Origin of the sequence: uncultured Pontibacter sp., from assembly GCF_947495565.1 — a bacterium.
Lineage (GTDB): Bacteria > Bacteroidota > Bacteroidia > Cytophagales > Hymenobacteraceae > Pontibacter.
This window is the reverse complement of record NZ_CANLZM010000015.1, coordinates 1-57,671: the sequence shown is the minus strand read 5'-3', so window position 1 is coordinate 57,671 and position 57,671 is coordinate 1. Positions and strand designations below refer to the sequence as shown.

The window sequence follows — 57,671 nt, the reverse complement described above, 5'->3', positions numbered from 1 at the left end:
CAGGGCAGCGCGGCATACATGCCTTCTGGGAAACACGCCTGCCTGAACTCTTCTCTGACAACTATGACTTTTTTGTAGGCCAGGCCGTCTATATTGAGCAGCCGCAACTAAAAGCCTGGGATCTGGTTGCCTCCGCTCACACCGCTCTGGATTCGGTTTTATACTTTGAGCGGGAGCTTACGCAGGAGTTTGAGGAAGAAAAGAAGTATAGCTTTGAGCTGCGCAACAACTTAGCCACCCGCGTTTACTCCCGCGACTTCTCAGAGGCTTACAGCAGGCGCCTGAACGGGCAGGTGGAGCGGCAGATGCGCCTGGCCGTTCATACTATCGCCAGCTACTGGTACACTGCCTGGGTAGATGCAGGCCAGCCTGACCTTCGTAAACTTGCCAGCCTGTCGGCAAAAGAACTGCAGCAGCTCGAGATGGAGAAGAAAGACTACGAACAGGGCTCTCATGTTCCTCGTGAGGAAGGGGACAACTAACGCCAACATTGCAGCCTTTTTATCGCTGCTGCAGTCATCCGGATAAAGATGTATATTGCTACATCAAAAACCACCTATACTTTCATGATCAACCTGATTTCATACACAAAGCTACGCACAGCGCTACTCCTGCTGCTCGTATCGCTGCTGGTGCTGCCACAGGCATGGGCGCAGCAGAACTCAGCCGCCACCCTTCAGAAGCTGGATGCTTACTACCAGAAAGCCCTGAAAGATTGGGACGTACCGGGCATGGCCATCGCCATCGTAAAAAACGACTCTGTAATTTTTGCCAAAGGTTACGGGGTGCTTAACAATAAAACAGGTGGCCAGGTAGATGCTAACACAGTATTTGGCATTGCCTCTAACTCTAAAGCTTATACCGCAGCTGCACTAGCCACACTGGTAGACCAGGGGAAGCTAAAGTGGGATGACAAGGTGAAGAAGTATGTGCCTTACCTGCAGCTCTACGACCCTTTTGTAACTGAAAACCTGACGATAGAAGACCTGCTGAGCCACCGAGTGGGTTTTAAGACCTTCAGTGGCGATTTGCTTTGGTACAACACTACCTACAGCCGCCCCGAAATAATTGAGCGTATGCGTTACCTGGAGCCTGTTTATGGATTTCGGGATGGCTATGGCTACTCTAACTTGATGTTTATTACTGCCGGCGAGGTGATTGAGCAAGTAAGCGGCAAGTCTTGGGAGAATTATATTCAGGAAACTTTCTTTCAGCCGTTAGGCATGAGCCGTTCCTATACTTCTGTGAACGACCTAAAAAATGTGCAGAACGTTGCCTCGCCACACGGTTTTGACGCGAATAAGAAACCTTACGCCACCACCCTCACCGCCTGGGACAACTGGAACCCGGCTGCCGGTATTTTCACCAGCGTAAACCAGCAGGCCCAGTGGATGCGCCTGCAGCTGAACCGCGGCAAGTATAAAAACCAGCAGATCTTCAGCGAGGATGCCAGCCGCAACATGTGGGCTATGCACAACCCTCTCCCGGTATCAAAACAAGCCGAGGCGATAAATCCTTCTACCCATTTTGTTGGCACGGGCTTAGGCTGGTTCGTGAGCGATTATGAGGGCCGCAAACTGGTTTACCACGGCGGTGGCCACGAGGGCATGAACAGCCGCACAGTGCTGGTGCCGGAGGAGAACCTGGGGGTGGTGATACTGACAAACAGCATGAGCAGCATTATGTCGCCGCTCGCCAGCTATACTTTAGATCAGCTGTTGGAAGTGGAAAACGGCCGCGACTGGAGCCAGTTCTATCTTGATAACATGGCCAAAGCCAAACAAGCGGAGGCTGCAGCAGCTGCAAAGGCTCCTAAAGAGAAGAAGAAAAAGAGCAAGCCGACCCGCGACCTGAAAGACTATACCGGCACATACCACAGCCAAATGTACGGCAATGCAACTGTTACGCTAAAGGACGGGAAACTGCACCTGCAACTCGAGCCTGCCCCGGCGCTAAACGGCACCCTCGATTTCTGGCAGCATGATATCTTTAACCTTGACTGGAAAAACGATTTCGCTTTGCTGCACCCAACCAACGTGCGCTTCCTGGCAGGTGAGGACGGAGCAATAAGCCAAATGCGCCTCGACTCAGATAACCCGGATTTCCACTTTAGCGAGCTAGATTTCGAGAAGGTGAATTAACACAGTGGCTATACTCTAAAAGAAAAAGGCCGTACTTGCGTACGGCCTTTTTCTTTTAGAGGGGCGTTTTTTAGTAGCTTACCAACATGGCAACAGTGCCTGCAACTGCAAAATAAGCGGCAATAATTAGGTAAGCCAGAGACTCTTGGTTTTTGTAAGTGTTTTTCATGGCAATCAACGTAAAATTTTCACATATAAAGCTTATTTATAACTTTAACTTTATTGTTTATACGATTGATTATTCCAAATGTTAAACTTAAACATTTGATTTTCTTTGCATTGAATAAAAAAAGCAATGACCCAGCAGGACATTCTTAGCTGCTGAAGTTATAGCTAGTCTTCTTCAGTATTTTAGTTTGTTTGCAGCCGCAGCAGCACCTCCTGCCGGATTTTTTTCAGCAGCTTGAGCGGCAACGGGAGCTGGTTATACTTCCACTCAAAAAAAGGCGTAGGTTCTGAGCCAAAGCTCTGGTAAAACCCGGCTATATTTTGGATCATCGGGCTTTCAAAATCCAGCACTTGTTCTGTGTTGGCGTTTCTTCTGATGATGTCGTCGAGGATGAGTGTTCGCGCGTTAGTTTTTCTGCCACTAGCATCAGCCGCATTAAAAACATAGATAATGTAGCCGCCATAATGTAGAAAAAGGCCGCCCGCTGTTATGCTTCCATCTTTTGCTAAAGTATAAATTAGCTCAGTTTTCACCTTTTCCACACATGCTGTGTATAAGTCGCGCAGCATATCGTATGCCGCCGCATCTACCCCTCCGTATACTTTATGCGCTATGTTTTGCCGGAACAGGCGAATGAGCGGTTCTATATCGTTACTCTGAATAAGACGGAGATCTTCGCGGCGGGCCTTGTTCAGGTTATACTTTCGGTCGCGGGTGTAGCCTTTCCATAGTTGCTGGTAAGGCTTGTGCAGCGGCAGGTAATGTGTGTATAAAGTATAAAACTGCCTTTGCTGCGCCTCTTTGTTTATAATTGTTGTATTAGCTGTACAGAAACTATAACCGGAAGTATACTTGAAATTTTGATGCACAGTATCTAGTAATTCAGTTACCTGGGCCTGTGCTGGCTCCTGCCGTGCGTAAATACCTAGCTGCTGGCAAAACAGCGGCTGCTGCAGGTAGGCCACGCCATACTTCTGCCGCACTGCCAACGGCATTACGCAAGTATAAAATCCGCTTTCCTGCTCCACCACCGCCTGCCACCCCGGCGACACCACATCCAGGTACCACGACAACGCGTACACCTGCCGCTGTGCAGACGCGCTTACACAGGCATCCCAAGCGGCTTTATCAATGTCCTTATGCTGAAGTAGCTTCGCCACGCGTGCTTAGGTTATACTTCCTCGGCCACACCCGTTGCGAAAAAAGTGCGGTACACCTTCATCCGGATGTTGCGGATAACTTTCACATAAAACGGCAACGCGTTGTGGCGCAAGGCAAAGTATTTTACGCGGTGGGCCCCGAAACTGGCATAGAAATGCTCAATCTGCTCAATCATCGGGCTTTCAAAATCCAAAGTATACTCGGTGCCTGCATACTGCCGTATTATCTCGTCGAGCACCAGGGTACGCCCATTGGCTACGCGCCCCTCGCTGTCGGCGGAGTTAAAGGCATAGCTGATAACGTTGTTATACTTAAAGAACAGGCAACCCGCGTTTACCTCGCCGCCGGAGGTTGTGTAAATCAGCTGCGCCACGCCACGGTCTTTCATCACCTGAAACAAATCGCGCAGCATCTGGTACGTACTTTCGGCCACGCCGCCCACTACTTTGCGCTCAATATGGATTTTAAAATGCTGAATGAGCGGCTCAATGTCATCACTCTCGAACATGCTCAGATTAGCCCGCTTTGCCCGCTTCAGGTTCATCTTACGGTCGCGGGTGTAGGCCTTGTAAAGCTCCGGGTAAGGTTTATTAAGCTTTAAGTAGCGTGTATAGCGGCCCACCAGCTCATACTTGCTCTGCAGCTTTTCCAGCTGAGCTGTGTCGTTCATGTTGAAGCGGTAGTTGTGGACGAACTTATAGCGCTCTACAATCAGCTCCAGCATTTTAACTTGTATACTGCTGCTGCTTTGTGAGGTGGTAAAAACGCCTAACTGGTGCGTGTGGTATGGCTGGCTTAAGTATGGGAAGCCCATCTTAAGTATACCCGGCAAGGGCATAGCGGTGGTGTAACGCCCCTCCTGCTCCTCCACCAGCGCCTGCCAGTTTGGGGCCACCACATCCAGAAACCACGACAAGGCATACACCATATTATCGGCAGAGGCCGTAATGCAGGCATCCCACTTTGTCTTGTCTATCTGTTCGTGGCGGAGGTACCGAATCATACTTTTACAGGACTTGCAAGCTTAATTGCCGAAGGTTTTCCACAAACTTAATCATTTTTCACCTCATCCTTTGTTTAAGCTTTTGATAAAAGAGAAGAGGCTATACTTTAAAAAGTATAGCCTCTTTATGTAGTGCTGCAGGTAAATTTACACCACTATGTAGCTAATTACACCGGCGACGATAAAGTAGGTGAAAACTATCAAGTTTCCGAGTGAATCGTTGAGTACAGGCTTTTTCATGTTTCTAACGTGCTTTAAGGTTTAGTTTATTTATTGTGAGATGAAATAATTTAAATTATAAAATTAATATTAATAATGATATTAACTCAGAAGTATGATGCAAATAAATATTATTTTATTATTATAATCAAATAATAGCATAATGTTTTTATAAACTTTAACTAAACAAACAACGCTTCGACTTCAAATATTACAATATATTAATTATCAAGCACATGTAACACCAATCTTAGCAACTTATAAATACAATAAAAAATAATTATACTTATTTAAAATAATCTTTTTTAAACAACACAACAACAACCAGTTGCAACACCATAAAAAAAGCCCCGCTACTTTTAACGCAGCGGGGCTTTTGCTTTTATAATTGATTTAACGGCTACACCAGTTTCTTATAACGGATGCGCTTCGGCTCTATATCACCCATACGCTTCTTCTTGTTCTCTTCGTATTCAGTGTAGTTACCTTCAAACCAGTATACTTGTGACTCTCCTTCGAAGGCAAGGATGTGGGTACAGATACGATCCAGGAACCAACGGTCGTGTGAGATGATTACGGCGCAACCGGCAAAGTTCTCCAACGCATCTTCCAACGCACGGATTGCGTTCACGTCCAGATCGTTGGTCGGTTCGTCGAGCAGCAACAGGTTACCGCCTTCTTTCAAAGTCATGGCCAGGTGCACACGGTTGCGCTCACCACCCGACAGCTTCTCCACTTTCTTTTCCTGGTCGCCGCCTGAGAAGTTAAACTTGCTCACATAAGCCCTGGAAACCACTTGGCGCCCGGCCATTATCATGTGTTCCGTGCCTCCTGAGATCACCTCAAAAACTGATTTGTTAGGGTCTAACTGCGCATGCTCCTGGTCTACATAAGAGATTTGCACTGTTGAGCCTACGGTAAAGTCTCCGGCGTCTGGCTTCTCCTGGCCTGTAATCAGTTTGAAGAGTGTTGTTTTACCTGCGCCGTTCGGGCCGATGATTCCTACAATGCCACCTTGCGGCAGCGCGAAGTTCAGGTCTTCGAAAAGCAGCTTATCGCCGTAGGCTTTGCTTACATGGTTTACTTCTATTACCTGCGCACCCAAACGCGGCCCGTCAGGTATAAACAGCTCTAGTTTCTCTTCTTTCTTAGAAGCCTCCTCGCCAGCAAGTTTGTCGTACTGGCTGATACGCGCTTTGGATTTAGCGTGACGGGCTTTCGGAGCCATCTTTACCCACTCCAACTCACGCTGCAGCGTTTTCTGGCGCTTGCTCTCGGTTTTCTCCTCTGCCGCCAGTCTTGTAGATTTCTGCTCCAGCCAGCTGCTGTAGTTGCCTTTCCACGGAATACCCTCGCCACGATCCAATTCCAGAATCCAGCCAGCCACGTTGTCAAGGAAGTAACGGTCGTGGGTTACGGCGATTACAGTACCTTTATACTGCTGCAAGTGCTGCTCCAGCCAGTCCACCGACTCTGCATCGAGGTGGTTGGTAGGCTCGTCCAGTAGTAATACATCCGGCTCCTGTAGCAACAGGCGGCAAAGGGCCACGCGGCGTTTCTCACCACCCGACAGGTTACCGATAATGGCATCTTCCGGCGGTGTGCGCAGCGCATCCATGGCACGCTCCAGGCGGTTGTCCAGTTCCCAGGCATTCAGCTGGTCCAGGCGCTCCTGTACCTCGCCCTGACGCTCGATAAGCTTGTTCATCTCATCGTCAGTCATCTCCTCGGCAAACTTCATGTTGATTTCGTCGAACTCCTTCAGCAGGCCAACCACTTCGCTCACGCCCTCTTCCACCACTTCGCGCACGGTTTTGGTTGGGTCTAGCTGCGGCTCCTGCTCCAGGTAGCCCACGGTATAGCCCGGAGACCATACTACTTCACCCTGAAACTCCTTATCCACACCTGCTATAACCTTCAGCAAGCTGGATTTACCTGATCCGTTAAGACCTAAAACACCGATTTTGGCGCCGTAGAAAAAGGACAGGTAGATATTCTTAAGTACTTGTTTCTTTGGAGGGTAGATCTTGCTCACCCCGGCCATTGAAAAAATAATGGTTTCGTTGCTCATGCTTTATCTAATGGTTTTTGGCTTATGTACTTTTTAACGAAGCGACAGGCTTTTCCGTGCCGGCTGTATCTCTGAGGCGGTTATAATCTATCCGCCTGATTATTATTAACGTAAGGAAATACAAATATCGCAAAAATTCATGTCTTTGTACTTCACAAAAGTGCGCTGAAATCATTAAACTTGTAAAAACTGTATGGATAGGGTGTGCACTTACTGACTTTGCACCAGTCCGCTTTAAAACACCGGCTAGTTTATACTTGGCTGCTGCAAACGCTACAGGCGAGCCTGCGTATGCAAAGATTAGTTTACTCCTAAAGCCTTATCCAGTAATTACGTACGACGCATAACCCGATCCAGTAAAATGGAAAACAACAACCTATTGGAAGAAGCCAAGAAGTTTGGCTTTACCCAGGACCAGCAAGTATGGCTTAAGCCCTTTATGACCTACCCTGCCCGGCAGGTAGGCGAAGTGAAAGAGTCTGAGGACGACTCCCTTGTGTATTTTGCCAAGCGGTTCGAGATGTTCAGCGAAAAGGTTAACAACCTGCTGCAGCGCATCGAAACCTCCGATAATAAAGGCTCTTTCCTGATGAAAGTACTGCACATGAAGGAGCAGGTGGGCAGCTACGACGCCCTCGGCGACTTTGAGCAGATCTACCATACCCTGAGCAAGGCCGAGGAGGAGATAAACGAGACTATCCAGCAGAACCGCGAAAAAAACCTCAGCATCAAAATCAGCCTGATTAATGAGGCTGAGGCACACAGCGAAAGCATTGACTGGAAAGAAGCAACCGAGAAACTGAAAGACCTGCGTACGGCCTGGATTAAAACCGGCCCTGTAGAGAAAGAACTTACAGACGAGATAGAAGAGCGCTTCCGCAATGCCGTAGAGAATTTCTTTGAGCGTAAGAAGAACTTCTTTGAGGACAAGAAGCGCATGCAGAACCGCGCTTACGAACGGTACAGAGACCTGATTAACCAATCGTACCATCTGGCTAATTCTGATGAGTGGGAGGAGACAACCGCTAAGCTAAAGCAGCTGCAGAACGAATGGAAAGAAGTGGGCGGCAACCTGCCACGCAAAACCATGACCAACCTCTGGAACAACTTCCGGAAGGCGCATAACCACTTTTTTGAGCGCCTGAAACGCAAGATACAGCGGGAGAAGAACGCATCCAGAGAGCAGTTTTACGAGCAGAATTTTGAGCGCAAGCAGGAACTGGCCGTAGAGGCAGAGCAGCTGCTGCAGGACCTGAGCCTGAACGATGCCGTGAAGCGCGCCAAGGAGCTGCAGGCCGAGTGGAAGAAAGTAGGCCCGGTACGTCCGGAAGTATCAGATGCTATTTGGGAGCGCTTTATTAAAGCCTGCGACCGCGTGTTTGAAATGAGCAGCCTGGAGCACTACATCCGTAAGCGCCAGCAAGCCAGCAACGAGACTTTCTCAGAAACAGATGGTTTGCAGGCCCGCATCAACGCACTCCGTGACTTCATAAAATCGGACAAGGGCGAGCTGGAGTTACTGGAGACAAACCTCGACAAGCTGAACGACTCGCCGAGCAACGATGCGTTCCGCAACATGCTGAAAGGCAAGATTCGCAACTTTAACAGGAAGATCGGCACCAAAACAGCTTTAATCGAAATGTTCCAGAGCCAGTTAGGCGCTATTTCTCATTAAAAGCTGTTCATATTTGAGTTATAAGTATAACGCCTGCTGCCACCACAGCAGGCGTTATTTTTTTGCTTCCTTTGCTTTACATCCTGTGTTAAGGTGCAGCTTCAACAGCAAATAATTATTTTCTACATTTTGAACATTTGTGTTTTATTTGCGTTGTTTTGTTAAAAACAGACAAAAAAACAATATTTTTTTGGCGAAAATTTTTGTTCTTGTTTTTATTTATACTTTTGCGAACAATTTACACAAGCCAATAAGTTAAAGGAGGAAATACTATGTACTGGACACTTGAATTAGCATCATACCTGGAGGACGCACCCTGGCCAGCCACTAAAGATGAGCTGATTGACTTTTCTATCCGCTCTGGTGCCCCAATGGAGGTTGTAGAAAACCTGCAAGCCCTGGAGGACGACGGACAGCCTTACGAGAACATCGAAGAAATCTGGCCTGATTACCCGACCAAAGAAGATTTCATGTTTAACGAAGACGAGTACTAAGGCCAATTAGAGATTCCGAATTAAAAGTTAGAAATTGCCTTCTAAGGACAAGCATGTTCTAACTTTTAGATTTCTGATTTTTAATTGACATCGTCTTGATTGTTGAAGTAAAAAATCTGGTTGCGGGTTATGGCCAACGTGTGCTTATCCGCAACCTTTCTTTTTCTATACCCTCCCCTGCCTTTATTGCCATTATTGGGCACAACGGCGCTGGTAAAACTACGCTCTTCCGTGCTTTTCAGGGCAAGATAGACTACCAGGGGCAGCTGCTGGTGCAAAACCACGACCTGCGCCACCTCTCCAACCCGTCGGGCAAGGGCCTGCTGGCTTACCTCCCTCAAAAAAACGTCATCAGCTTCCCTATAAAGGTGCACGATCTGGTGGTAATGGGCTTGTTCCGGAAAAAGCGCTTCTTCGAGAACTATACTTCCGAGGATTATACTTTGGCAGCTCAGACACTAGAGCAGCTGCAACTCTCTCACCTCATCAACCATGATTTTACCACACTCTCCGGCGGAGAGCAGCAACTGGTGTGGCTGGCTCAGCTCATGCTGCAGGATGCAAGTATAAACCTCCTGGACGAGCCTACGCAACAGTTGGACGTGTATTATAAGAACCAGGTATTCGGGCTGCTGCAGAACTGGGTGAAGGAAAGCGGTAAAACCATACTTTGTATAACGCACGATCTGCAAAACCTCGCCCACATGCAAGGCTACCTGCTCAACCTATCCAAATCTTACCCTATACTTGAGCCCATCTCTCCAGATACGGTGCAGGAAAACCAGGTTTTTCTGGAGGCGGGGCGGCAGCCGGTGGTGTAGAAAGCTCAATGGTTCTAGTGAGTTTTTCTATTCTAGCACAAGGATCTGCTTGTATCATTAATTAGCTGCTGCTTGTTTAGTTTAAATTGAGCTTTTCTTACTAGCTACCGTTCATCCTCAGTATTACAGTCCTATTGTTTCATTTCTGACTTTAGCTCCCTCAAGGCGGGGGTAGGGGCCCTCTTTAAGGGAGGCCTCGTCTTCCCGCATCGCGCTGGGACCTTTTCCTGCCGGGGGTAGGGGCCCTCTTTTCGTGCCTCGGGCTGCCTCACTGCGTTAGTCACCGGAAAAACTCCATAGGCGCTCTTTGTCGAGGGCCCCTACCCCCACGGAAAGAATAGGAATTATTTCGATAGCCGCTGCTAATGAAACTTGATCCGAACTCCCTCCCCTGTTTTGGGTGTAGGGGCCCTCGAGAAAGGGGGAGGGCTGGGGCGGGGTAGAAATTCCCCGCCTTAGACAAGGAGGGGTTAGGGGTGGTTGGGTGATACAGTTAACGGAACTTGAACTTAGTCCCCTTTTGAAGGAGGCAGGGGGATGACAACCGTTACTAAGTAACCCCATTCAGAAAGGCTAAGGCTGGGCTCCAGCAAACGCCTCGGCAAGTATCAGGTCTTCGGGTGTGGTGATTTTGATATTGCGGTAGCTGCCTTCTACCAGTGTTATTCTCTCGCCTATACTTTCCACTACGGAGGCATCATCGGTGAATTGCTCCTGCTCCGGCTGCTCATAGGCTTTGCGAAGTATACTTGCTTGGAAAACCTGTGGCGTCTGCACCAGTTTATACTTTGTACGTGGCACGGCACAGCTTCCCTCCTCTGTCAGCTCACGGATGGAATCTTTAAGCGACACGGCCACCACGGCACAGCCATACTTTGCTGCAGCCTCAAATGAAGCCTTTATTGTTTCTACTTCTACAAAGGGGCGCACGCCGTCATGCACCGCCACCAAAGCCTCGCCATGTATGGCACCTAACCCGTTCTTTACAGAACCGAAACGTGTAGCACCGCCCGGTACTGTCATGTGGAAGGTTTTGAAATCATACTTTTTGCAGAGGCCGCGCCAGGTATTTAACTGCTCCTGGGGCAGCACCACAACCAGCCTAATTTGTGGATTATACATGTAGAACCGCTCTATGGTATGCATCAGGATCGGCTTGCCGGCCACTTCTATAAACTGCTTTGGCAGGTCGTGCTGCATACGGCTGCCGCTGCCGCCAGCCACTATAATTGCATATTCAGGAGTTTGTGCCATGGGGCAAAGTTAGAAAGTTTAGGAGTTGTGGCAATACAGCGTAGAGACGCAATATTTTGAAATGTATCAAGAAGCAAAAGCCCCGGCTTGTTGGGCCAGGGCTTTTATACTTCTAATTATACTTTATACTTACAGGATCAGCATTACGTCGCCGTAGCTGAAGAAGCGGTAATTTTCTTTAACGGCCTCTTCGTAAGCTTTCATCACTAAATCATACCCACCAAAAGCGGCAGCCATCATCAGCAGTGTGCTTTCCGGCATGTGGAAGTTGGTAAGCAGGCTATTTGCGATTTTAAAATCGTACGGAGGGAAGATGAAACGGTCTGTCCAGCCTTCATTAGCTTTCAAGCGGCTATTGGCCGATACCGATGACTCCAGGGCACGCATGGTGGTAGTACCAATGGCACACACGCGCTTCTTGCTGTCCAGTGCCTTGTTTACGCGCTCAGCGGTTTCGGCTGGCACCTTAAAGTTCTCAGAGTCCATTTTGTGCTTGGTCAGATCTTCCACATCCACCGGACGGAAAGTGCCTAAGCCTACGTGCAGCGTAACCGGCTCTACGTCCACGCCTTTAATCTCCAGGCGCTTCATCACCTCTTTTGTAAAGTGCAAGCCTGCCGTTGGGGCAGCCACAGCACCTACGTTTTTGGCGTACACTGTCTGGTAACGCTCACGGTCCTCTGGCTCAGCCTCACGCTTGATGTACTTCGGAAGCGGCGTTTCGCCCAGGTCGTTAATGGTTTTGTAGAACTCCTCGTCCGGGCCATCAAACAAAAACTTGATCGTACGGCCACGGGATGTGGTGTTATCGATTACCTCGGCTACCAGGTCGCTGTCTCCGAAGTATAGCTTGTTACCCACACGGATTTTACGGGCAGGGTCTACCAGCACATCCCACAGGTGAATTTCTTTGTTCAGCTCGCGCAGAAGGAAAACTTCAATCTTAGCCCCTGTCTTCTCCTTGTTGCCATACAGGCGTGCCGGGAACACTTTGGTATCGTTCACTACCATCACATCGCCTTCGTCAAAATACTCCAGGATGTCTTTAAAAACGCGGTGTTCGATTTTACCGGAATCGCGGTGCAGCACCATCATACGGGATTCATCGCGGTTTTCGGTTGGGTGAGTGGCAAGGTAGCTTTCAGGAAGCTCGAATTTAAATTCAGATAATTTCATATATCAAATATTACGGTATTTGGTTCTTATACGTGTAAGGCATTTCTGGTTAAACAACAGCAGAAACTCCCGCTGGGGTTCATAATAACCGCCTACTAAAAAACAAAAAATCAAGCCGCAAATTTACTCAGTTTGCCCGAATTATTCTTACTTTTAAGAAAATTACTTGCTACTGTTTCACCTACACAAGAAGAAAATTATGATCTACCTCCGCCTGATAGCAGAAAGTTTTCGCTTTGCGTGGCAGGCGTTGCGTGCCAACCTTCTGCGCACCATCCTGTCGTTGCTGGGTGTAACCATCGGTATCTTCGCCATTATCTCGGTGTTTACGCTGGTAGACTCCCTGGAGCGGAACGTGCGCGACAGCATGAGCTTTATCGGTGATAAGGTAATCTATGTACAAAAGTGGCCCTGGTCCACGGGCGGCAGCTATCCGTGGTGGAAGTACTTTCAGCGACCGGAGCCCACAGAGCGTGAGTTCAGGCACCTGGAACGCTACATTACCAACAGCAACGGTGTGGCGATATTCGCTAGCAAGGGCGGCAACACATTTAAGCAAAGCAATAACAGCTACTCTAACGGCGACCTGATGGGCGTTTCTTACGACTATCCTAAAGTGAGCGAGGTGCCGATTATAGATGGCCGCTACTTTACGCCGCAGGAGGCCGATGCAGCCAGAAACGTAATTGTACTAGGCGACGAGGTAGCCACCACTCTCTTTCCTTACGGCAGCTCTATCGGGCAAACACTAAAGGTAGCCGGACATAAGTTTACAGTGGTAGGCGTAATCGAGAAGCAGGGCGAAAACATGTTCGGGATGCCAAATATGGATCAGATGGGCATGATCCCCTACACTACCTTTTCTAAAATGTATGATGTTGGCCCGAACGGCATGGGCTCTACCATCGCGCTAAAAGGCCGCGACGATGACCCGGGGCTGCTGGAGCTGGAGTACGAAACACGCGGCCTGATGCGAAACATACGCGGCCTGCGCCCACGAGACGAAGACAGCTTTGCCATGAACCGACCTGAAATGATTCAGGAAGCTATAGGAGGCTTTTTTCAGGTGATAGGTTTGGCCGGATGGGTTATCGGCGGCTTTGCCATACTTGTAGGCGGTTTCGGAATTGCCAATATCATGTTTGTTTCGGTTAAGGAGCGCACCAACATCATCGGTATACAAAAATCGCTGGGTGCTAAAAACTATTTTATACTTTTCCAGTTCCTGTTCGAGTCTGTGTTTCTGAGCCTGCTGGGCGGCGGAATCGGTATTCTGCTGGTGTTCCTGCTCACGCTTATTCCGCAAGACATGATGGAGGTAACGCTGTCGGTGAGCAACATTATACTTGGGCTTGGCGTATCGGCCGTTATCGGCATGCTGTCGGGTATAATTCCTGCTGTGCTGGCCTCTAACTTAGATCCTGTTATTGCAATCCGATCAAAATAAAGATACATTTATACGTTTGGCCCGCTGGTTTCTGCCCCCTCACAAGAACCGCATGGCAAAACCTGATTTTTAAATATGTGATGACGCGTGCCGGTGATTTACCAGGCACAGGAGGCAATAGCCTCCGCTGAAGATGACGAGAAAGAATTATGACAAAGCTTAGAAAGACGAGCAAAACAAAGCTGAACGATGAGTCGCTGCACTCAGGTAGCGGCCAGACCATTCTTAAACCGGATGTAAACGAGAACAAAGCCAGGTCGGTAACAGACCTGCGCGAGAGCGGCCAATCTACTGCCGCCCCAGCCTCTGAAGAGGATAAAAAAATACGCCAAGCCTTTGTAGACAAAGACTGGAATGAAATTAAGATAGCAGACTCCTGGCAGATATTTAAAGTAATGGCTGAGTTTGTGGATGGCTTTGAGAAGCTGGGTAAAATAGGCCCTTGCGTATCTGTTTTCGGCTCGGCCCGCACAAAGTCTGACAACAAATACTACATTATGGCCGAGGAGATTGCCGCCAAGTTGGTGCGCCACGGCTACGGTGTAATTACGGGCGGTGGCCCAGGCATTATGGAGGCCGGCAACAAAGGCGCTCACTCTGAGGGCGGTAAATCTGTTGGCCTAAACATTCAGCTGCCGTTCGAGCAGTTCAACAACATCTACATCGACTCTGACAAGCTTATCAACTTCGACTACTTCTTTGTGCGCAAAGTGATGTTTGTGAAGTATGCGCAGGGTTTTGTGGTAATGCCAGGAGGCTTCGGCACGCTGGATGAGTTGTTTGAGGCGATTACGCTGATTCAGACGAAGAAAATCGGTGCATTCCCGATTGTGCTGGTAGGACGCTCTTACTGGGAAGGCCTGTTTAGGTGGATTGAGGACGTGATGCTGAACATGGAAACCAACATCAGCGCAGAAGACCTTGACCTGGTGCACATCGTAGACGACCCTACGGAGGCCGTTAAAATCATCGACGATTTCTATAGCAAATACCTGCTGTCTCCAAACTTTTAACTGGAGCTGCTTTATACTAACAAAGATGCCCGCTGCATACGCAGCGGGCATCTTTGTTTTAGATTCGGTAACGTTTTTTCCTGCTGATGAGGCAGCATACGGTTTACTTTAGCAGCCTTACCTCGTACTGTGCTTCACCACTGATAGGTATTCCTTCAGCTGTCTGCCCTTCCACCCTGATTGTGAAAACACCTGTCTCATCAGAAGTAAAAAATGAAAAAGAGGCGCTCCCATCTTTTGCAAGCTCAAGTTGTGGCTCCCAAAATACAAGTTGCTTGAAATCAGGAGTAGCGCCAGTGGCGGTATTAGCAGAGGCCATGAATATACCAGGACGGTTATACTGCTCATACATTGTGCGATAACCCTTGCTTTTAAGTTTCTCTCTTACTTCTCCGCTTTTGGTGTATACAGCAAACAAGCCCCCGTTTTCTGCCATATGCCCTAAGTTGGCGGCATACAGCTTTTCCTCCATCCATGTTAACTCAAAAGTGGCAATATCATCCAGGTTTAAATTTAGAATTTCTTCCATTCCGTTTACCACTACTCCATCTATCAGGTAAACAGGTTCATTCTTCAGCATTCTTTTAACTCCAGGCCTCACGTATAACAGGCGCATAACGTAACGCCCTTTCTTTCTGCTCAGCCTCAGATTGGTGGTTGCCTCTCTGATAGCCTCATCCATACTTTTGAACGCCACGTACTCATCTAGTTTAAACACCTTATCGGCTGGCAGCTTGGCAATAGGGGCAATCGCGTGTGCTTCTGTAAGGTTGTACGCATCATTTATCCTTGTTCTGTGGTAATGCTGCAGCGCATAGTTCACTGCGTTTTCAGGCAGGGCCTGCACAAAACCAGTATCGGTACGAGTGCTGTAGCTGCTGCTGATAAACGGTTCGGCTACACCTGCACGCGAAAAAACATCTACGAGCGGCTCCAACTCATACTTAGCTTCTGCTTTGCCCTGGATAAGGCTATTCCATAGTTCTTTGTCGGCACCATGTACCGGTGCCGCTTGCTCTTTAACGTTGCTTGATTTACTTTTTGCCAGAGGCAGCTGAAAATGCTTTTGCATGCCTGTTACAGCGACAGCTATGTTAGCGGCCGTTGGGCGCCCCTCTGCGTTTGCACTCTGCAGCGTAACCGATACCTTTTGCCGGGGGCTGTACTGTGGCTTGTCTGTGCTTACCTTAACGCTTGCCTCTCTCTGCTGCCGCACCACCATTAGCTCTGCCTCTGCCATGCCTCCTGGGTTAAGCAACAGCAGCCTAACGGCATTCTTGCTGCTATCCTGCCACGGAATAGTCACCGTACCGCCAGCAGTTGCCCGATGAGAGAAGTATACATTGCCTCCCGATTCTGCCAGCAAAGTATAAACCCATGCAGCCGTGCCATGCACTTTCACTTTCAGCCCATCTTCGGTTTGCTCCTCTACCGCCAGCGCCAGCCCTTGCTGCTTTGCCTCTGGCAGAGGTATACTTTGCGTCTGATAGCCTTTGGCCTCCACCATTGCCTCATACTTTAGGAGCGGGGCTGCCACAATCTGAAACACTCCCACTCCCGAGTCATCTGTCTGAAAAGAAGCGACTGTTTCTCCGCCAGAATCTTTTACCTCTCCTTTCGCTACTACACCCACACCGGCAGCATTAGTCACCACTGCCGCTACTATAGTTTTTACGACCTCCAACATGCTATTCGACTCCGGGAAGAAGCGCACCGTTAGTTGCTGACTAGCCTCTACAGGCGACTTGCCGCGCAATGCCACCACTTCTTCTGCGTTCAGGATCAACAGATTTTCGCGGTGTTGCTGCTTGCTGCTGAAGTTCCTCATCCAGTTGGTTGTTGCCAGCAAAGTATATTGGCCAGTAGGCAAACCGTAGGGGAGTTGTATATCGCCGTATGCCATACCTTCTTCCAGGATCAGGCGCTGCCGCACAATTAGCTCGCCTTTTATATCTAGCAACTCTACATACAGCGTCTTACTGGGAGGCACTGTGGAACTTTTACTCAGGAAAGCTTTATACCAAAGCCGCTCGCCTGCCGCATAGTATGGCTGGCTGTGCACCAGCCGCACCTGCTCATCGGATAGCAGCATTTGCACCTGCTCCGCACTTGGTGCGGGGGTAGTAGTTTGCTGCCCCAGCGCATGAAGGCTTAGCAGCGGTGCAAGTAAAAGTATAAGCAGTAGTTTTGTTGTTGGCATGAGGTATAGCTAAAATCAGAATTAGCGATTAGCAGCAAACAGGCTTAGAAACCTTCAGGTCTAACATCGGTAACATTAGGGTATAAGCCTATATAGCGGCAATCTCCCTGAGGCACCTCATAGGGTATGCCCGGGAAAGGAGCATGGAGGTAGCGCGGTATAACAATGTAGCTTTCTGTCAGGGAGGAGGCTCCGAAATAACCGATCACCTGTTCTTCCGGGTTTGTTTTGCTGTACAGGTTGCCCTTTATCTGGGCCGGCGGCGGATCGAAGATACTGCCTACGCTGGACTGCTGCTCGTTAAAGAGGCGCCAGAATTCAAATGCATCAGGGCTGATAGAATATTGACGGATTTTTATGCGATACTTGGTTGGTATATCGGCCGGCACCACCACAACTGCATGTTCGAAGAGCCTGCCGCTTACCAGGCGGTCATCGCTTGTTGCAGCTTTTGTGTTGATGCTACCCATATTAGACCAGCATAAGGATGGGAGCGGTTTTTTCGTTGAATCAGTCTCCTCGATGGCTGAAAAGTACTCAAACACGCCCTCTGTATCCCAGCGGTAGTAATTGTCCTGCTCCTCCGGGTCCTGTACCTGCACTTTTACCTCAAAACCCACCGTTCTTTTTTCCACCAGAGCTTCGTCGGCGTTCTTCACTACATTAATAAACTCTTTAAACTCGTAGTTTATACTTTGGATAGCAGGCACCGGCATCAGCAGTTCTGGCCTTGACTCATACTCCCGCCCATCAGGCAACCGGATGTACAAAGTATAGCTTTTCCCGGCTTCCGCTTTAAACTCACGCTCACTTAAAACATAAACGCCATACTCTGATTCGGTCAGCTGCATAGTGTTGTTCTGGGCATCCCGCACCATCACTACGGCTCCATAAACTGGCTGCGTCAGCACCGTGCGGTCTTCCCCGTTAAATGGGGCGGTCCACGACAGTGTTACTTTGTTCTGGTCAGGCCTGTTCTGGTCCGTAATTATGCCATCCACCACCAGCAACTTGTTTTCAGTGCCGGTTTCCAGCTCAAAGGGTTCTACGCATGCCTGCATCGTCAGCAAAATCAGCAGCAGGCTCCAAAACCAGTTTGTGTACCCTGTTCTCTCCCGCATTATTTTGTTAATTTAAAATTATAAGTGATGGCTGGCACTGCAGAGCCAATAACTGAGAGCTTGTAGGCTTGTGGTATGGTGCCTCCGTAGATTGGTTTAAAAAACACCGAGTATGGATTTTTGCGACCGTACAGGTTGTACACGGAGAAAGTCCAGCTGCTGATTTTGTTTGCATTGCGTTTGTTGGTGCCGTCGATTGTAAGGGCTACATCCAGGCGGTGGAAGTCTGGTATGCGGTGCTGGTTTCGGCCGCTGTAGTTCACCATCAGTAGGCCTCCTATATTAGCAACTGACTCCGGGTAGGTGATAGGCCTGCCTGTGCTGTAGGTAAAATTGGCAGAGAGGCTGACCAGGCGGCTCAGCTGCTGGTTCAGCACCATGGTAAAATCGTGCGGCTTATCGTAGTTAGATGGGAAGAATTTCCCGTTGTTGATCTTTTCCTCCGGCGAAGGACCGTTTACCTGGCGCAGCGATCGTGAGAAAGTATAGCTGGCCCAGCCGGTAAGTTTTTTCCCTTTACGACGCACCATCAGTTCCAGCCCGTAAGCCTTGCCATCGCCCGGCAGCAGGTCTGCTTCCAGCGTTTTGTTTAGCAGCAGCCGTGCCCCATCTTTATACTCTACCAGGTTGTGCAGCTGTTTGTAATATCCTTCTGCCGACAGCTCTATACTATTATCCTGCAGGTTTTTGAAGAACCCGAGCGCTAGTTGGTCGCCGACTTGCGGCTTCAGGTAAGGGTTGCTGGTCTTCCAGATATCTACCGGTGAGGCCGCCGTGGTGTTGGAGATGAGGTGGATATACTGCACCATGCGGTTATACCCGATTTTAACCGAGCTGCTCTCCCCCAGCGCCACACGCAGAGACGCCCGCGGCTCCAGATAGTTGTATTGCTTTATAGGTTTACCACTGCCAAAATGCAGTGTATCTATTATGCTTGTCTCCCGCTTTGGCACCTCATCGCTGTAAACATACACACTGCCCGGCCCCAAGTTAAAGTATGATGAATAGCGCAACCCATAGCTAACCGACACTCTAGGGCTAAAGGCATACTCATGATCGAGGTAAACGGCGGCTTCTACAGAGCGCTCCTGCGGCATGCTAATTTGCAGCAGGCTTGACTGCTCCGAGGCAGGCTTCAGTTGGCCGGAGTTAAAGTCGTACAAGGTGGAAGAGGCTCCTACAGTAAACTTATGCTGCGCAGAGGGTTCGTAATTGAAATCTGCTTTCACGAGTTTATACTTGATGTCAGAATCAAGTGTAAAGTTATTGGGCAGCGTTTCAGCACTTACGCCATAGGCATAGTCTCCGAAAACTCCGGTAATCGTGGAGTATAGTTTATTACTGAAAGTATGGCTCCATTTTAAAGTGCCTGTGGCAGTACCCCAGGTATAAGTGGTATCGGCACCAAACCGGAAACTATCGCGGCTCACATAGCCAGAAAGCATCACTTGATCCTTTTCGCTGAGCACATAGCTTACCTTCGCGTTGAAATCGTAAAAGTAGCCATCGCTGTCGCGCACCTCTTTATCGGGCACGTACCGCAGCAGCAAACCTGGGTACGCGCCCCTGCCGCCAAGTATAAAAGACGCTTTATCTTTTACAATAGGGCCTTCCACCATCAGCCTGCTGGACAGCAAACCAATACCGCCGCTCACGATAGGTGTTTTTTTATTGCCGTCTTTCATCTTAACATCCAGCACAGACGATACGCGCCCGCCGTACCGCGATGGAATGCCGCCACGGTAGAGCGTTACATCCTCCACCATGTCAGGGTTGAAGACAGAGAAGAAGCCGAATAAATGGGATGAGTTAAACAAAGGCGCCTCGTCCAGCAGCACCAGGTTCTGATCTATACTGCCGCCACGTACGTTAAAGCCAGTTGCACCCTCTCCTACTGTTGTCACGCCTGGCATAGCCAGCACGCTGCGCACTACATCCACCTCACCCAAGAAAGCAGGTATCGATTTTACTTCTTTTATAGTTAGCCGGGCAACGCCCATCTCCAGGCTAGATACGTTCTGATCAGGGGCCACAGCCGATATCTCCACCTCCCGCAGCTCGTTAGATACCTCAAACAGCTCCACATCCACAATTCTGCTCTGCACAAGGGTTAGCTTCCGCTTATCTGTTACCATGCCCACAGACCGTACTTCTAAAGTATAAGTGCCTGCCGGAACGGTAATAGTATAATAGCCTTTCTCGTCTGACACGGCGCCTTTCTTCAGCTCCTCGACCAGCACCGTGGCACCTATGCCCGGCTCTTGGGTTTTGGCTTCGCGGATGTGGCCACTTAGCGTCACCATGCGATTTGCACCGGTTTTTGGCTTAAGGTTTTCAGCTAATGCTATGCCTTCTGGCGCAGCTGTATCCGAATTGAGCCGAGGCACCAGCACCACGGTGGCAGGGTCGTATAGTATAGCGGTTAGCTGTGTGCTGCTAAGCAGCGTGTGCAGCACAAGAGGCAGAGGTTCTTGCCGAAAAGTTTGCGTTACCTGCACACTATCCAGCCACTCATCCTGGTAAAATATCCTAAGCCCGTGGTTCTCCTGCAGGTCGAGCAAAACTGACTTCAGCGGCTCGCTCTTATAGGTGGCTGTTATAAGCTTGGCATCAGTCTTTTGCTGGGCATAGGCAGTAACTGCAGCTATAAACAAGCAACAGCAAAGCATGGCAAAGAAGAAAGTTTTGTTCATAAAGAGTTTGCAGTAGCAGCCATACTTCTACTTACATCGAGGCAATGCTAGCCCCCTGATTTATAGAAGCTTTACTAGGATAGCAATATATGGCAATTATCTAATATCGCAAACAAATCATACTTTCTTATAATTTTTACAAGCTGCCACAAAGCACATCAACCTACTTCTGGCTGTTAAGTTCCCAGGCATCATCATGCCACACCCCAAAGGTTTTTAGACCCGCCGCCGCACTTAGGTACAAGTATGGCAGCAGCGGCATCATAAAGCGGTTGTCCCAATCTACTCCACTTACCACAACCATGGCTGTAAACAGGCCACTTAAAACCGCTATCGCAAGTATGAAAGGCTTCGGGAGCTGCTGCTTCCAAAGCCCGATCGCCGCTAAGACGTAAAGCGGATAGAGAAATACCACAATAGCCACTTTATACCTGAAGGAAATGTACGGCCTCATTTGAGACCAATAATAAAAGATGCGGCCCAGCGATTTTTTCATGAAGAAGGCTGGCTCCTGCCACACAAGCTGCCCAACCTGCGCCAGCGGCGAGCCGGAAAGCACCAGCTCCTGCTGCGGCACAAAACTGATCTTGTTATAGCCCTGAATGATGTTTCCGGATACTAGATGGCCGGTAAAAGAGTGTATTCCAGCCATATCACCTAAGAAAAAATGCGCCAAAGCAACTGTAAAACCAAGTCCGCCAATAGCAACCATCAAAAGCAGCAGCCTCAGAGAGTGACCTTGCCTGAGCCAGTATGCGGTGGCTGCGTAAGCCAGCACCGCCAAGGGCACCATAAAACCGTTAGCACGTAAAAAAGTGAGTATTATCAGCAGGAGCAGCAGCTGTATATAATGCCAAAGCTTGTTTGCCGAAACTACCCTGTAAAAGGCAACAATAGACAAGCTGGCAAAAAGGGACTCTGTGTGAATGTAAAAGTGCCAGTGCTGGTAGAGCGGCCACAGCAGCAGCAGCCCTGTTGCAAAGTAAGCCAGCAGCCTGCCCTGCAACAGAACGAGGGCAAGCCTGTAAAAAGCTACCGTAGACAAACCTCCCACAATAATCTGCACCAGCACCACAGCCTTGGCATTGCCAAACACTGCTATACACAGGGCAAGTATGGCTGAGTAACTCAGGTAGCTTATCCTGAGCTGTGCCAAATCGCCAGTGCTTAGTAGCTTGTCTGCCTCGTCCAGGTAGCGGTGGCTGTCAAAAACGATTCTGACTCCGTGGGCATAGTAAACCCCGGCCTGCATCAGCAGCCACAGCAGGAACAACAAAACAGGAAGGTATGCAGTGTAGTTGCCGAGGGTTATACTTTTGGTTCTTAGCATGTGGCAAATGTAGCGCTTCCGGACACACGGAGAAGCAATTTCTGCCCCTGCGCTTACATTACTCCTTACATGCTGCACACCCAGGAAGCGGCACTCGTATACACAAGTATGCTGAGCCCGGACAAAGAGAAAATAAAAAAACTGAAGAAGAGGCTGAAGGTGCAGGAGAAGAAAAATGCTGAGATTAAATACCAGATGATGGCACAGCGCACGATCTTCGCCAACGAGCGCACCTTAATGGCTTACCTGCGCACAGCCATGACGGTTTCTGTCGGGGGTTTTGTGGCAATAAAATTTTCTGATGATCTGTACCTGAAAATAATCGGTGTCATACTTATACCCATCGGTGTTATTCTGGCCATTTACAGCTTTATCAGGTACAAACAGAAGCAGAAGCTAATCGAGGAGCATCACCAGGACTACTGCCCTACCAGCCACGAGCACGAGAGGCAGCACGGTGCTATAAACGAGAAAGACGCAGGCAATATGGCTTAGGTGCCATCCATAACCTTTAACGCCTCCTGCGTATATTTCAGCAAAAAACCTCTATGCCAGCCCCTGAACAGGAAGAGATAAAAAGGCTAAGAAAGAAGCTGAAAAAGCAGGAGAAAAAGAACGCAGAGATTCGTGACCGGATGGCGATGCAGCGCACGATCTTCGCCAACGAGCGCACCTTGATGGCTTACCTGCGCACGGCTATTGCCATAGTGGGCGGTGGCTTTGCCGCTGTAAAACTTTCTGAGGATTTATACTTGCAGACCATCGGCCTTGTGCTCATACCCATTGGGCTTATACTAGCGCTGTACAGCTTCTTCAGGTATCTCCGCAAACAAAAGCTACTTAACCAGCAACGGCAGCACTACGAGGAAACCAGCCATTTGCACGCTCAGCTACACCAGAAACAGGCACCAGGCTACAGAGACACCGACTAAAGTATAACGGCTATGATACCTGACAATTGCTAAACCATTTACCCCGGATTTCTGTTAAGATAGGTTGGCGCGCTGCAACAGCAAAGCGCTGATTATTTTGTACCTTTGCTATTTAAAATCAAGCATTCCTGAATGGCTTTTAACCAAGCGCAAGAAACTACAGCCGGCACCGCTGCCACCTTCTCCCAAAACGGAGAAGCCCAGCAGATAGAAGTATACGGTGCCCGTGAACATAACCTCAAGAACATTTCCATCGCGCTGCCCCGCTACAAACTGGTCGTGTTTACCGGTATTAGCGGCTCGGGCAAGTCCTCTTTGGCTTTCGACACCATTTATGCCGAAGGCCAACGCCGCTACATGGAAACATTCTCGGCCTACGCCCGCTCTTTTATGGGTGGCCTGGAGCGCCCCGACGTGGACAAGATTGAAGGGCTCTCGCCGGTAATCTCTATCGAGCAGAAAACCACCAGCCGCAACCCGCGTTCTACCGTCGGCACCATCACCGAGATTTACGACTTTATGCGTCTGCTTTGGGCCAGAACTGCCGAGGCTTACAGCTATGTATCCGGAGATAAGATGGTGCGCCAGAGCGATGACCAGATTGTGAGCCATATTCTGGAGCACTTTGACGGCAAGCGGATTGTGGTGCTGGCCCCGGTGGTAAAAGGCCGTAAAGGACACTACCGCGAGCTTTTTCAGCAGATCCGCAAGCTGGGCTTTATCAGGGCGCGTGTAGATGGCGAACTGGTGGAGATTGAGCCGAAGATGCAGGTAGACCGCTATAAGATCCACGACATCGAGATTGTGGTAGATAAGATTGTGGTGAAGGAAGAGGACCGTTTCCGCCTGTCCGGCTCTATTCAAAATGCGCTGACGCACGGCAAAGGCACGGCGCTGATACTGGATTTGGATGCCGACAAAACGCACTTTTTCTCGCGCCACCTCATGGACCCTGCCACCGGCATTGCCTACGACGATCCGGCCCCAAACTCTTTCTCCTTTAACTCACCTTACGGTGCCTGCCCGGTGTGTAACGGTTTGGGCGAAATTCAGGAGATCACAGAGGAATCGGTTATACCGGATAAGGACCTGAGCATACGCCGCGGCGGTATTGCGCCGCTGGGCGAGTACCGTGATATCTGGATCTTTAAGCAGATAGAGGCGCTTTTCAAGCACTTTAAAGTATCTGTAGCCACCCCGATTAAAGATTTGCCGGAGGATGTGCTGAAGGTGCTGCTGTATGGCCTGGAGGAAGACCTGGAGGTAAAGACTAAAAAGGGCAATTATATTGTGGAGTTTGAGGGTATCATCAACTTCCTCAAAAACCAGATGGAGTCTGACTCTGACAATATCCGCTCATGGGTGGAAGACTTTACGCAGACCAACACCTGCCCTGAATGTAACGGCTACCGTCTCAAAAAAGAATCGTTGCACTTTAAGATAGACAATACGAACATTGGTGAGCTCTCTGTTTTAGACATAAATAAACTAGCCGCCTGGTTTGAGGGGTTGGAGAGCCGAATGAGTGAGCGCCAGAACGTAATTGCGCGGGAGCTGCTAAAGGAGATCCGGAAGCGCATCGGCTTTTTGCTGGATGTGGGCCTGGATTACCTGAGCCTGCACCGCCCGGTGCGAACGCTTTCCGGTGGCGAGAGCCAGCGTATCCGCCTGGCCACGCAAATTGGTACGCAGCTGGTGGGTGTTTTATATATTATGGATGAGCCAAGTATAGGCCTGCACCAACGCGACAACGAACGCCTGATTAACGCCCTTAAAGACCTCCGCGACCTTGGCAACTCCATTATTGTGGTGGAGCACGATAAGGATATGATTATGCAGGCCGACTATGTGGTGGATATTGGACCGGGGGCAGGCATACACGGCGGCCAGGTAGTGACAGCCGGTACGCCAGAGGAAATGATGAAGGCCGGCACGACAACAGCCGACTTCCTGAGCAACCGCCGCGGCATTGCCGTGCCGCGCAAAAAGCGACCAGGCACAGGCGACACTTTAAAGCTGATCGGAGCCACCGGCCATAACCTTAAAAACGTGACACTGGAGCTACCGTTAGGCAAAATGATCTGCGTAACCGGTGTTTCAGGCAGCGGCAAGTCTTCGCTCATACACGATACGCTGTACCCTATACTTAACACGCACTTTTTCCGAGCTAAGCGCGAGCCGCTCCCTTACAAAAGTATAGAAGGCCTTGATAAGATTGATAAGGTGATTGAGGTAGACCAGTCGCCTATTGGCCGCACACCGCGCTCTAACCCGGCTACTTACACGGGCGTCTTTACTGATATCCGTACTTTGTTTGCGCAGCTGCCGGAAGCTAAAATCAGGGGTTATTCGCCGGGCCGTTTCTCGTTTAACGTGAAAGGCGGACGCTGTGAGGCTTGTGAGGGTGCAGGTATGCGCACCATTGAGATGAATTTTTTGCCGGATGTATACGTGCCCTGCGAAGTATGCAAAGGCAAACGCTATAACCGCGAAACCCTAGAGGTGCGCTTCAAAGGAAAAAGTATAACCGACGTGCTGGACATGACAGTAGAACAGGCTGTGGACTTTTTCGAAAGTCAACCGCGTATTCTCAGAAAAATCCAGACGCTGAACCAAGTAGGCTTGGGTTATATTACCCTTGGGCAGCAGGCCACAACTTTATCGGGTGGTGAGGCGCAGCGCGTAAAACTTGCCACGGAACTCTCTAAGAAAGACACCGGCCAGACACTTTACATCCTCGATGAGCCGACAACTGGCCTGCACTTCCAGGATATCGAGCATTTATCGGAGGTGCTGCACAAGCTGACTGATAAAGGCAACACGGTACTGCTGATCGAGCACAACCTCGACCTGATTAAAATAGCTGACTGGATTATAGATATCGGCCCGGAAGGTGGAGAGGGCGGCGGAACCATTGTAGCCTCCGGCACACCGGAAGAGGTGGCTGCGGCAGGCAAAGGCTATACTTCCCGCTTCCTGAAAGAGGAGCTAAAAACAAGCCATTACCACGAAAATGGAGAAGCCGCGAAAAGCTAGCCGCCATACTTGGTAATAAGTATAAAACTAAAAAAACCGCTGCTAAAGTTTAGCAGCGGTTTTTTTAGTTTTATAGGTTATCTATATCGTCCTCCAGCCTTTCCAGCACCTGCTGGTGCTGCCGCAGCAGTGGCAACTGTTTGCTGGCATACTGCTTCAGCTCCATTACCTGGCCGTTTTTGGCCATATCGCTGTAGCGGTCAACCAGCTTTTCGTTCTCCTCCACAATACGTTTCAGGTAAGTGAGGTCAAAAGATATACCTGACTTTTCGGTTACCTCCTGGTACACTTCGTGGTGCGCTTTGCCTAAGGTAGAAGGCAGTACAAAATTGCTTTGATTAGCCATCTCGCGCAGGTCGTCTGATATATTCTGGTGCGCTGTTACCATCTCCTGCGCCAGCCCCTTTACCTCAGGGCTCACGGCCATCTCTTCGGCAGCCTCACCTAACTGCACCTGCAGCATACTGGCGCTGGCCGCCTCTGCAGCAAACAAGGCGTCGTTTTCTAGGTTGCCCTCTACACCAGCCGCATCAAACTGCTGCATGCTTTGCTCGGCTGCTTGTTCAATGCTGTCATCGGAGCCGCAGGCCGTGGCAAAAGCCAGCGTAAACAGAGCGAACACGTTCAGTATGCTTTTTTTCATAGTCAGTTACAGTTATAGGTTAAAGTATAAAGCATCTGCAAGATAAGACTTACAGATGCTTTATGAAAGCCAGCCGGGCTGGTGCAACATTTACATTTACTGATTCATCCCATCGTTGATCTGGTTCGCGCGGTCCAGGTGCTGGCGCAGCGTAGGCAGCGTAGTAGAAGCGAAGTTCTTCATTTCTGCATTCTCCATGTTATTAGACGCATCTTCAAACAGGCTTACGGCATCCTCGTGCGAGCTTACCATCAGCTCCATGTATGATTTATCGAAATCGGCGCCGGTTTTATCGCGCAGCTCCTGCATTTTATCCATATGGGCTTGGCTCATGCTATCTGGCAGCATAAGGTTGTTCTGCTGTGCAAGCTGCTTCAGCTGGTCGTTTGCCTTGGTGTGATCAGTTACCATCATCTGGCCGTAATCCTTTACCTGCTGATCCTGGCCTTTTTCCTGGGCCAGCTTGCCTGCCTCTACCTCCAGCATACCGTTGCTGGCCGCCTGAGTCGCGAATTCAGACATGTTAGTCATCTGATCTTCCATGGCAGTATTATCAGCCATCTGTTCGTTTGTTTCCTGAGCTTCTTCTACGGCACCTTGCTCCTGGTTACAGGCAATTGTACCGAAAAGTAAGGCACTCGCTATTAATCCTGTTGAAAAGATCTTTTTCATAGTTTTATTCTGTTTAATTTTCGTGTTGATATTTTACCAGAATCTGTATACGCCTTACAATTAATGGAGTTATAAAAAGCTGCTTTACACCATTATAAAGGCCATACTATTATCCTAGCAACTACATTAACCTTACCTAATATAAAGATGAAACATAATTTTACCGCCACCTGTAAAGCAGGTATACCCCGCCTTATACTTAAAGACCGGCTTAAAACAAACCGCATGAAAGACAGCAAGAAGTATAGTTTAAGGGCCTTCTGGCTGATGTTGCTGCTAATGCTACCGCTGAGCCACACCTTTGCCCAAGACTCAAACGATGACAGCCTGATAGACCCCAAGTATGACCGCATTCTTAAGCTGCACCCGCTGCAGATAGGAGAAGTTTATTTGTCTTATGAGAAAATGCGCTCAAACACTGTGTCTAATGAGCTGGGCTTAAGCTATGTATACCGCAGTTATCTTAAAAGCGGGGATTTTTTGCCTGATGATGTAAAAGTGAATGGTGTGCATGTACGCATGAGCCAGCGCTATTATACTTCCAGAAAGCGCGAAGGGATGCCGTTTGGGTTCTTTCATGGGCCGCTCTTTGGGTACCGTTTTATGGTGTTTGAGGAAAGCGTTTTCGACAGGCCGCTTGAAGACCCGAACAGCCGCTTTGTGGGCCGCCTGTACCAAAACTCCCTGGAGCTGAATTACCAGTTAGGTGGGCAGTTTCTGCTGGGCGGAAGATTTACCGCAGAGGTTTCTGCAGCGTTGGGCGCACGCCTGAAGTATGCCCTGGCTAAAGGCGCTGACGAGCTGCTGACAGAAAATATTATTGGTCATGCGCTGGTAGCCGAAGAAAACTCTGCCATATTTATAGTGCCTTCGCCGCAGCTCAACGTGTCGGTGGGGTATACTTTTTAAGCTTATAGCAAACAATAAAAGCGCCAGCTCCTTTTCCGGAGCCGGCGCTTTTACGTGAACAACAGACTAAGCTTTGTTTATTCTATTTTACTGAGCACCGTGTAAGACTGCAGCTTTCCGTTGCGGTAAGCCTCCGAGCGCACCACTCCTACTTCGGGCACAAAATACTCTACTGTCTCCATATGCATACCGGGCATTTTCATGCCCATCGCCCGGTTCTCCATTTCTGTGTTGTACCTGATTTTATAGCTGTCATAGGTACCGGCTGGCACTTTTATACTTTCTTTCCCCTCCACGGTGCGGTCTGTCACTTTCATCACCATGGTCATCATACTTTGGCTGTTGCCTTTGTCTTTCATCTCCATGGTCATGATACCATCTTCCAGCTTTTGGCCGGCCTGCAGGTTGCTTGGGTACAGCATTCTGTCTCCTTGCATTGTCATTTCCATATTCTGCTGCGCTCCCATCTGCCCCTGGTTCATCAGCGAGTTCATATCCATCCAAATACTGCCGCCTTCACAGCCTATCTTAAAATCGCCCTCGGTTGCAAGTTTTCCCTTGTCGTCATATACCTGGCTGTGGATTGTAGCCTGCACTTTATCCCCGGAGCGATCCACCTCTTTTACATGATACGTCATGCGGCCGGTCGGTTTGTCTTTGTGGTTATAACTCAGCAGCTCATAAGTGGCATTCTCGCGCAGCAACTGATAATCGGCACAAGTGGTTTGCGCCTGGCTCGGCACCGCCAGTAACACCAGACAATATATTAACGAAGTAACAGTCTTGCGTAGCATAAGCATTATATTAAATGAAAAAAATAATAAATAGTTATACTTTATAGATACGAATAATTAGCGCGACGTATATAATTTAAGCTAAAAGATCAAAAAAAGAGCCGGACACTAATGCCCGGCTCTACTGCTGTTTATTTTGTAATTTATACTTAGGCGCCTTTAAACTGCGGCTTTCGCTTCTCGTTAAAGGCTGTTACACCTTCTTTGTAGTCTTCTGAGTTTCCGGCTATTTTTTGGCAATGAGCTTCGTAGTCCAGCATTTCATCCAGGGTAGAGCTGAAAGACTTGTTCAGCATCTTTTTCATCAGGCCAATGGCTTTGGTAGGGCCAGCGGCATAGCGGGCGGCAAGTTCTGCCACAGCTCCGTCCAGTTCCTCCGGTGCTACCACGCTGTTGACCATGCCCAGTTGCAGCGCCTCTTCTGCCGACACTTTAGAACCCAGCGTGCTCAGTTCAAACGCCTTTAAAGAGCCCACCACACGCGGCAGGAAAAACGACGAACCGGAATCCAGCACAAGGCCAACGTTCACGAATACCTCAATCATACTTGCTTTCGAGGAAGCCACCACCATATCGCAGGCCAGGGCCAGAGAGCAGCCCGCACCAGCAGCTACACCGTTCAGCTTGCAGATGATGGGCTTTGGCAGGTTGCGCATTGCGCGGATAATCGGGTTGTAACGTTTCTCTAGCGACTCCGACAGATCGCGCTTGCTGGCGCTGGCAATGGCTTTCAGGTCCTGGCCCGAGCAGAAGGCTTTGCCTGCGCCTGTCAGCACCACTACCCGCACATTCTCATCGCGGCTTACCTGCTTCAGGGCGTCCTGCAGGTCGTAGCTCTGCTGATCGTTGAAAGCGTTAAATACATCGGGGCGGTTCAGCGTAATGGTAGCCACACCATCTTGCACATCATATAAAAGACATTCGTAGTTCATGTGTTCTAAGGTTAGTTTTGATCAGTAAGTAAAGGTATTGATTATGGAGGTAAGAGTAAAGGGACGCACGGCTTTGGCTGGTTTTGTTGTTGGGTTTATACTCCTCTCTTCAGACTTGCGTTTTACAATGGTGTTGAGTTTATAGCTTAACTGGATTGAAAAGCCATACTTTAGCGCTACTTTCTGCTGCTGGAGCCAAGCTATACTTGCTAGCTTCTGTTCATCCACGGCTTTATAACTTGTTTGTTTCACCTCTGGCTTTTGCTCCCTCAAGGCCGGGAGGCCTCCTCTTCCCGCATCGCGCTGGGAGCTTTTCCTGCCGGGGGTAGGGGCCCTCTTTTCGTGCCTCGGGCTGCCTCACTTGCGTTCGTCACCGAAAAAACTCCAAAGGCGCTCTTTGTCGAGGGCCCCTACCCCCACGGAAAGACTGGGAATCATTTCGATAGCCTCTGCTAATGGTACTTGAACCGAACTCCCTCTCCTGTTTTGGGGTAGGGGCTCTCCATAAAAGGGAAGGGCTGGGTCGGGGTAAGAATTCCCCGCCTTTGACAAGGAGAGGTTAGGAGTGGCTAGGCCCAGTGAAGTATGCCAGCCATACTTAGTACAGCGCCACAGACGAAGCCAGAGCGAGCAAAAGGCCGCTCCCGAACCCGCCATATACTTCTGCGGGAGTATGCGCCTGCAAAGCCAGTCTTGCCGACATAACCGCGCCAGCCAAAAAAGTAGTCACCATAATCGGGTACATAAGTCTGGCCTCCGGCGCCAGCGTGTTGAGCACAAGCAGCAGCCCTAGCGCACCGCCTAAGCCAATACTGTGCGCACTGATCTTCCAAAACTGTGAGATGGCAAAGGCCAGAAAAACAGAGGCGGCGATGATACCCATCACAAAGTAGAAGATGGCATCATAAGCAGGCTCCTGGTAAAACAGGTAAGAAGTGGCAGCATAGCAGACACCCGTAAAAAGCAGCGGAAACCCGCGCTGCTCCCGCCGGTCCATCTCTATAGAATCGAGGTAACCCAGGCGCACCATGGCAAAGGCTGCCACAGCAGGCAAGATAAACGTGGTGAAGAAAATCATGGCCAGCACCACCCAGCGCACGCGCAGCGGCAACGTTAGCGTAGACACAGGCATGTAGTAAAGTATAACAGCGAAAAGGTAAGTAGGCAGCAGCAGCGGGTGAAATACCACCGATAAAACTTTCGCGAGCGAGCGGTTCACTTTAGACAAGTATTAGTTTTAAGTTAAGGGTTACGAATGGCATATAAGGTATAAATCTTTTTTGTACAAGATGCAGCCACCAGACAGGCTTTGCAGTAAAACCCTGAATTTAAGCTATTCTACAGTTGCTGCACCTGTTGCCAGATCTCCTCGTTTACCGGAATGCCTTCTTTTTTGTTCTGCTCCCTGGTAGCCAACGTGCCCTCGCCGGGGTAGCGCACCTCTCCGGCATCCTCGCTGGCAGGGCTGCTTTTGGTGTAGCTGATGATCTGCTCCAGAATCTGCTCGTTCAGGTTTTCAGCGCTGATGCACAGGAAAAACTGCGAAACGCCAGCCTCCTTCCCGTCTGCGGTTATCTGCCCCACGGTACGGCCGCCGCTTAAAGAGGCCACCAGCACACCCAGCATCAGGGCCAGGCCCGAACCTTTCCAGAACCCGATGGGTAAGGCTTTAGTGGTTTCCCTGATAGCGGCCGGGTTGGTACTTAGGTTGCCTTCTGCATCGTAGCCTCCGTAAACTGGCAGCTCCTCGCCTTTCAACTCGTACTCCTGCATCTTGCCGTAAGAAAACTGCGACATGGCCATATCCAGCACCATGTGCCCCTGTTTGCGCGGCACCGCAATTACCAGCGGGTTGTTGCCCAGCCTGGGTTCTGTGCCTCCGTATGGCGGCATGTTGGCGATGGCGTTGGTGGCGCAAATGCCTATACAGCCAGCATCTGCGGCTTGCCAGCCATAGGTGCCGCCGCGCATCCAGTGGTTGGTGTTGCGCACGGCTACGCAACCCATGCCGTTTCCCTTTGCCAGGGCAATGGCGCGCTTCATGGCTTTGGCAGCTGTGTACATGCCCGGGGCCAGGTTTCCGTCCCATTGCTCTACCACGCCGTTGCTACCTATCTTTTCTGGCTCGGCATCCGCTTTTATCCACCCTTCTTTCACCAGCTTTACAAATACCGGAAAGCGGTTAAGCCCATGCGAGTAAACGCCATCACGACTGTTTTCTGCAAAAATGTGGGCGCACAGCGCTGCCTTTTCTTCGCTAAAGCCATACTTCAGCAACACGTTTGTAAACTGAGCATCAAGCTCCTCAAAGGATACTTTCATTTCCAGTTGTTATGGTCTTGGGAGGTTTAACGGGAACGCAAGTATAAAGTATGAGTCAGGCCGAGCCATACTTTATAATTGATAAAAGCTATATTTATTACAGCTCTTTACGAAGGCGGGCAACCGGTATATTTAGCTGCTCTCTATACTTAGCCACGGTGCGGCGGGCAATATTATAGCCTTTGTCGTTCAGGAGCTTTTCAATTTTCTCGTCGGAGAGTGGCTTGCGCTTGTTCTCGCCGTCAATAATTTCTTTGAGGATGTGCTTAACCTCGCGGCTACTGGCGTCCTCGCCTGAGTCGGTGGCGATACCCTCTGAGAAGAAGTACTTGAGCGGGTAAATACCGAACTCCGTTTGCACAGCCTTGCTGTTGGCCACGCGGCTTATAGTTGAGATATCCATCCCGATCTCCTCAGCAATATCCTTCAGGATCATCGGGCGCAGTTCGCTTTCATCTCCCTCCAAAAAGAAATCGTGCTGGTACTTGATGATGGCCTCCATGGTGCGCAGCAGCGTGTTCTGGCGCTGGCGGATGGCATCAATAAACCACTTGGCGGCATCCAGCTTCTGCTTCACAAAGGTTACTGTCTCCTTCAGCTTCTTGTCCTTCTTGTCTGATTTATCGTAGGCATCAAACATATCGGCATAGGAGCGGCTGATGCGCAGGTCGGGGGCGTTGCGCGAGTTAAGCGACAGCTCCAGCTGCCCATTGTTATTGGCAAGTATAAAATCCGGGATAATGTACTGCACTCGCGTGAGACTGGCACCGGCGCCGCCCGGTTTCGGGTTAAGCCTGGTAATTGTGTCTACTGCTTTCTTCAGCTCATCCTCCGTCACGTTAAATTTGGACAGGATCTTCTGGTAATGCTTTTTGGTGAACTCGTCGAAAGTCTGGTTGATGATGCGTTCGGCAAGTATGGTGGTGGCGTCCTGCTCGCGGCGCTCCAACTGCAGCAACAGGCACTCCGGCAAATCGCGGGCGCCGATGCCTGCAGGGTCAAAGGTCTGGATCAGGTGCAGCACCTGCTCAATTTCCTCCTCCGTTGTTTCGATGTTCTGCGAGAAGGCAAGGTCGTTGGCAATAGAGCGCAGGTCGCGGCGAATGTAGCCATCGTGGTCTATGCTGCCGATCAGTTGCATCCCGATGTTATACTGCTTATCGTCCAGGTCCAGGAAGCCGAGTTGGTCCAGCAGCGAATCAGTGAGTGTGGAGGTCATGGCGATAGGCATTTCCTTGTCCTCGTCATCGCCGCCACGGTCGCCTTGCATTTTGTAGCCGCTTATCTCGTCGTCGTTCAGATAATCGTTTATGTCTACCTCATTATCCTGGGCATAATCCTCCTCGTACTCCTCCGATTCGTTGTACTCTTCGGCAGGTTCTTCGCGGCCTTCTTCCAGCGCAGGGTTAATTTCCAGCTCTTCTTTAATACGCATCTCCAACTCAGCAGTAGGTATCTGCAGCAGCTTGATAAATTGTATCTGCTGCGGCGATAGCTTCTGGGATAAAAGTTGTCTTAAATCGAGTCGCTGCATAGTTTTTAAAGAAAAATCCGCGCCCTTGTGCGCATGTCCAAATTTAGGATAATTTTACTCGCATTTACAAAAAAGGTTAAAATATCGTTACTTTGAGGGATTTTTGAAAAGACGCAAGTATCAGGACGTTAGAGACAAGACTTCTGAGGTAAGTTTTCGCCGGTTTAGCTTAGAACTGCAGCAGCCATGACGGCAACAGCAAACTAAAAGTGCCTGCCAAAGCGGCCTTTAGTTTTACAGTGCCAGAAGTAAAGTGAGAAGAAATTAAATTTAGTCTTGTATCTTGATACCTGCGTTTTGATACGCCATAAAAACCATACACATGCAACGCACAAAAGTTAAAGATCTGCTACAGGGTGCCGAAGTAGGCAAAGAGGTATTGCTGAAAGGCTGGGTGCGCACAAAGCGCGGAAACAAGTATGTGAACTTTATTGCCGTAAACGACGGCTCCACGATAAATAATTTGCAGGTAGTAGCCGATGCCGAGAAGTTCAGCGAAGAAGCGTTGAAGGATGTAACCACAGGTGCTGCCATTGCCGTAACCGGCGAACTGGTTGCCTCTCAGGGCAAAGGCCAGGCTTTCGAAATACAGGCTACAAGTATAGAAGTGCTTGGCAAAGCCGATCCGGAAGTTTACCCTTTGCAGAAGAAGGCGCACTCGCTGGAGTTCCTGCGTGAAATCGCACACCTGCGCTTCCGCACTAACACGTTCGGCGCGGTGTTCAGAGTGCGTAACTCGCTGGCTTTTGCCGTGCACAGGTTCTTTAACGAGAAAGGCTTTGTATACATGCACACACCAATTATCACCGCTTCGGATGCGGAGGGCGCCGGTGAGATGTTCCGCGTAACTACTTTAGATCCTATCAACCCGCCGCTTACCGAAAACGGACAGGTGAACTATGAGGAAGACTTCTTCGGAAAAGCCACTAACTTAACCGTATCCGGACAGTTGGAGGGCGAGCTGGCAGCCATGGCGTTCAGCGATATTTATACTTTCGGACCGACTTTTAGAGCCGAAAACTCCAACACCACGCGCCACCTGGCCGAGTTCTGGATGATTGAGCCGGAAATGGCTTTCTACGACCTTAAAATGAACGCCGACCTGGCCGAGGAGTTTATCAAGTATATCATCCGTTACGCGCTGGAGAACAACCGCGAGGATATTGAATTCCTGGGGCAGCGCCTGACAGAGGAGGACAAGAGCAAGCCGCAGAACGAGCGCCAGGAGATGACGCTTTTGGAAAAGCTGGAGTTTGTAGTAAACAACGACTTTGAACGCGTAACCTACACTGAGGCCATCGACATCCTGCTGAACTCTAACCACTATAAAAAGAAGAAGTTCCAGTATGATGTGAGCTGGGGCATCGACCTGCAGAGCGAGCACGAGCGCTACCTGGTGGAGAAGCACTTTAAGAAGCCGGTAATTGTAACAGATTATCCGAAGGATATAAAAGCGTTTTACATGCGCCTGAACGACGATGGCAAAACCGTGGCCGCTATGGACATACTTGCCCCAGGCATAGGCGAGATTGTGGGCGGTTCGCAGCGTGAGGAGCGTTTAGATATTCTGGTGGAGCGCATGAAAGGCGTGGGCATACACGAAGAGGACCTGTGGTGGTATCTGGATACCCGCCGTTTCGGGGGTTGTCCGCACGCAGGCTTTGGGCTTGGCTTTGAGCGCATGGTACAGTTCGTTACCGGCATGGGCAACATCCGTGATGTGATCCCTTTCCCGAGAACCCCGCAGAACGCAGAGTTTTAAGAACATTTTATACTTACAAAAAAGCCCGGCCATAATTGGCCGGGCTTTTTTGTTGGGCTGTGGTAGTGCATCTGCCCTCTCCTTCTGCGCGTAATCCCTTCAAATGCTTATCTTAGCAGAATTAAGAAAACAATAACTGCTCCGGCAGCTTAAAGTATAAAGACACCCGCATAACACCATGAACTATCAAAACACGCTAGCCTTTGCGCAGGAGCAAGACAGGCAAGACCCGTTATACCACTTCAGAGAGCGTTTTCACTACCCGCAGGTAAATAAACAAGACGCTATTTATTTCTGTGGCAACTCTTTGGGCATACAGCCTAAGTCCGCACAAATGTATATCGACAACGAAATGTACAAGTGGGCTAACCTGGCTGTGGAAGGGCATTTTAAAGGCGAGGAGCCGTGGTTTAATTACCATGAGCTGCTGGCCGGAGGAGCTGCCCGCGTGGTAGGCGCCAAAGAGAGCGAAGTGGTGATCATGAACCAGCTGACCGTGAACCTGCACCTGATGCTGGTGTCGTTTTACCGCCCGCAAGGCAAACGCTACAAGATTATTACGGAAGGCGGTGCTTTCCCGTCAGACCAGTATGCCCTGGAAACACAGACCAAATTCCACGGCCACAACCCTGACGAGGCTGTTATTGAGTTATTCCCGAGAGAAGGAGAGCACACGCTGCGCACCGAGGATATTCTGCAAAGTATAAAAGAGCACGGCGAGGAGCTGGCCCTGATCATGATGGGTGGCATTAACTACTACACCGGCCAGGTTTTCGATATGGAGGCCATTACCAAAGCCGGGCACGAAGCGGGCGCTTTGGTAGGGTTTGACCTGGCGCATGCTGCCGGAAACATACCGCTGCACCTGCACGACTGGGACGTGGATTTTGCAGTGTGGTGTACTTACAAGTACCTGAACTCCGGCCCTGGTGGCACTTCCGGTGTATATGTGCACGAGCGTTTCGGAAACGACTCAAGCCTTCCGCGCTTTGCCGGCTGGTGGGGCCACGATGCTCAGGAGCGCTTTAAGATGCAAAAAGGCTTTAAGCCGATGCCGGGTGCAGCAGGATGGCAACTGAGCAACGGGCAAATACTAACGATGGCGGTGCACCGTGCAGCGCTGGAACTGGTAGATGAGGCCGGAGGTATGGAGGTGCTGCGCACCAAAAGTGAAAAACTGACAGGTTATTTGGAGTACCTCATCAACGATGTACATGTGGGCACAGATGTACTGGAAATGATTACACCTAGCGATCCGCAAGCGCGTGGCTGCCAGATTTCGCTGTTAGTAAAAAAAGACTCCCGCGTTTTGTTTGATAAGCTGATGGAGGCTGGCATCATTGTAGATTTCCGCGAGCCTAACGTAATCCGTGTTGCCCCTACCCCGCTCTATAATAGTTTTGAAGAGGTATACCGCTTCTCTGAAATCTTACACGAGTGCCTGGAAGGTGTGAGCTAATACTTTTATAAACTAAACAGCCTGATTAGCAGACGCTGTTTAATTGCAGGTATGTTTGCCAGTGGCTGGTGCATTATTGTACCAGCCATTGTTTTTAAATTAAATTATTAATATATAGTATATTCGTTAGTCCGATTCCGTTTAGCCGCCGTATTTGGATGTATAGCAGGAGTAGGTACTCCTGCTATACACAAGTTGTAAAAAATGCCGCTGACAAACAGAACGCGGAGAAAAATGAAAACTGACTTAAAAAACGGACTTTCAAAATGCCATTTTTGGAAGGAAAGAAAAATTGAGTTTAAATGATAAATTTCGACCGACTACTTACTCAAAACGGAGAAAAAAAAAGAGGCTAAAAAAGATCATTTTTGACACCTAAGAAAGATTGAGTTTCAAAAGAAAGTGCAGCGGACTTTCTCACTCAAGCGGGATAAAAAATAGTTGCTTAAAATATCATTTTTGACTGGTAAGATAAATTAGGCTTAAAAGAAAATTAGAACGGATTCTCTCACTCGAACGGCAAAAAAAAGAGATCACAAAAAAGCCATTTTTGAGAGGTAAGAAAATTAGAACTTTAAAAGCAAAACGCAGCGGACTTATAAGCAAAACGGCTCACTCGGGCGTGCGGCACTATTTTACAACAATGTATAAAAACAATGCTATCTTAGTGTCTAATCGAAGTCTGCGTGTACTTGCTGCGTCTGATTTTCCTGCGGAAAATCAACGCTGGCAATCGCCGCACTGTTTTTATACGAGACGTTACTCATCACCTACCACATACCAGGCGATGAGCAGGGCTAGCAAACCGACTCCACCAAAATACTGCAGCTTCTATCCTACTACTGAAGGTAAAATTAATTGTCTAGCTAATACACTAACGCCTCAACTAGGTAGCTAACTGGAAGCAGCAACTAATGCCGCACAAAAAGGATAAACCCGAAACTATACTTCAGCAGAAATTAGGCTGATTTATACTTTTACCTGCATCTCTTCTCTAAACTCCTTCATGCGCTTAAAATAGTCTCTGGCGGCGGCCATTACCTTCGGCGACAGCAGCAATGCCGATACCATAGTTGGGATAGCCATCATGGCGTACATGCCGTCTATCAGGGCAATAACAGCTGTTATAGTGGCAGTGGCTCCAAAGACGATAGTGGTTACATAAAAGTAGTTGTACAGGTGCTTATACTTTGCCCCGAACAGGTAGCTGAAACACTTGGTGCCATAGTATGAATAGGAGAAAAGCGAGGTAAAGGCAAAAATCATGACGCACAGAACCAGCACATAATTGCCAAAGCCCGGCATGGCGTTGTTAAAGGCTGTGGCCGTCATGGTTACGCCGTTCGCGTCTGAGGTTTGCCAGGTATTAGTCAGGATGATGGCCAGGCCGGTAAGGGTGCAGACTATTATTGTATCTATAAAAGGGCCGAGCATGGCAACCAGCCCTTCGCGGATTGGCTCGTCGGTTTTAGCGGCACCGTGCATCATAGAGGCCGTGCCGATACCTGCTTCGTTAGAGAAAGCCGCGCGGCGGGCACCCGCAATAATAATCGCTCCCACAGCTCCGCCCAACACCGACTCAGCCGTAAAGGCATCGGTAAAGATCAGGGAAAAAGCATCGGGTATGCTGCCGTAGTTGGCAAACATTATATACATTACCGCCAGCATGTAGAGCACTACCATACCGGGCACCATTTTACCTGCCACATGGCCTATGCGCTGAATGCCGCCAAAGATTACCATAGACGTTATCAGCACAAGCGAAAGCCCGATGGTCAGGTTGGTGTAAAACACATCGCCGGAGCTAAGGCCATTGGGCTCCAGCACCACTTCCCGTATTACCTGGGTTAGCTGGTTAGCCTGGAAAATAGGCAGCGTACCGAACAAACCTGCAACAGCAAAAAAGGCGGCAAGCGGTTTCCATTTCTTGCCTAGCCCCGTTTCGATGACATACATAGGCCCGCCTTCCAGATGCCCTTTGCTGTCGTAGCCGCGGTACATGACCGAAAGCGTGCAGGTAAAAAACTTGGTAGCCATCCCCACAAACGCACTCACCCACATCCAAAACAGCACACCCGGGCCACCAATGGCAATAGCAACAGCCACACCGCTTATGTTACCCATTCCTACAGTGGCCGCCAGAGCAGCCGAAAGTGCCTCAAAGTGGTTGATATCACCGGGGTCATCCGGGTCATCGTATCTGCCGCGCAGCACATTTATGGCGTGGCCCAGGTACCGGAACGGCAGAAACCCGGAAAAAAACATGAAGTAAAAACCGCCCCCCATCAGCAAAAACAGCAAAGGCATACCCCAGGCGGCATCACTAAACGCCACCAAAAATTCTTCTAATGCTTTCAAATGCTACAATTTAGATATTTTAAGAAGTATAAATATAAGCACAAAAGCTGAATTACCGTATGTATGCTACAAGCTAATAGCCGCAGCAAGTACAGCCTGTGTTCCGGATGGCACAGAACCTGATAATCGGGCCAGCTGCTTCCTAAAACAAAATTTCATGTCAACTTATATACTCATTATCACCATAATAGGCTTGGCCGCCCTTTCCATGGCCTGGGTGCCTTCGCTGCTCAAGCAGAGCACTTTTTCTTACCCTATCTTATTTCTGGTGCTGGGCGTGCTTATCTACCTCTTACCAACTGAGCTGCCCATTCCAGACCCTATTTGGCAGGAGAACTATGTTGTGCACCTTACCGAGCTGAGCGTTATTATCTCGCTGATGAGCACAGGCCTTAAAATACGGAAAAAGGTAAACTGGCACAACTGGCGGGTACCGCTGCGGCTGGTAAGCATTACCATGATGCTCTGCATTGCCGGGCTTGCCGTGCTAGGCTGGAGCGTATTGGGCATGTCGGTGGCGGCGGCCATACTTTTAGGGGCTGTGCTGGCTCCAACAGACCCGGTACTGGCTGAACAGGTGCAGGTTGGCCCCCCAAACGAGAAAGAAGAGGATGATGTGCGGTTTTCGCTGACAGCTGAGGCGGGTCTTAACGACGGCATGGCCTTCCCGTTTACATGGCTGGCTGTGGTCATAGCCATTGCCGCCAGCGCCACAGACAGCGACTGGCTGGGCAGTTGGCTGTGGCGTGACCTGCTGTACCGTATTGGGGCTGGCGTGGCGATAGGCTATCTGATTGGCCGGGGACTAGCGTTCCTGATCTTTAAGCTGCCGCGGATCTCTAAGTTCCCGAAGGCGCAGGAAGGGTTCTTGGCATTATCGGCCACGCTTGTGATCTACGGCATAACTGAAATGGCGCACGGTTACGGCTTTATTGCGGTGTTTGTAGGCGCCATTACCATGAGCAGCTGCGAGCCGGAACACGACTACCACACCGAAATGCACGATTTTGTAAACCAGGTGGAGCACATCCTGATGGTGATTCTGCTCATGCTGTTTGGCGGCAGCCTTGTGTTTGGCTTGCTCGATTACCTTACCTGGCAAGGAGTTGTGGTGGGCTTAGTGTTTTTGTTTGTTATCCGTCCGCTTTCCGGGCTGCTCGGCATGTGGGGCATTAAGATGCCGCTTCGCGAAAAACTTGCTATCAGCTTCTTCGGCATCCGGGGTATCGGCTCTTTCTTTTACCTCTCTTTTGCCCTGGATAAGGTTACATTTGTAGATGCTGATCAGCTATGGAGCGTGGTAGGTTTTATTGTGATGGTATCAATTGTACTGCACGGAATCACGGCTACCAAATCTATGAGTTACCTGGATTACCTGCGCGGCCGCAGCGGCAAAGAACGCGTGCCGGGTGTCGTAAAGAAGGAGTAATCGCGCAGTTTATACTTTTATTTTCTACTTATGCACTCACAGCTTAAACCTTTTAACCTGCCCGATGCCGAAGTATACTTTTCGGCGGATTTTATACCTGCCCCGGAGAGCAATTTATACTTTGATCGGCTGATGCAGGAGGTAAACTGGCAGCAGGAAAGTATAAAAATGTTTGGCCGCAACCTGCCCATGCCGCGCCTCACCGCCTGGTACGGCGACAGAAGCTATACTTACTCGGGCCTGCACAACAAGCCGCAACTGTGGCTGCCGGTGCTGCAGGAGCTCAGGCAGCAGGTAGAGCAGGCGAGCGGCCACAAGTATAACAGCGTACTGCTAAACCTCTACCGCACCGGCCAGGATAGCATGGGCTGGCACTCCGACAATGAGCCGGAACTGGGCCAGCAGCCAAGTATAGCCAGCCTGAACTTTGGCGGGGAACGCCGCTTTGCTTTTAAGCACCGCACCCGCAAAGACCTGAAACCCTTTGCCTTTACGCTCACCAACGGAAGCCTGCTGCTGATGCAGGGCCCCACGCAGCACCACTGGCTCCATCAGGTACCTAAAACCGCCAAACCTGTGCCGCCGCGCATCAATCTCACGTTCCGATGTGTAAATAGCTGATAGGCTTGCCAAAGCGCTTCGGAAAGCTTTACTTTACACTAACAAGAGGCTCTGCCCCCTATAGATTATGACCGAGAGAAAGAACATCGCCATTATGGGAGCTGGTTTGGTTGGCTCGCTGCTGTCTTTGTACCTGGCCAAGCGCGGCCACAAGGTAGACCTGTACGAGCGCCGCCCCGACCTGCGCAAAAACATTGTGGATGGCGGCCGTTCTATCAACCTCGCCCTCAGCGACCGCGGCTGGCGTGCTCTCAAAGGCATTGGCATAGAGGAAGACGTGCGCAAGGTGGCCATTCCTATGCAGGGCCGCATGATGCACGACGAGCAGGGCAACCTCACTTTTCAGCCTTACGGCAAAGAAGAGCAAGCCATTTACTCCGTCTCCAGAGGAGGTTTAAATATGGCCCTGATGAACCTGTCGGAACCAAACGACAACATTACGTATCATTTTAGCCGGCAAGCCACAGACGTAAACCTGCGCACAAACGAGGTGCAGCTGCGCAACCTGGAAACCGGCAATACCGAAACCATACAGCCGGACTTGCTTTTCGGGGCGGACGGGGCTTTCTCAGTAGTTCGTGGGGCCATGCAGAAAACCGAGCGTTTTAATTATGAGCAGAGTTACCTGGAGTACGGTTACAAGGAGTTAGCCATACCTGCCACTGCCGATGGCGGCTGGGCCATCGAGAAAAACGCGCTCCACATTTGGCCACGCGGCAACTATATGATGATTGCGCTGCCTAACATAGACGGCAGCTTTACCTGCACCCTTTTCTTCCCTTACGAGGGTGAGCGCTCCTTCTCTTCTATCAAAAACGAGCCTGATCTGATGGCCTTCTTTAAGGAGGTTTTTCCGGATGCGGTGCCCCTGATGCCAAATTTAACACAAGACTATTTTTCTAACCCCACAGGCTCCCTGGTTACGGTGAAGTGCTTTCCGTGGAGCTATGAGGGCAAGGCTCTTTTGGTCGGTGATGCATCGCATGCGGTGGTGCCTTTTTACGGGCAGGGCATGAACGCCGGCTTTGAGGATATTACCGTGCTGGACCAGATGCTGGATAAGTTTGAGGGAGACAACTGGGAAACGCTTTTCGAGACTTTTGAGCGCCGCCGCAAACCCAATGCCGATGCCATTGCAGATCTGGCCGTCATGAACTTTATCGAGATGCGCGACAAAGTAGCCGACCCGCGTTTTCTGCTGCGCAAAAAGATTGAATCTAAAATATCTGCTCAGTATCCTGACAAGTGGATTCCGATGTACTCCATGGTTACCTTCACGGACCTGCCTTATTCTTATGCCTTAGAAACCGGCCAGCAGCAGGACAAGATCATGAAAAAGGTAATGAAGCACATCCGAAGCGTAGAAGATTACGATAAACCGGAGGTGCAGAAGCTGCTTGAAAAACAACTCATCCAGAAGGAGAAACTAAAGAAGTATAACGCGGCCATAGAAGTATAACCAACGCTGCGGTAAGCCTTGCTGATTTATACTTCTACCCTTTTCAAAGTATAATAGTATAAATCAGCAACTGATCTTAAAAATAGTAACCGGTGGTAAAGGAAACAGTGCCTGTATTGGAGCTAAGATAGGTGTTAAGAGAGTTAACGCGCTGATGGTTGTGTATATCCAGGCCATACTCATACCTAAGCTCTGCTGAGACTTTGCTCTTTAAAAAGTTGTATACAAATCCGGCACCTGCTATAATTCCGGTTTGCCTGTTCGTGATAAATTCCGAATCATCTTTTATACGCACTTCAGGTGTGCTTTCGGCTGTACGCTTTACATACTGTGTATGCTTTATTTCGCGATCCTGGTAAAAGTTTAAGGCCATCCCTACGTTAGCGTATGGTTGCAGCGCTTTTGAGCTGAACTCATGCCGCACCGCCATATTTACCTTAACCGCTGATATGTTCAGTTCCATTTCATTGGCATAGTTGGTACCAAACCAGTCGTATGAGTTTTGGTCGTTGTAGCTTGTTTTGAAATAGTGTGTTTCCAGTTGCAAAGAGGTATACTTGCTTACTCTCGGGGAGCGCAGGTTTAACATCAGGCCGGCAACCGGATAAGTACTTGTGCTGAAATCGGAGTTCTCCAGGTGCAGGTAAGCCTCATCGGTAGCCGAGAAGCTTAGCGAAGTATGGCTTACCCCGAGCGCAACCCCAACCTCTGCCGCAAGCCAAGGCTTTGCCTCTTTAAACACCACCACAGGCTGCCCCGGCCAACACTCATTGTAATCTTTTATGAGACGGATCAGCGAACTTTGCGTCATTTTTACCCGCTCAATCTTCTCTATCATCTGAATGCAATCTTGCATGTATTTGTTTAAAGTGCCAATGTGCTGATTAGTCCGGCTTTTAAACAAAACGCCTTCTTCGTTATAGTACTCCTTGAAGTCTATAACCAACTGCTCTAGGCCCAAGCCCTCCTTCTCGACATAAAATGCGCCGTCCAGGTTGTATAGGTTTATTTTACTGCGCAGCAGCTCCTCCATAAACACTGCAGCAGAATCTTGCTTCAGGTGCTTGCTAGTATAATATCTGTCGCCAGGAAAGCCGTAGCCTTTTATTTGGTTAGGAGAGTAGGTTACGGCACTGGCCGTTTCTGAGCTTTTAAATTTGCATACTTTAGAACTCAGCAGACTGGCTCTGTAATCTACCAGGCCAGCAAGTGTATCTCCTGATGCCATTATTATAAACCCTGTTTTAAAATCGGATTGGGCTTTGGCTGTCAGGAAGCTGGCAGCAGCAAGAAAGCATGCAGTAAGAATTGTATAGACCTGTTTCATAGCATAGATATTTTCAACAATATATGAAAATATCTAAAATGTAATATTGAAAGGATACAACGTCTTAAATATTTTCACTATTTATTTATTGCCAGGAGCCAGAAGCTAACAGCCCAAAACAAATTTGTTAAACTGTGGGTATAAAAGATGTATTGCCGGCCCAGCGTTGGCTGTAAAATTTTTATTCACGCCTAAAACCAATCCCCTATTTTATGGATTTCAAGCAAAAACTGAAAGGCGCAGCCTTTGCTGCGCTTATACTTGGCTGTACGTTAGCGGCACCCGCGGCCATGGCACAGCAAACTGCCCCGCAAACTCAGCAGGCCCAGCCTCAAAACTTTTCTGACGCAGACCTGAAGCAGTTTGCAGACGCCAGCACCCGCCTTATGAGCGTGCAGCAGGAAGGCGAGAAAGCGATGATGGGAATTTTGGAAGAGGAGAAGCTAAGCATCGAGAAATTTAACCAGATGGCCCAGGCACACCAGCAGCAGAAACTGAATGAGGTAGATGCCACGCCTGAGGAAATGGCAGCCTTCAACAGCGCTGCACAACGCATGATGGAGATGCAACCTACCTTGCAACAAGACCTGGAAGCTGCCATACAGCAGGACGGAATGACACTGGAGAAGTTTGAGCAGATCATGATGGCTTACCGCCAAGACCCGGCACTGCAGCAGCGCATAGACGTACTAATGCAGCAGAAGTAAGATTTATACTTCAAATACCACAGAAAAGGCCGCCAGCAAATACTGGCGGCCTTTTCTATATGTAAATACGAAAGTTTTTTATTCTTCCACAGGTTTAGCTGGCTCCTGCCCGTGGGCAAACTCTACAATCCGGAAGGTACGGGCCTTGCGGTCGTAATAGCCGTAGTGCAGCTTATCTCCGTAACGGTACACTGTCTGGAACTCTGGCTCCGGCTTAAGGTTGCGCTCGTACTCCTCCACTCGCTCCTGCAGCACCTCTACATCGCCCTCCTGCTCTACTTTTGCCAGGCTGTTAGCATCAAGCACCGAATGAAAATAAGTACTTATACCTGGCCCTGTTGGCATGTTACCGCCCTGCCCGTATGGGTCATAGAAGTAGCGGCTGTAGTAAGGCGAGTTCAGGTAGTAGCTCGGCACATTGTAGGCTGGTGTCCAACGGCCAGGTATTAGCATTAGCCCGCGCGATGTGCGTACATACCTATCCGGTGTGCGTATCATTCTGTTTCGGTCGTTACGGTTGTTTCGCTCCGAAGGGGCTTTGTAAGAACCTATGGTTAGCTGCAGCGTGCTGTCGCTGTACGTGTCTACGGTGATGGCTGGTATACCTGAGGCAAGGTTTTTCATCACCTTATCCTCCTTCTCAATGACCTCGTACCCTGACGAGAACAAACCGCCTGCGCCACGCTGATAAACTGGCGTAGACTTCAAGGCCAGTTCCTCCTTATCCGTGAAAGCATACTCCTTCAGGGGCTGCAGTGTGTTAAAATCATAGGCTGTCAGTTTGAACTTGTCTTTCTCCAGATTCACCCGAAAAAGCTTGTCCTGGTGCAGGAAGGAGTTAAAGCTTGGCTCATTACGCTGTTCAATAACTGGCAGCGTACGGTATTCCGTTTTACCAGTGTTCCAGTCCAGTGAAAGGATTTCGGTAGTGGTTTCCCTTGATTTCTGACCCCGCAGAGAGTATCCATCGAAAATCATGTGCAGCTTGTCGCCACGCGAATAAATTTTACTACGATGATGGCCTGTAAACACATTTCGCTCCAGGTCGGGGTGCACGTAAATCATACCAGACTCGCGTGCATGACGGTCACGGGTGCGCGGCATCTGCTCCACACTAAACAGCCTATAATCCATTGTGGCCACGTTCTCTTCTGAATCACGGTACAGGTGCAGGTTACTGTCTTTGTCTGTATAGAGCATATAAAAATGGTCTTCATCACCGAAGCCACCCACAAACGTTACATTGCGCTCAAGGTTCAGCTGCACATCCTGCAGGCTACGGAAGGCACCCGTGTAACGGTTAATGGCAAACGGCCGCACATACTCGCGACGTCCGTTGGTGTATCGGGTGTAGAAAACAAATTCATCTGCTGTTACGCGGGTACCCATCACCTGCGGGTCTCGGGAATGGCGGTACGGAATTTCATGCTGCGCCAGCTTTTCGCCAGACGGGGAAAGCATGGCAAAGTTCAAATTTCCGCCCTGATAAAAGTATACAACCACATTACCCTCGTCATCTGCCACAGATACGAGATCCTCCGCGCGGTTCATCGGCAATTCTATATGTGCAAACTCTTTCTGGGCATGTGCAGCCGTGGCAAAGGCACCCATAAAGAGTAGGCTAAAGAGTAGTTTACGCATAAATAAAAGGTTGAATTTTATACATTTATAACGTGCAAATATTTGGCCAAAGTATAAAATATAGTAGGCAAAGCAATAGATTTTATAGTCTCTTGTGTCAGGTGTTGTTTTACTTCTATACTATTGTTGTGGGGGAAAATTTAAATACTGCTGTGTAGCTGCTGTTCTTCTTCAAGTATATTTTCTTAGCTGCTGTTCTCTTCAATTTGAAACGAACTATACTTACTAGCCTTTGTTCATCCACAGCCTTAAAAACCTATTGTTTCATTTATACTTTGGCTCCCTCAAGGCCGGGAGGCCTCTTCTTCCCGCATCGCGCGGTGTATTGAAGCTGCCGGGGGTAGGGGCCCTCTTTCGCTCCGCTGCAGGCTGCCCTTACGGGCAACGCATCAATACAAGGCGCTCTTTTCGAGGGCCCCTACTCCCACGGAAAGACTGGGATCAGTTTTCGACAGCCTCCGCTGACGGAGCTTCAACAGAATTCCCCGCCTTAGCCAAGGAGGGGTTAGAGGTGGTTGGACCCGGTATATGCATATGCCCTAATCAGTCGCTTTCGTCACATAGATTCTACCAAATTATACTTCCTGATCTTTAGGCAACGTTACTGAAGCACTGCTTTTTACAAACTGCGTTCGCTCTAGGTTTAGCCACTCCAGGGCTGTGCCGCTCAGCATGCGTTCTTTTGTAGCCAGATCGTAGGACATAGATTCAATCAGTTTTCCGGGAGACAGCTCACCCAGCGGGAAAGGGTAGTCCGTGCCGAGGGCAATTTTATCAGCGCCTACTAGGTTTACCAGATACTCCAGCGCCAGCGGGTCGTGCACCAACGAATCGAAGTAAAATCTGCCCAGGTAGTCGCGGGGGTTCACATTGTTATCTACGGCGCAAAGATCGGGGCGCATTTCGAAACCATGGGCAATACGCCCGATTGTAGCAGGAAAGGAACCGCCGCCGTGCGCAAAAGCCACACGCAGCTTGGGCAGGCGCTCAAAAACTCCCCCGAAAATCATAGAGCAGATGGCCACAGTCGTTTCGGCGGGCATGCCTACCAGCCAGGGCATCCAGTAATTGCCTGTTCGGCCTTTGCCCAGCATATCCCAAGGGTGTACAAAAATGGCTGCGCCTAGTTCTTCTGCCGCCTCAAACACCGGAAACAGCTCCGGCGCATTAAGATTCTGCCCGTTTATGTTTGTGCCGATCTGTACACCCGCCATGCCTAGTTCTTTTACACAACGCTCCAGTTCTTTGATGGCCAGTTCTGCGTCCTGCATAGGCAGGGTGCCGAGACCCACAAAGCGGTCAGGGTAGTTGGCTACAATGCCTGCTATATGGTCGTTCAGGATCCGAGATAGATCATAAGTATGCTCTGGCTTAGCCCAATAGTTAAACATGACCGGCACCGTGCTTAGCACCTGTACCCCCACTTTATGGTGGCTGCACTCATGCATGCGTACTTTAGGGTCCCAGCAGTTATCTTGAATTTCGCGGAAGAACTTGTCGTCCATCATCATGCGGGCGCAGCAGGGCTTGTGGTGCTCCAGCCGCACGAAACCGCCATAGCCGTAGCGCTCACGCAGGTTTGGCCATGTAGCAGGCAGAATATGCGTATGGATATCAATCTTCAGCAGGTTATCAGCGGTAAATATGGGCTTCTTCTCTTGCATGGCATTAAACAAACGAAATGGCAGCTATTCGGTGCATAATTTAAACAGGCAATCCAACAATATAAGCATTTTATACTTCCGGCACACCTTAAGCGCTGAAAGCTTAAAATTGCCTGTCTTTCTGAAGGAGGCCGTAGTATAGCAGGTCAATAAAGCGGCCGTTTTTGATTTCCCGTTCGCGCAGCGTGCCTTCATGGGTAAACCCAAGTTTCCGCAGCACTTTTTCTGAGCCCTTGTTGCCACCTTCCACAATAGCCTCGATACGGTTTAGGCCGAGCTGCCCGAAGCTATACTTCAGAACAGCTGCCGCTGCCTCAGGAATGTAGCCTTTGCCCCAGTGCTCAGGCAGCAGCCAAAAGCCTATTTGTGCTTTCTGGTGCTCCTGCTCCAGTTCATTCAGGCCGCAGGCGCCAATTAGTGCGGCATCATCTTTTAACGAGATTACCCACCAGGCCCCGGTACCCTGCTCCAACAGATCTTTATAGAATGACATCTGCTCCTGCACTACCTCCTCCAGCGTATCAAAATGCACCGCATAATACTCCGTCACCCGCCTGTCGGACAGCCCCTGAAGTATAAACTCCGCGTCAGAGGGTTGTACCAGGCGGAGCTGGAGGCGGCTGGTGATAAGTTTAGGGTGAGGCATACTTACTTGGCAGCCTCTGCTGGCTTGGCAGGCGGCTCCATTACGGTGCCACAGTTGTTACAGGTGCGGTGCTCCAAGCTATCCCAAAAATGGCTCATGATAACCGGCAGCTGCCCTACAATGTCCGTTACATCGGCATACTCCTCATACAGTTTATTGCCGCAGTTCTCGCAGAACCACAGAAAGCCGTCTTTTTCGCCGGGCTTGCGGTAGCGCTCCATTACCAGCCCCACTGTGTTGGCCGGGCGTTGCGGGGAGTGCGGCACACGCGGCGGCAGCAGGAAAATCTCACCTTCTTTTATAGGAATATCCACTGGCTTACCGTCCTCTATAATCTTCAGAACAATATCACCTTCCAGTTGATAGAAAAACTCCTCTCCTTCATCGTAATGGTAATCTTTGCGCGCGTTTGGCCCGCCCACCACCATCACAATAAAGTCATCATTGCCCTTAAATACCTGCTGGTTGCCAACAGGCGGCTTCAGCAGGTGGCGGTGTTCGTCAATCCATTTTTTAAAATTGAAAGGTCTTGCTACAGCCATAGTTTTAGATTTGAGGTTGATTGTCTGAAAGTACGCAATTTCCGGCAAACATGGTAGCATGCAAGGCAAGTATGGCTATGCTTCTTTCTGCGGATTTACGTACATTTAGCCTATGGATTTAAACCTGAAGAACAAACGCGCCTTGGTGTGTGGCAGCACACAGGGCATCGGCAAAGCAATAGCCACAGAATTGGCACAACTGGGAGCCAATGTTACACTGGTGGCCCGCAACGAGGAGAAACTGCAGCGTGTAGCACAGGAGCTGGACACACAGCAAGGCCAGCAGCACGACTTTATTGTGGCAGACTTTTCAGACCCTTATGACCTGAACATACAGGTACAGGCTTACCTGAAAGAGCGGCGCGAAGTGCATATACTGGTAAACAATACCGGCGGCCCGGCAGGCGGACCGATTACGGAGGCTATTTCGGATGAGTTTGTAAATGCTTTTAACCAGCACCTGATCGCAAACCACCTACTGGCCAAAGCTGTGATCCCGTACATGAAGGAGGCAAAGTATGGCCGCATCATTAACGTGATAAGCACCTCGGTAAAGCAGCCGCTAAACGGGCTGGGCGTATCCAACACCATCCGTGGGGCGGTGGCCAGTTGGGCTAAAACCATGGCCAACGAGCTAGGGCAGTTCGGCATTACGGTAAACAACGTGCTGCCTGGCGCCACCCGCACCGGCCGCCTGGAATCTATCATCGAAAATAAAGCAAAGAAAACCGATAAAGAGGTTGAGGCTGTAGAAGAAAGTATGATGGCCGAAATACCTGCCCGCCGCTTTGCAGAACCTGAGGAAGTGGCCGCCGCCGCCGCCTTTCTGGCTACGCCAGCAGCTGCTTACATCAACGGCATTAACGTGCCGGTGGATGGCGGCAGGACGGGGTGTCTTTGATTGTTGATTGCTGATTGTTGATTATTCAGGAGCATGAATATGAACTTAACCTGCCTTCATTTCCTAACAAAGTTAGAAGCACAGATGTGGCGCATCTAAAATATGGAATTCATTTTTGCTTTATTTTTCATTTTGCTGGTGGCATCAATGGTATATTTTACTCTAAAACAGAGAAAGAGGAAAGAAAAGCGAAAGGAACGTGAGTTCTTTACATCAACGGTATCAACTAGAAAGGTTTTGCTACAGATAGCATTCTTAATTTTTTTTGGTGTACTGTTGATTTTTGCGATTTCAGTTTTGAAGCGATTAGATGTACTGAATGATTTGCTATTGATATGTATAGTAGTATTTGGTTTAACCGTTGCGACATTAGTGGGCAGGAACAACAAGTAAAGCATACCTGATTCGCTACAGTATTAGTAAGGCCCTTAGTTGGTGTTCTTTCCCATAATTCCTCATTCTTAATTATTAATTCCCCTACTGTGCAGCATATTCATAACTACATCGACGGCCAATTGGTAGCACCCGTGGCCGGGCAGTATATCGACAACTACAACCCGGCTACTGGCGAGGTATACGCTCTGATTCCTGATTCGGATGAGCAGGACGTGGAGCAGGCGGTGCAGGCGGCGCAGGCGGCTTTTCCGGCCTGGTCTAGAACACCAGCCGAGAAGCGCGGGCAGATTCTGATGCGCATTGCCGACCTGATCGACCAGCACCAGGACCGTTTAGCCCAGGCTGAATCTGTGGACAATGGCAAACCTCTAAAGCTGGCGAAGTCGGTGGACATACCACGGGCCAGCAGCAACATGCGATTTTACGGCACAGCTATTCAACATTTTGCTTCGGAGGCGCATTATATGGAGGGAACCGATGCCATTAACTATACCGTGCGGCACCCGCATGGCGTGGTAGGCTGCATCTCGCCCTGGAACCTGCCTTTATACTTGTTCACCTGGAAAATAGCTCCTGCCCTGGCTGCCGGCAACTGTATCGTAGCTAAACCATCCGAAGTAACACCCATGACCGCTTTCCTGCTGTCGGAGCTTTGTATGGAGGCTGGTTTGCCGGCTGGTGTGCTTAACATTGTGCATGGTTATGGCCATAAAGTAGGCGCTGCTATCACGGCACACCCTAAAGTTCCTGTTATCTCTTTTACAGGCGGCACTACCACCGGCCGAACCATTGCAGCCACAGCAGCACCCATGTTCAAAAAGCTGTCGCTGGAGCTAGGGGGTAAAAATCCGAACATCATCTTTGCCGACTGCGACTTTAACAACGCACTTCATACTTCTATCCACTCCTCGTTTGCCAACCAAGGCCAGATCTGCCTCTGTGGCTCCCGTATTTTTGTGGAGCGGCCGCTTTATGAACAGTTTAAGCAGGCTTTTGTGGATAAAGTGAACAAACTGACCGTAGGCGACCCGCTGGAGGATGACACCAAACAGGGCGCAGTGGTATCGGAGGAGCACATGCAGAAGGTGCTTTCTTACATCGAACTGGCAAAACATGAGGGCGGCACCATACTTACCGGCGGGCACCAAGTACAGTTGGAGGGCCGCTGCGCCAATGGCTGGTTTATAGCGCCAACAGTTATAGAAGGCCTGCTGCCGGATTGCCGCACCAACACCGAGGAGATTTTTGGCCCCGTGGTTACACTTACGCCTTTTGATTCCGAAGAAGAAGTAATCCGCTATGCCAACTGCACCGAGTATGGCCTGTCTGCCACTATTTGGACGCAGAACCTGCAGCGGGCGCACCGTGTGGCGCACCAGGTACACTCAGGCATTATTTGGGTAAATACTTGGCTTCTGCGCGACCTGCGCACACCTTTCGGCGGCATGAAAAACTCTGGCGTTGGCCGTGAGGGTGGTTTTGAGGCGTTGCGCTTCTTTACCGAGCCGCAGAATGTCTGCGTGAAGCTGTAAAACAATGGAGCCTGTTCCTATTCATACTTCGTTTGAAGAAACATACAGGCAGCTCCTGTTTATAGATAATCACTTTGTAGCAGCCGCAAAAAAGAGAAACATCAGAAGAGCGCTTTTCTTTCTTGCGCTTACCGTGGCCGCTCTGCTGCTGTTTGTTTTTACGGATAGCAATTTGGGTGTGGTCGGTATTTCTATGCTGCCGCTTTGGTGGGTCGGTTTTGGGCTATACTTGCTTTATCTGAAAAAGAAAATTTACAAGTGGCAAACTGTAGCACTTAAACAGCTAGCCGAGGCAAATGTGCAGGAAAGCAGTGCCGGTCAGCAGCTTTTGATCACCGATAAAGATGTAAGCATACTCCAAAGCCAGGATGCATCGTCGGTTAAGTGGGAGGATTTCAGAGGGTACCTGGAGGAGGAAGATACTGTTTATTTGTTTCGGGAGCCTCCAAAACCAGCATGGTCTTTTTCAGAAAAAGAAGTGGGGCTCAATGCCATTGCCAAGTTAAAAGAAACTGCCAGGCGGAAACTCTCTTTGCTGAAAGCTGGCTTTTAGCACTTGACGTTACAGCTGCTAGGGCAGGTAATCTTGCACTCTTATTTGGTCTTTCCTGTATCTCTTTGATGATACTTATCAGCCTCCACCGCATGCTCAGCAACAAAGTATATACTTGGATATCTGGGCATAATTGCAACATTTATCTGCAAAACGGCTATACTTTATATAGAGGGTTCGCTAATTCTCTCCTGTTATGCGTCCATCAAACCATGTACATAAAGCCGCATTGCCTTTCATCCTTTCTTTACTTGATGTTAGTAAGGAACAGCTATACGCACAGGGAATTGATGCTCAGGAACTGGTTGTTATCTACAACGACTACACCACCCGCCTGGATGAACTGGAAGATTTAGCCATACTGGTGGCCACTAACCTGAAGCGGCAGGAAAACGTACATGCGCTGCGGTACAGGGTAAAAGAGCCGCTGCACCTCCTCAAAAAGATCATCCGGAAAAAGGAAGAATACCCTGACCGGCACCTAAACTCCGGCAACTACCTGCAATACATAAATGATTTGGTGGGCGTACGTATACTGCACCTGTACAAAGAGGACTGTACTGCTATTGGAGATTTTATAAAGCAGCACTGGGAGCTAAAGCGTGAGCCCTATGCTTACGTAGACGATAAAAGAACGTCCGAAGCCATTAAGTTTACCTCCGGCAAGTATAAAGTGCTGGTTAACGACAGAGGGTACAAGGCGCAGCATTTCATTTTAAAGGTAAAGCCAAGCCGGCAGCAGTATTTTGTGGAGGTTCAGGTAAAGACGCTGTTTGAGGAAGGCTGGAGCGAAGTAGACCACTGCATCAGGTACCCGGACCATAAACCAAACACACTACTTAACAGGCTGCTCTGGCTACTGAACGAGCTTACAGCCAACGCTGATGCAGTTGCCACCCAAATTCAGGCGCTTGCCGAGGAGCTGCATAAGTATCAGCACAACCCAAAGATAACAACCGCACAGCTCCGCAGCCACATAGACATGCTGCCTGTCGACGAACAGGAAAAGCAGTTTCTTTATACTTGCCTGGCCAAACTAACCGACAGTGAAAAGCCTTAAGTATACTGCTCCCTCTCCGGCACCTGGTTATACTGCAGCTGCTTATTTATACTTGCAACTCCCGGCGCATACCTCAAAACAAAAGGCCCACCGTTTTCGGCAGGCCTTTTATACTTGGTTTTATACCTTGCTTACTGGTTTATCTCAGTCGGGTTGATCAGCTTGCGCTCCAGGAAGTTGGTCATCATCTTAAAACGGTGAATGGACGTAACGCCGCCACCCACGCCGTGGTTACGGTTCGGGTAGTAGAAGCTCTCAAACTGCTTGTTGGCGCTGATCAGGGCATCCTGCATGGCCACCGCGTTCTGGAAGTGCACGTTATCATCACCAGTACCGTGGATCAGCAGCAGGTCGCCTTGCAGCTGGTCGGCAAACATCAGCGGTGAGTTTTCGTCGTAGCCGGCGGCATTCTCCTGCGGTGTTTTCAGGAAACGCTCCGTGTAGATGCTGTCGTAGTATCTCCAGCTGGTAACCGGAGCAACCGATACACCGGCACGGAACACGCCTTCGCCTTTGGTCAGGCCCAGCAGCGTCATATAGCCGCCGAAGCTATGGCCCCAGATACCGATGCGGTTTTTGTCTACGTAAGACTGATTTCCCAGCCACTTGGCCGCCTCAATTTGGTCTTCAATTTCATACTTGCCCAAGTTAGCGTAAGTCGCTTTCTTAAACTCAGCGCCACGGGCACCTGTGCCGCGGTTGTCCACGCTCACGATGATCATACCTTTGTCGGCCAGCACCTGGTACCACAGGTAGTTGGCGCCGCCCCAGCTGTTGGTTACCGTCTGCGAGCCTGGTCCGCCGTACACGAACATCAGCACCGGGTATTTCTTGTTCGGGTCGAAATCAGTTGGTTTGATCATCCAGCCGTTCAACTGCGTGCCGTCAGCGGTTTTCATGTTAAAGAATTCCTGCTTCGCCATGTCGTACTGCGCCAGTGTGTTCTTTAGCTGAGAGTTCTCCTCCAGCACTTTTATCAGCTTACCATCCTTGGCCGTATGCAAACTTACAGTCGGCACCTCGTTGGCGGCAGAGTGATAATCTAAAAAGTACTTAAAGTCGTTGCTCATGTTTACGCGGTGCGCACCGTCTTTCTGCGTAAGGCGGCTTTTCTTTTTGCCTTTGCTGCTGATGCTGTACAGGTGGCGCTCCAGCGGCGATACCTCTGTAGACATGTAGTACAGGCGGTCATTTTTCTCATCAAACCCAACATAGCTGCTTACTTCCCAGTTTCCGTTCGTGATCTGGCGCACCAGTTTGCCCTTCATGTTGTACAGGTACAGGTGGTTGTAGCCTTTTACTTCTGATGAGTGTATAAAGTGCTTGCCGTCTTTCAGGTAAGTCAGGTCGTCGGTCACATCAATGTAAGCCTTGTCTGTTTCCTTCAGCACCACATCAGCCTTACCTGTTGTAGCGTTAGCGTGCAGAATCTCCAATGTGTTCTGCAGGCGGTTCATCTTCTGGATCGACAGCAGGTTGGCATCGTTCGTCCACTTGATGCGCGGGATGTAAATATCGTCCTCGTTGCCGGTGTCCATCTTTACGGTTTTGCCGTTGGCCACATCGTACACCGATACTTTAACCTTTGAGTTAGCCTCGCCTGCTTTCGGGTACTTAAACTTGTTATCCTGCGGATACAGCTCGCCCCACATCTGCATGTTAAACTCCGGTACGTTAGTTTCATCAAACGTATAAAAAGCGATCTTCTTGCCATCCGGCGACCAATGGAAGCCTTGCGCAAAAGAGAACTCCTCCTCATACACCCAATCCGCATAGCCGTTAATGATGGAGTTGAACTTACCATCAGTCGTGATCTGCGTTTCCTGCATGTTGCTCAGGTCCGTCACGAACATGTTGTTCTCACGGGCAAAGGCTACGCGCTTGGCATCCGGCGAGAAGGTGGCATACATTTGCTTGCCGCCGTCGCTCAGCTTGGTCAGTTTTTTAGAGGCGATGTCGTAGATGTAGAACTCAGCTTTGGAAGAGCGGCGATAAATCTGCTCGGTATCGGTAGAGAAAAGCACCTTTTGCTCATCCGAAGAGAAGGTATAACCGTCGTACTGAATGGGCTGGCTGCTGCCGGCTGGCACCAGGTTCTCGCCCTCAATAATGGTATTTACAGGCTGGCCGGTAGTTACGTCATACTTTACGATGTCGTATACTTTGTTTTTCTCGTCGGCTACCTGCGAGCTGTAGTAGCGGCCATCGTTCATCCAATTTACCCCATACACCGATTTGGCGCGGAATGTACCTTTCTGGTAGATATCCTCCAGGGTGATGTCTTTTTTCTGCTGCGCCTGCGCCACAAAGGCAAAGCACAGAAGCACGGCAGCCAAAAGGTTTGCTCTAAGTCTGATATGCATGTTTTAGGTTTAGTTTTAGTTTAGCTCCTCTAAGTTAGAAGAATAATGTGGTTTAGCCATACTTCTACAGCCAAAACCATACCTGTAAGGGATTAATGGAGGGATTTATACTTTCTAGCTGCTGCTTTTCTGGATTTGAACCAAGCTATACTTGCTAGCTGCTGCTGATCCTCAGTCTTACAAATTTATAGCTTCACCTCTGGTTCCTACGGTGCAGCAGAAACGCTGATCAGAAAATCCGCAGCAGCCTAGATAGGATAACAAACAAAAGCGGCAGCCCTTCTCGGAGCTGCCGCTTTTAACTATTTATACTTGCTACGCTTAAAAATTTACACCTAGCGTCAGCATTACCGAATTTTGCTTTTTATCGATGTTCAGCACAGGCTCGCCGGAGCTTCTGAGTGAGTAAGGAGAATAGCTGGTGCCGCTCACAAACGGCGCATAATTAACATCCTGCTGCGAGTGCACATAAGCCGCATCAACATAAAAATTCTGCAGCCTGATACCGGCACCAAAAGTATAGTTATGCGTTGGCCCATACTTGTAGTTGATGAAGCCAGCATCATAGCTAGTGCCTACTTCAGGATCAGCGTTGTAGGCATAACCAGCGCGTAACCTGAAAACTTCGTAGCGCCCCTCAGCACCGATCTTATAATTTACTGCCGAGCTGTTGTTGCTGGAGATGCCATCGTTAATATCGTCAAAGAAGCCGCCAGAAGAAAAGTCATCGTCTTCTCTGTACTTGGCGCTGCCGTAGTTAACAAACTCTACATCTGCGGTTACAAAACCATACTTACCGATAAAGTATGCCACACCGCCCGTTGCTCTGAAAGGTGTTACCAAACGGTAAGAAAACTGCCCCGGAACTTCTGCCGCTGTTTCTACGCCGTCATTAAAAGTGGTCGTAATTCTACGCTGATAGTCATCATCAAAAGTATAAGCGGTTGGGGTTTGTATGCTTAAGCCCAAACGCAGCGCATCTATCGGGCGAGCAATCAGGCCTACTTTCAGGTTCACGCCAGCACCGGAAGTAGAGAATTCATCGGTATACTCTAAGCTGGTAAATGGCGTGCCGGCATTATCCTCGGCCTCGGTGTAGATTTTCTCCTCTGAGAAATCCACAGTAACGATACCCAGCGAGGCGCCTATATAGAGCCTGTCTTTGTAGCTGGTACCCACGCCAATATCAATCTGGTTTTGAGAGCCGGTTCTAATGATCTCCTCACGTTGAGTTATTAACCCATTTCTTAACTCAGGCACTATATATCCAGCGTTGTTATAATTAAACAAGTATCCTCCATATGCCAACCCTTCTAAAGTTGTGATTCCAGAATCAAATTCTTGATCTAAACTTTGCATTGTTCTAGCATTTGTCTCCGCTAAATCTGCAAAATACCCTATCACAGTTGGGTCAAATTCCCCCTATATTAACTATTGATTTCTCCGGCTAACGCTTCTGCGTATCTACACTGTATCCCTTGCAAGACCG

47 protein-coding genes (1 of these 47 running past the window's edge) are annotated in these 57,671 nt (G+C 49.5%); 22 read left to right on the top strand and 25 right to left on the bottom strand.

Features of this window, described 5'->3' with window-relative positions:
* Together Q1B04_RS17170 and Q1B04_RS17165 are read left to right on the top strand one after the other, a co-directional pair.
* A protein-coding gene (locus Q1B04_RS17170) for a zinc dependent phospholipase C family protein (RefSeq protein WP_299761215.1) crosses the window boundary here: on the top strand, window positions 1-482 show its 3' portion. Its footprint begins 454 nt before the window's first position; the window shows 482 of its 936 coding nt (coding positions 455-936); its start codon lies off the left edge, out of view; it ends in the stop codon at window positions 480-482.
* An 84-nt stretch (window positions 483-566) separates the two neighbouring features.
* Complete coding sequence (locus Q1B04_RS17165) at window positions 567-2,141, top strand: serine hydrolase (protein ID WP_299761070.1); 1,575 nt, start codon at window positions 567-569, stop codon at window positions 2,139-2,141.
* 351 nt (window positions 2,142-2,492) lie between these two features.
* Here the strand turns inward: Q1B04_RS17165 and Q1B04_RS17160 are convergent, their stop codons facing one another.
* The 3 genes from Q1B04_RS17160 to ettA form a co-directional block, all read right to left on the bottom strand.
* Complete coding sequence (locus tag Q1B04_RS17160; protein WP_299761068.1) at window positions 2,493-3,470, bottom strand: GNAT family N-acetyltransferase; 978 nt, start codon at window positions 3,468-3,470, stop codon at window positions 2,493-2,495.
* Window positions 3,471-3,481: 11 nt separating this feature from the next.
* Window positions 3,482-4,474 (bottom strand): GNAT family N-acetyltransferase, encoded by a 993-nt coding sequence (locus Q1B04_RS17155; protein ID WP_299761066.1) that lies wholly within the window; start codon window positions 4,472-4,474, stop codon window positions 3,482-3,484.
* A gap of 619 nt (window positions 4,475-5,093) precedes the next feature.
* Window positions 5,094-6,764 (bottom strand): energy-dependent translational throttle protein EttA, encoded by a 1,671-nt coding sequence (gene ettA / locus Q1B04_RS17150; protein ID WP_299761064.1) that lies wholly within the window; start codon window positions 6,762-6,764, stop codon window positions 5,094-5,096.
* Window positions 6,765-7,125: 361 nt separating this feature from the next.
* Here ettA and Q1B04_RS17145 point away from each other — a divergent pair, with 361 nt between their 5' ends.
* The 3 genes from Q1B04_RS17145 (at window position 7,126) to Q1B04_RS17135 (ending at window position 9,754) form a co-directional block, all read left to right on the top strand.
* Window positions 7,126-8,439: a DUF349 domain-containing protein gene (locus tag Q1B04_RS17145; RefSeq protein WP_299761062.1), complete on the top strand. Its 1,314-nt coding sequence runs from the start codon at window positions 7,126-7,128 to the stop codon at window positions 8,437-8,439.
* 272 nt (window positions 8,440-8,711) lie between these two features.
* Entirely contained in the window at window positions 8,712-8,933 is a 222-nt protein-coding gene (locus tag Q1B04_RS17140; protein WP_025608825.1) for a DUF2795 domain-containing protein, read from the top strand.
* A 95-nt stretch (window positions 8,934-9,028) separates the two neighbouring features.
* Window positions 9,029-9,754, top strand: a complete 726-nt coding sequence (locus Q1B04_RS17135; RefSeq protein ID WP_299761055.1) for an ABC transporter ATP-binding protein — start codon at window positions 9,029-9,031, stop codon at window positions 9,752-9,754.
* A gap of 573 nt (window positions 9,755-10,327) precedes the next feature.
* On the opposite strand, the gene Q1B04_RS17130 is transcribed toward Q1B04_RS17135, so the two are convergent.
* The gene (locus Q1B04_RS17130) at window positions 10,328-11,008 is read right to left on the bottom strand and encodes a 2-C-methyl-D-erythritol 4-phosphate cytidylyltransferase (protein ID WP_299761053.1); all 681 of its coding nucleotides are present in this window, start codon (window positions 11,006-11,008) and stop codon (window positions 10,328-10,330) included.
* Window positions 11,009-11,137: 129 nt separating this feature from the next.
* Window positions 11,138-12,184, bottom strand: coding sequence for a tRNA preQ1(34) S-adenosylmethionine ribosyltransferase-isomerase QueA (queA, locus tag Q1B04_RS17125; protein ID WP_299761051.1), 1,047 nt, complete (start codon window positions 12,182-12,184; stop codon window positions 11,138-11,140).
* Between the two features lie 199 nt (window positions 12,185-12,383).
* Between queA and Q1B04_RS17120 the strand changes: the two genes are divergently transcribed.
* Both Q1B04_RS17120 and Q1B04_RS17115 read left to right on the top strand, forming a co-directional pair.
* On the top strand, window positions 12,384-13,631 hold the full coding sequence (locus tag Q1B04_RS17120) for an ABC transporter permease (RefSeq protein WP_299761049.1): 1,248 nt from the start codon (window positions 12,384-12,386) through the stop codon (window positions 13,629-13,631).
* Between the two features lie 149 nt (window positions 13,632-13,780).
* On the top strand, window positions 13,781-14,644 hold the full coding sequence (locus tag Q1B04_RS17115) for a TIGR00730 family Rossman fold protein (protein WP_299761047.1): 864 nt from the start codon (window positions 13,781-13,783) through the stop codon (window positions 14,642-14,644).
* Window positions 14,645-14,747: 103 nt separating this feature from the next.
* On the opposite strand, the gene Q1B04_RS17110 is transcribed toward Q1B04_RS17115, so the two are convergent.
* The 4 genes from Q1B04_RS17110 to Q1B04_RS17095 all read right to left on the bottom strand — a co-directional run bounded on the left by Q1B04_RS17110 (window position 14,748) and on the right by Q1B04_RS17095 (window position 21,988).
* The gene (locus tag Q1B04_RS17110; RefSeq protein ID WP_299761045.1) at window positions 14,748-16,844 is read right to left on the bottom strand and encodes a hypothetical protein; all 2,097 of its coding nucleotides are present in this window, start codon (window positions 16,842-16,844) and stop codon (window positions 14,748-14,750) included.
* Between the two features lie 44 nt (window positions 16,845-16,888).
* The gene (locus Q1B04_RS17105) at window positions 16,889-17,965 is read right to left on the bottom strand and encodes a DUF4249 domain-containing protein (protein WP_299761043.1); all 1,077 of its coding nucleotides are present in this window, start codon (window positions 17,963-17,965) and stop codon (window positions 16,889-16,891) included.
* Entirely contained in the window at window positions 17,965-20,658 is a 2,694-nt protein-coding gene (locus tag Q1B04_RS17100; RefSeq protein WP_299761041.1) for a TonB-dependent receptor, read from the bottom strand. Before Q1B04_RS17100 ends, Q1B04_RS17105 begins: the two co-directional genes overlap by 1 nt.
* 163 nt (window positions 20,659-20,821) lie before the next feature.
* A complete protein-coding gene (locus Q1B04_RS17095; protein WP_299761039.1) occupies window positions 20,822-21,988 on the bottom strand; it encodes a hypothetical protein in 1,167 nt (388 codons plus the stop codon).
* A 69-nt stretch (window positions 21,989-22,057) separates the two neighbouring features.
* On the opposite strand from Q1B04_RS17095, the gene Q1B04_RS17090 reads away from it, so the two are divergent.
* The 3 genes from Q1B04_RS17090 (at window position 22,058) to uvrA (ending at window position 25,956) form a co-directional block, all read left to right on the top strand.
* Window positions 22,058-22,483 (top strand): DUF202 domain-containing protein, encoded by a 426-nt coding sequence (locus tag Q1B04_RS17090; RefSeq protein ID WP_299761037.1) that lies wholly within the window; start codon window positions 22,058-22,060, stop codon window positions 22,481-22,483.
* 53 nt (window positions 22,484-22,536) lie between these two features.
* A complete protein-coding gene (locus tag Q1B04_RS17085) occupies window positions 22,537-22,920 on the top strand; it encodes a DUF202 domain-containing protein (RefSeq protein ID WP_299761035.1) in 384 nt (127 codons plus the stop codon).
* A gap of 132 nt (window positions 22,921-23,052) precedes the next feature.
* Window positions 23,053-25,956, top strand: a complete 2,904-nt coding sequence (uvrA, locus tag Q1B04_RS17080) for an excinuclease ABC subunit UvrA (protein WP_299761033.1) — start codon at window positions 23,053-23,055, stop codon at window positions 25,954-25,956.
* Between the two features lie 70 nt (window positions 25,957-26,026).
* Here uvrA and Q1B04_RS17075 read toward each other — a convergent pair whose 3' ends face one another.
* Together Q1B04_RS17075 and Q1B04_RS17070 are read right to left on the bottom strand one after the other, a co-directional pair.
* On the bottom strand, window positions 26,027-26,599 hold the full coding sequence (locus tag Q1B04_RS17075; RefSeq protein WP_299761031.1) for a DUF4142 domain-containing protein: 573 nt from the start codon (window positions 26,597-26,599) through the stop codon (window positions 26,027-26,029).
* A 96-nt stretch (window positions 26,600-26,695) separates the two neighbouring features.
* On the bottom strand, window positions 26,696-27,271 hold the full coding sequence (locus tag Q1B04_RS17070) for a DUF4142 domain-containing protein (protein ID WP_299761029.1): 576 nt from the start codon (window positions 27,269-27,271) through the stop codon (window positions 26,696-26,698).
* 147 nt (window positions 27,272-27,418) lie between these two features.
* On the opposite strand from Q1B04_RS17070, the gene Q1B04_RS17065 reads away from it, so the two are divergent.
* Window positions 27,419-28,180: an ABC transporter ATP-binding protein gene (locus tag Q1B04_RS17065; protein ID WP_299761027.1), complete on the top strand. Its 762-nt coding sequence runs from the start codon at window positions 27,419-27,421 to the stop codon at window positions 28,178-28,180.
* A 77-nt stretch (window positions 28,181-28,257) separates the two neighbouring features.
* On the opposite strand, the gene Q1B04_RS17060 is transcribed toward Q1B04_RS17065, so the two are convergent.
* From Q1B04_RS17060 to rpoN, 6 genes are all read right to left on the bottom strand, one after another.
* Complete coding sequence (locus tag Q1B04_RS17060) at window positions 28,258-28,974, bottom strand: hypothetical protein (RefSeq protein ID WP_299761025.1); 717 nt, start codon at window positions 28,972-28,974, stop codon at window positions 28,258-28,260.
* A 149-nt stretch (window positions 28,975-29,123) separates the two neighbouring features.
* Window positions 29,124-29,906 (bottom strand): enoyl-CoA hydratase-related protein, encoded by a 783-nt coding sequence (locus Q1B04_RS17055; protein WP_299761023.1) that lies wholly within the window; start codon window positions 29,904-29,906, stop codon window positions 29,124-29,126.
* A gap of 21 nt (window positions 29,907-29,927) precedes the next feature.
* Window positions 29,928-30,158, bottom strand: coding sequence for a hypothetical protein (locus tag Q1B04_RS17050; protein ID WP_299761021.1), 231 nt, complete (start codon window positions 30,156-30,158; stop codon window positions 29,928-29,930).
* Window positions 30,159-30,504: 346 nt separating this feature from the next.
* Window positions 30,505-31,125: a hypothetical protein gene (locus Q1B04_RS17045; protein ID WP_299761212.1), complete on the bottom strand. Its 621-nt coding sequence runs from the start codon at window positions 31,123-31,125 to the stop codon at window positions 30,505-30,507.
* Window positions 31,126-31,244: 119 nt separating this feature from the next.
* On the bottom strand, window positions 31,245-32,228 hold the full coding sequence (gene yiaK, locus Q1B04_RS17040) for a 3-dehydro-L-gulonate 2-dehydrogenase (RefSeq protein ID WP_299761019.1): 984 nt from the start codon (window positions 32,226-32,228) through the stop codon (window positions 31,245-31,247).
* Between the two features lie 97 nt (window positions 32,229-32,325).
* The gene (gene rpoN / locus Q1B04_RS17035) at window positions 32,326-33,762 is read right to left on the bottom strand and encodes an RNA polymerase factor sigma-54 (protein ID WP_299761017.1); all 1,437 of its coding nucleotides are present in this window, start codon (window positions 33,760-33,762) and stop codon (window positions 32,326-32,328) included.
* 322 nt (window positions 33,763-34,084) lie between these two features.
* Here rpoN and asnS point away from each other — a divergent pair, with 322 nt between their 5' ends.
* Entirely contained in the window at window positions 34,085-35,524 is a 1,440-nt protein-coding gene (gene asnS, locus Q1B04_RS17030; RefSeq protein WP_299761015.1) for an asparagine--tRNA ligase, read from the top strand.
* Between the two features lie 178 nt (window positions 35,525-35,702).
* On the top strand, window positions 35,703-36,983 hold the full coding sequence (kynU, locus tag Q1B04_RS17025) for a kynureninase (RefSeq protein WP_299761012.1): 1,281 nt from the start codon (window positions 35,703-35,705) through the stop codon (window positions 36,981-36,983).
* Window positions 36,984-37,952: 969 nt separating this feature from the next.
* Here the strand turns inward: kynU and Q1B04_RS17020 are convergent.
* On the bottom strand, window positions 37,953-39,341 hold the full coding sequence (locus Q1B04_RS17020) for an alanine/glycine:cation symporter family protein (protein WP_299761010.1): 1,389 nt from the start codon (window positions 39,339-39,341) through the stop codon (window positions 37,953-37,955).
* 157 nt (window positions 39,342-39,498) lie between these two features.
* On the opposite strand from Q1B04_RS17020, the gene Q1B04_RS17015 reads away from it, so the two are divergent.
* The 3 genes from Q1B04_RS17015 to Q1B04_RS17005 all read left to right on the top strand — a co-directional run bounded on the left by Q1B04_RS17015 (window position 39,499) and on the right by Q1B04_RS17005 (window position 42,850).
* Window positions 39,499-40,770 carry a cation:proton antiporter gene (locus Q1B04_RS17015; RefSeq protein ID WP_299761008.1) on the top strand — a complete coding sequence of 424 codons (1,272 nt, stop codon included), beginning with the start codon at window positions 39,499-39,501 and terminating at the stop codon, window positions 40,768-40,770.
* Between the two features lie 30 nt (window positions 40,771-40,800).
* A complete protein-coding gene (locus Q1B04_RS17010) occupies window positions 40,801-41,391 on the top strand; it encodes an alpha-ketoglutarate-dependent dioxygenase AlkB (protein WP_299761006.1) in 591 nt (196 codons plus the stop codon).
* 67 nt (window positions 41,392-41,458) lie between these two features.
* Window positions 41,459-42,850: an NAD(P)/FAD-dependent oxidoreductase gene (locus Q1B04_RS17005; RefSeq protein ID WP_299761004.1), complete on the top strand. Its 1,392-nt coding sequence runs from the start codon at window positions 41,459-41,461 to the stop codon at window positions 42,848-42,850.
* 76 nt (window positions 42,851-42,926) lie between these two features.
* Here the strand turns inward: Q1B04_RS17005 and Q1B04_RS17000 are convergent, their stop codons facing one another.
* A complete protein-coding gene (locus Q1B04_RS17000; RefSeq protein ID WP_299761002.1) occupies window positions 42,927-44,078 on the bottom strand; it encodes a PorT family protein in 1,152 nt (383 codons plus the stop codon).
* A gap of 311 nt (window positions 44,079-44,389) precedes the next feature.
* On the opposite strand from Q1B04_RS17000, the gene Q1B04_RS16995 reads away from it, so the two are divergent.
* Window positions 44,390-44,884, top strand: a complete 495-nt coding sequence (locus Q1B04_RS16995) for a DUF4168 domain-containing protein (protein WP_299761000.1) — start codon at window positions 44,390-44,392, stop codon at window positions 44,882-44,884.
* 78 nt (window positions 44,885-44,962) lie between these two features.
* On the opposite strand, the gene Q1B04_RS16990 is transcribed toward Q1B04_RS16995, so the two are convergent.
* The 4 genes from Q1B04_RS16990 to Q1B04_RS16975 all read right to left on the bottom strand — a co-directional run bounded on the left by Q1B04_RS16990 (window position 44,963) and on the right by Q1B04_RS16975 (window position 49,377).
* Window positions 44,963-46,525: a hypothetical protein gene (locus tag Q1B04_RS16990; protein WP_299760998.1), complete on the bottom strand. Its 1,563-nt coding sequence runs from the start codon at window positions 46,523-46,525 to the stop codon at window positions 44,963-44,965.
* A gap of 575 nt (window positions 46,526-47,100) precedes the next feature.
* Complete coding sequence (locus Q1B04_RS16985; protein ID WP_299760996.1) at window positions 47,101-48,189, bottom strand: amidohydrolase family protein; 1,089 nt, start codon at window positions 48,187-48,189, stop codon at window positions 47,101-47,103.
* A 103-nt stretch (window positions 48,190-48,292) separates the two neighbouring features.
* Window positions 48,293-48,835: a GNAT family protein gene (locus Q1B04_RS16980; protein WP_299760994.1), complete on the bottom strand. Its 543-nt coding sequence runs from the start codon at window positions 48,833-48,835 to the stop codon at window positions 48,293-48,295.
* A gap of 2 nt (window positions 48,836-48,837) precedes the next feature.
* Complete coding sequence (locus tag Q1B04_RS16975) at window positions 48,838-49,377, bottom strand: 3-hydroxyanthranilate 3,4-dioxygenase (RefSeq protein WP_299760992.1); 540 nt, start codon at window positions 49,375-49,377, stop codon at window positions 48,838-48,840.
* A 112-nt stretch (window positions 49,378-49,489) separates the two neighbouring features.
* On the opposite strand from Q1B04_RS16975, the gene Q1B04_RS16970 reads away from it, so the two are divergent.
* The 5 genes from Q1B04_RS16970 to Q1B04_RS16950 all read left to right on the top strand — a co-directional run bounded on the left by Q1B04_RS16970 (window position 49,490) and on the right by Q1B04_RS16950 (window position 53,819).
* Window positions 49,490-50,278 carry an SDR family oxidoreductase gene (locus Q1B04_RS16970; protein ID WP_299760991.1) on the top strand — a complete coding sequence of 263 codons (789 nt, stop codon included), beginning with the start codon at window positions 49,490-49,492 and terminating at the stop codon, window positions 50,276-50,278.
* A gap of 102 nt (window positions 50,279-50,380) precedes the next feature.
* Window positions 50,381-50,671 (top strand): hypothetical protein, encoded by a 291-nt coding sequence (locus tag Q1B04_RS16965; protein WP_299760989.1) that lies wholly within the window; start codon window positions 50,381-50,383, stop codon window positions 50,669-50,671.
* 89 nt (window positions 50,672-50,760) lie between these two features.
* The gene (locus tag Q1B04_RS16960; protein WP_299760987.1) at window positions 50,761-52,206 is read left to right on the top strand and encodes an aldehyde dehydrogenase; all 1,446 of its coding nucleotides are present in this window, start codon (window positions 50,761-50,763) and stop codon (window positions 52,204-52,206) included.
* A 4-nt stretch (window positions 52,207-52,210) separates the two neighbouring features.
* Window positions 52,211-52,759 (top strand): hypothetical protein, encoded by a 549-nt coding sequence (locus Q1B04_RS16955; RefSeq protein ID WP_299760985.1) that lies wholly within the window; start codon window positions 52,211-52,213, stop codon window positions 52,757-52,759.
* 196 nt (window positions 52,760-52,955) lie between these two features.
* Window positions 52,956-53,819: a RelA/SpoT domain-containing protein gene (locus tag Q1B04_RS16950; RefSeq protein WP_299760983.1), complete on the top strand. Its 864-nt coding sequence runs from the start codon at window positions 52,956-52,958 to the stop codon at window positions 53,817-53,819.
* Between the two features lie 131 nt (window positions 53,820-53,950).
* On the opposite strand, the gene Q1B04_RS16945 is transcribed toward Q1B04_RS16950, so the two are convergent.
* The gene (locus Q1B04_RS16945; RefSeq protein WP_299760981.1) at window positions 53,951-56,182 is read right to left on the bottom strand and encodes a S9 family peptidase; all 2,232 of its coding nucleotides are present in this window, start codon (window positions 56,180-56,182) and stop codon (window positions 53,951-53,953) included.
* A gap of 321 nt (window positions 56,183-56,503) precedes the next feature.
* Window positions 56,504-57,442 (bottom strand): hypothetical protein, encoded by a 939-nt coding sequence (locus tag Q1B04_RS16940; protein ID WP_299760979.1) that lies wholly within the window; start codon window positions 57,440-57,442, stop codon window positions 56,504-56,506.
* Window positions 57,443-57,671 lie beyond the last annotated feature (229 nt).

What these genes read in the sequence shown, in the direction of transcription:
- Q1B04_RS17065 (WP_299761027.1), top strand. Translation starts at nt 27,419, where the DNA reads ATGAAACATAATTTTACCGCCACCTGTAAAGCAGGTATACCCCGCCTT.
- Q1B04_RS17005 (WP_299761004.1), top strand. Translation starts at nt 41,459, where the DNA reads ATGACCGAGAGAAAGAACATCGCCATTATGGGAGCTGGTTTGGTTGGC.
- Q1B04_RS17070 (WP_299761029.1), bottom strand. Translation starts at nt 27,271, where the DNA reads ATGAAAAAGATCTTTTCAACAGGATTAATAGCGAGTGCCTTACTTTTC.
- Q1B04_RS17165 (WP_299761070.1), top strand. Translation starts at nt 567, where the DNA reads ATGATCAACCTGATTTCATACACAAAGCTACGCACAGCGCTACTCCTG.
- Q1B04_RS17075 (WP_299761031.1), bottom strand. Translation starts at nt 26,599, where the DNA reads ATGAAAAAAAGCATACTGAACGTGTTCGCTCTGTTTACGCTGGCTTTT.
- Q1B04_RS16965 (WP_299760989.1), top strand. Translation starts at nt 50,381, where the DNA reads ATGGAATTCATTTTTGCTTTATTTTTCATTTTGCTGGTGGCATCAATG.
- Q1B04_RS17145 (WP_299761062.1), top strand. Translation starts at nt 7,126, where the DNA reads ATGGAAAACAACAACCTATTGGAAGAAGCCAAGAAGTTTGGCTTTACC.
- Q1B04_RS17055 (WP_299761023.1), bottom strand. Translation starts at nt 29,906, where the DNA reads ATGAACTACGAATGTCTTTTATATGATGTGCAAGATGGTGTGGCTACC.
- Q1B04_RS16995 (WP_299761000.1), top strand. Translation starts at nt 44,390, where the DNA reads ATGGATTTCAAGCAAAAACTGAAAGGCGCAGCCTTTGCTGCGCTTATA.
- yiaK (WP_299761019.1), bottom strand. Translation starts at nt 32,228, where the DNA reads ATGAAAGTATCCTTTGAGGAGCTTGATGCTCAGTTTACAAACGTGTTG.
- Q1B04_RS17060 (WP_299761025.1), bottom strand. Translation starts at nt 28,974, where the DNA reads ATGCTACGCAAGACTGTTACTTCGTTAATATATTGTCTGGTGTTACTG.
- Q1B04_RS16970 (WP_299760991.1), top strand. Translation starts at nt 49,490, where the DNA reads ATGGATTTAAACCTGAAGAACAAACGCGCCTTGGTGTGTGGCAGCACA.
- Q1B04_RS17090 (WP_299761037.1), top strand. Translation starts at nt 22,058, where the DNA reads ATGCTGCACACCCAGGAAGCGGCACTCGTATACACAAGTATGCTGAGC.
- Q1B04_RS16975 (WP_299760992.1), bottom strand. Translation starts at nt 49,377, where the DNA reads ATGGCTGTAGCAAGACCTTTCAATTTTAAAAAATGGATTGACGAACAC.
- Q1B04_RS17155 (WP_299761066.1), bottom strand. Translation starts at nt 4,474, where the DNA reads ATGATTCGGTACCTCCGCCACGAACAGATAGACAAGACAAAGTGGGAT.
- Q1B04_RS16980 (WP_299760994.1), bottom strand. Translation starts at nt 48,835, where the DNA reads ATGCCTCACCCTAAACTTATCACCAGCCGCCTCCAGCTCCGCCTGGTA.
- kynU (WP_299761012.1), top strand. Translation starts at nt 35,703, where the DNA reads ATGAACTATCAAAACACGCTAGCCTTTGCGCAGGAGCAAGACAGGCAA.
- ettA (WP_299761064.1), bottom strand. Translation starts at nt 6,764, where the DNA reads ATGAGCAACGAAACCATTATTTTTTCAATGGCCGGGGTGAGCAAGATC.
- Q1B04_RS17015 (WP_299761008.1), top strand. Translation starts at nt 39,499, where the DNA reads ATGTCAACTTATATACTCATTATCACCATAATAGGCTTGGCCGCCCTT.
- asnS (WP_299761015.1), top strand. Translation starts at nt 34,085, where the DNA reads ATGCAACGCACAAAAGTTAAAGATCTGCTACAGGGTGCCGAAGTAGGC.
- Q1B04_RS17100 (WP_299761041.1), bottom strand. Translation starts at nt 20,658, where the DNA reads ATGAACAAAACTTTCTTCTTTGCCATGCTTTGCTGTTGCTTGTTTATA.
- Q1B04_RS16990 (WP_299760998.1), bottom strand. Translation starts at nt 46,525, where the DNA reads ATGCGTAAACTACTCTTTAGCCTACTCTTTATGGGTGCCTTTGCCACG.
- rpoN (WP_299761017.1), bottom strand. Translation starts at nt 33,762, where the DNA reads ATGCAGCGACTCGATTTAAGACAACTTTTATCCCAGAAGCTATCGCCG.
- Q1B04_RS17110 (WP_299761045.1), bottom strand. Translation starts at nt 16,844, where the DNA reads ATGCCAACAACAAAACTACTGCTTATACTTTTACTTGCACCGCTGCTA.
- Q1B04_RS16945 (WP_299760981.1), bottom strand. Translation starts at nt 56,182, where the DNA reads ATGCATATCAGACTTAGAGCAAACCTTTTGGCTGCCGTGCTTCTGTGC.
- Q1B04_RS16985 (WP_299760996.1), bottom strand. Translation starts at nt 48,189, where the DNA reads ATGCAAGAGAAGAAGCCCATATTTACCGCTGATAACCTGCTGAAGATT.
- Q1B04_RS17130 (WP_299761053.1), bottom strand. Translation starts at nt 11,008, where the DNA reads ATGGCACAAACTCCTGAATATGCAATTATAGTGGCTGGCGGCAGCGGC.
- Q1B04_RS16950 (WP_299760983.1), top strand. Translation starts at nt 52,956, where the DNA reads ATGCGTCCATCAAACCATGTACATAAAGCCGCATTGCCTTTCATCCTT.
- uvrA (WP_299761033.1), top strand. Translation starts at nt 23,053, where the DNA reads ATGGCTTTTAACCAAGCGCAAGAAACTACAGCCGGCACCGCTGCCACC.
- queA (WP_299761051.1), bottom strand. Translation starts at nt 12,184, where the DNA reads ATGAAATTATCTGAATTTAAATTCGAGCTTCCTGAAAGCTACCTTGCC.
- Q1B04_RS17115 (WP_299761047.1), top strand. Translation starts at nt 13,781, where the DNA reads ATGACAAAGCTTAGAAAGACGAGCAAAACAAAGCTGAACGATGAGTCG.
- Q1B04_RS17085 (WP_299761035.1), top strand. Translation starts at nt 22,537, where the DNA reads ATGCCAGCCCCTGAACAGGAAGAGATAAAAAGGCTAAGAAAGAAGCTG.
- Q1B04_RS17140 (WP_025608825.1), top strand. Translation starts at nt 8,712, where the DNA reads ATGTACTGGACACTTGAATTAGCATCATACCTGGAGGACGCACCCTGG.
- Q1B04_RS17000 (WP_299761002.1), bottom strand. Translation starts at nt 44,078, where the DNA reads ATGGCATCAGGAGATACACTTGCTGGCCTGGTAGATTACAGAGCCAGT.
- Q1B04_RS17095 (WP_299761039.1), bottom strand. Translation starts at nt 21,988, where the DNA reads ATGCTAAGAACCAAAAGTATAACCCTCGGCAACTACACTGCATACCTT.
- Q1B04_RS17105 (WP_299761043.1), bottom strand. Translation starts at nt 17,965, where the DNA reads ATGCGGGAGAGAACAGGGTACACAAACTGGTTTTGGAGCCTGCTGCTG.
- Q1B04_RS17120 (WP_299761049.1), top strand. Translation starts at nt 12,384, where the DNA reads ATGATCTACCTCCGCCTGATAGCAGAAAGTTTTCGCTTTGCGTGGCAG.
- Q1B04_RS17010 (WP_299761006.1), top strand. Translation starts at nt 40,801, where the DNA reads ATGCACTCACAGCTTAAACCTTTTAACCTGCCCGATGCCGAAGTATAC.
- Q1B04_RS16955 (WP_299760985.1), top strand. Translation starts at nt 52,211, where the DNA reads ATGGAGCCTGTTCCTATTCATACTTCGTTTGAAGAAACATACAGGCAG.